Below are 55,764 nucleotides of genomic sequence, written 5' to 3'. Positions count from 1 at the left end.
TCCCCTTGGCGCCCAGGGTGTCGAGGGGACTGAGCAATAAGAACGACGTCATCGCGGTCGCTAAGCTGCATCGAGTCTTCGCCGTACAGCTCGAAGGCAATATCGGCTGCTTCCTCCGCTGTTCTGCGGGCGTTCGGCGCTCCATCCGCTGTTTCCACGCCTCGGAGGGATGCTGCCGCGGCGTTGCGTACCATTTGTGCGCAAGGCGTCCTGTCTGTGTCCATGCTGGGGCCTTCATCCCGTGTTCCCGGCACCGGTAGGCGAAGGTTCGGGCGAGGAGCGCGTCCCAGCGTTTACGCCCAGTCGAGGACGGCTGGCGCAGAAACAGTTGACGATGCCGGTTGTCGAGATCGTCGAAGAAATCGACGGACATGGCCAGCACTCGAATGGCAAAGTCCTGGTCCCCTTTGTCGAGCTCGCGCTTGATGGCCTTAGCGGCTTTATCCGCCGTCCAGTAAAGGTCTGGCTCCTGCGCTGGCTCCGGCAAGGAGAGTTTCGTGCCAATCGCCGCGAGGACTTTGAGAGCGGTCCCGATGGAAGTATTGCGGCCTTGCTCCAGGTCAACGATCGTCGAGCGGCTGACACCGGTGCGTGACGCCAGATCATGCTGGGTCAGCCCCTGCCCCGTTCTGTGCATCTTAACCAGCCGGCCCAAGTCGCCGGTGTTGCTGAGCCCCGTGTCGTCCGCACACATGAGCCCCGTGGAAACCGACTCCCAGTACACCGGCCCCGACAAGATCATCGGCCCCCTGTCCGTCCGTGCCGAGGATGCCAGCCCGGAAGCGCTGCGTGCCCGCATTCTTGAACTCGAGCAGACGGTCATCACCGGCAGCCGGTACCACCGGTCCCTGGCCGCGCTCAACGAGAAGTTCCAGGCAGATAAGGTGGCGGGCGAGGTGAAGATCCGTGAACTGGAAGCCCGGCTGGCCGCCGGTCAGGAGACCATCGAATCGGTGGACGAGCTGTTCGACCTGCCCGAAACCGTCGTTTACCGCGACAGTGCCGGCTACGTCTGGGAGGTCGTCGACGGCGAACTCGGACGCGTTGGCGACAGTGAAACCTACAACGCTGCGGCGATGAAGTTCCCCGTCCGGGTCATCTACAACCCCTACGCCTGAATCCGGCTCCGGTGCCGGACCGACGCCTGGCTGCTGAACTGACAGCGGTGCCGGATAGCATCGTCCCCAACACCACGAAAAGGGAGACGGGCATGGGCGACAGGAAGACCACAGCGGAGCCGTGTGCCGGGCAGTCCGGCAGGATTACTGCCGGCACCAGCGCCATCGTCCTGGCCGCCTGGGAACTGCTGACTTTCCTGGCTGCCGTCAACGCCGTCCAGTCCCCGAAAAGCGGACTCCACGGGCTGCTGTACAGCGCCATGTTCACGGTCGCATTGACCGCACTCGCTGCCGGGATCACGGTCATCGTGTCCCGCTGGAAACCTGCCGTGACCGCTCTGCTGACCTTCGGGGTCTTCGCCCTCGTCGTGAACGTCCTCTTCTTCTACTTCGTGGCACCGAGCCTGTGGAGTACCGCCGGCATCGCGCTGTGCGCCGCCGTGCTCTATACGGGGCAGAAGCTCCTGCCGCCCCGGAAACCGGTCCCTGCCAAGCCGGTCAGCTGAACGCCGTGGGGTCCACCGGGGCCATGACGACGTCCTCGGATCCGGCCGGCCGCGGCATCGGTTTGCGCCCACTATCCAAAAACAGGAAGTAGTAAACGGTGCTCGGCCGCAGGCCGGAGGCGGGACCTGACAGGGCTCCGGCATGGTAGGCGAAGCGGGCAAGATCTTCCCCGAGCAGGGCGTACAGCCAGGCGTCCGTTTCGGCCGTCGGCAGCGCGGTCCGGCCGCCCATGATCCGGTTGCTGCCGGCCATGGATACCGTGATCCGGTAGCCCTCCAAACCAGGCTGTTCTTCGACGTAGGCGAGCTCGCCCTGGTCCGCACCGATGGACAGATCGGTGTGCCTGTCCGTAACTGAGCGCAGCTGGCCGGTGCCTGACGGGCGGAAAGTTTCGTACGGATTTGCCGGCGAAAGCAGGTTGGATTCGTTGAAAAGATCCCGCCTCAGGGCGTCCAGGGCATCCTTGTTCCGCTTGCCGATCAGTGCTGTCATCTGCTCAAAATCCATAATCCCGACTCTATCGGGGCCGAAATGCCTCGAATGACCGGATCGTGCACTGAAGGGCTTTTTCTGGGTCGGGAGGCGCGGTTTTGCCTCACATGCTACGCCTCGACTCCGCCGCTAGGTCGCAGGCTCCCGTTCGCAAGCTCACGCTACGTCTTCAGCGTAGCATGTGAAGTCAAATGGCCAAAATGGCGTGTCCACCGTTTCTGCTCAATTCGGGCACCGCCTGTTCACCTCGGTGGCGGCACCGGAAACAGTAAAACGCCTAGTCAGAGCGGTGTTTTTGGGTGTTGTGCCACTTTTCCACCAGTTGCACCGGGGTACAAGCGTCCATACAAGAGCCCCCTAACACAATAGAGGGATGTAAGGGCTTTGGTTGTTATGCCCTGCATGTGTAGTAGGAGGGGGTGAAATGGGTGGCAGAGGTGGCAGCTATACATACATATCTCTCTTAATCCATGAGAGAGAGGGTTATATAGAGGCCCCCTATACGCCATTTCCCTTCCACCTGGGGGTGCAACACCGGTGGCAGCAGGTTGCACCCGGTTGATTCGGGGTGCAACACCGGGATTCGGGCTAGCGGGGGAGTCTTTGAACCGGCTCCGGACACATAGTGTGCATGCCCCGCCCTTCTGCTGTCCGCTCCGCCTGCGCCGCCGCTGCGGCCGCCGCGCTCATCCTCGGCCCCGCCCAGGCAGCCTCCGCCGCCAACGGTGAATCCGACGGCGATGCCGGCGAACGGATCATGAGCATCCGCATCAACCTCGACGCGCTCTTCCCCGGACCTGCCCGGGCGGAACAGCCGGCCGAAGTGCAGGTGGAACCGGTGGCCGGCGGCGGGTCCGGCGAGGAGGAGGATTCTGGACCCGCACCTCGGATCCACGAAGTCGTCTCCGGCGACACCCTCTCGCTGATCGCCCTGCAGTACGGCCTCGACCTTGGCGACATCTTCGCCGCCAACGGCAAGGGCTGGGACGACACCGTCATCCGCCCCGGCCAGCAGATCCGGCTGGAGATCCCGGCGCCGGCCTCCGCACCCGCAGCAACGCCCGCTCCGAAAACCGGACGGCATGCAGCCGAGCCCGACCTGACCGGACGGGCCGGCGTCATGGAACTCGTCGCCGCCACGGCCGAGGACATGGGTGTCGACCCGGCCCTGGCTCTCGCCTTCGCCGAGCAGGAATCCGGGTTCGACCCCAAGGCCGTCTCCGTCGCCGGCGCATTGGGCACCATGCAGGTCATGCCGTTCAACGAAGAATGGGCCTCCGACCTGGCCGGCCGCCCGTTGGACCTGCACGATACCAAGGACAACATCACCGCCGGGATCGCCATCATCCGGCATCTGCTCGACACCAGCCCGGACCAGGACATTGCGATCGCGTCCTATTACCAGGGTGCTTACGGCGTTGCGACATACGGCGGCATGTACCAGGAGACGCTCGTCTACGTCGCCAGCGTCAAGGAGCGGTTGGCAAAGTTTGCCGGCTGAGCCGGTACGGCCTCCCCTAGAGTGGGTCGATGGACATCACGTTGCACCTGCCCGAGGGGCTCGACCGGGAGCTGGACGAAATCGCCGTGGCCCGGCGCGTCTCCAAGGAGGAGCTGCTTCTGCAGGGCGCCAGGCGAGTCGTCGAAGGGCGCCGTAGCTCTGAGGTGTCATCCGGCCTCGACTTTGTGCTCGAGCACGATGCAGAGGTGATCAAGCGCCTCGGAGAGTCCTAGCTGCCTGACCGGGTTCGTGCCCGCATAGAAAGACCAGCAGGCCGAATTTCAGCCCTCAAGGTGCGGAGCGCTTGCCGATGGCCTAGAATTGAATCATAGTAAGCCTCCGTGATTCAGGAGGACACCGTAGGGGGAAACGATGGAAAGTACAGCTGCACGCATTCGGCGCTACCGCGAACAGACGGGCCTCTCTCAGCGTGCCCTTGAGGCACGTGTCGATTTCTCCCAGTCGACGATCACCCGCATCGAATCGGGAGAGCGGCCAGCGAAGCCCTATGAACTCACGGCCATTGCTGCCGCCCTCGGATGCCCGGAATCCTCTCTCCTGGAAAGTCATCCGCTGCGCGATCGCGTTCAATACGCGGCTAGGACAAACACCAGCGGCACCCCGGATGAAGAGCCAGTCAAAGACAAGCTCTTCTACTTTCTGGAGATGGATAACTATCTGAAGCGTGCCCTTAGGTCCATCCGAACCGCCTGACGGACCCGGTAAGCATGAGCATGACGAATGATGCGAGGGCAGCCGCAGCTGCGGCTGCCCTGCGGCGGAAATATGATCTCGGGCACGCCCCTATCAACGACCTAACCGATTTGGTCGAGGGGCGTATGGGCATCGATGTGGCCGTGCTGGAAATGGACCAGGGTCTTGATGGCATGGTTATTCAGGACCCGGAGACCGGGCAGAGGATCATTTCGGTCGCGTGCACGACGTCGATGGAGCGCCAGCGCAGCACGCTAGCGCACGAGCTGGGCCACTTGGAACTCGGCGACTTCGCGCAGGATGGTGTTATTCGGTGCGGAGTCCGTGACGATGAGGAGATCCGGGCCGATGCCTTCGCCCGGCACTTGCTCGCTCCCCGTGAAGGGCTCCTCGACTTTCTACGCGGCCTCGGGCGTGCCCCTGGTTCTGTGACCGAGGCTGATCTGTCCCACGCAGTCCGGTACTTCGGCGTGTCTCCCATGATCATTCTCATCCAGCTCGACCGGTCGAATTGGCTTGCGCCAGGGCAGATGGACGGGCTCAGCACGCTTTCTGTCGGCAGGCTTGCCGCCCGTCATGGCTGGGGTGACGAGCACCGGGCCTCGCAGCGGAAGGCCCAGATGCCGCAACCGCCGATGCGCATTGTGGCCGAAGCGATGGAGGCGTACGAAAACAACCTGATCGGCCTCGAGGCCGTCGCCGGGATCCGGGGGATGAGCGCGGCCGAACTGCAGGCCGAGTTGGACGAGTACGGAATTCACCCAAAGCCGGTCGCGGCTCCACTGAAGCGATTCGGCCGGCGTCCGTGACCGCACAGGAAGGCCATCCGGAGGCCCCGGAGGCGCACAGCGAGCTGACGATTCTGGACGCCGGCCCGGTCCTGAACTTCATGGGCCGCAAAGAGACTGCAACGCTTTACATGAAGACACTCGCCATGATGACCGACACGGTAATTGTTCCTGACGCTGTCGTGGACGAAGTGACGAACAAGTCCCGACGCGACCCCCGGTTCGAACTTTGCGGGAGGAAACTGGGCGACATCATCAAAGGCGGGTACATCGAAGAACTGACGACGCCAGTCCAGCACAAAGACGAGGAGTACGACTTCCACTGGGCATGGGTGACGACCAACTGCCCCTCAGGATGGCTTACCTCCGGGAAGCACCGTGGCGAAATGGTTCTCGTCGCCCACGCCCGGCACCTCACCGCACAGGGGCGCGACGTTGTCGCAATGATTGATGATGGCGACGCCATCGCCCTGGCTGAGAGAGCCGGCATACCGACGTTCAGCACGGTCGACCTCTTCCACGAGTGTGTGCAGCGTGGCCTGATTCCCGACATGGCCGATTTGAAAAGACTCTATGGGTACGTCGAGAAGCAGGACGATGGCCTGGTGAGCTTCAACCGGACCACCCTCAAGACCGCCTTCACAGAAACGGGAAACCAGAGGACGTACTAATAGCTCGATCTGAGCGCTGGCCATCCGCCTGCAGCCGATCCCGTGCGAACCTGCATAGGAGCTGCCAACAGAAAGGAATCCTGTTGGCACTGAAAAACCCCGTGCTCGACCGGCTGCCCCGTTACGCGGGCGGCTTCGCTCCCGCCACCTACGACAGCGTCATGCGCAAGACGTTGGCCGCGTTCGGTGTGGCCGTCCTGGTCGCAGCCGTTTCCTGGCAGTTCCCGATCCTCTACGTCCCGGGAATCATCGGCGGCTTCATCCTCGGCCTGGTTGTCGTGTTCAAACGCGACGTCGGCCCCGGCCTGGTGCTCAGCTACGCCGCGTTTGAGGGCATGTTCCTCGGCGCCATCTCGGCCGCCCTGGAAACCCGCTGGCCCGGCATCGCCATGCAGGCGGTCCTGGCGGTGTTCGCCACCTCGGCGGTTACCTTCTGGCTGTTCCGCAAGAAGGGCGTCCGGGTCCAGGGCAAGGTACTCGTGTTCCTGCTGGTCGCTATGGGCGGCTACCTGCTCTTCGGCCTGCTGAACATCGCCCTGATGTTCGCCGGTGTCACCGACACGATGTTCGGCCTGCACGGCGCCGCGATTCCCGGCACCGGCATCCCCTGGGGTGTGCCGATCGGGCTGCTCGCGGTGCTGATGGCCTCGATGTGTCTGATCCTGGACCTGACCGAGGTCGAGGACGCGGTGAAGGCCGGAGCCCCGGAGTCCGCCGGCTGGAAGCTGGCAGCCGGCCTGCTGATGACCATCGTGTGGATGTATGTGGAAATGCTTCGGCTGATCGCGCTGCTGCGCGGCGAAGACTGACCGCTGCCGGACACAAAGTAGCCCCCGCCCAGAGTTTTTCGGGCGGGGGCTTCGTTGTGTCGGGAGGCTAGAGCGAGTAGATCTCCTCGACCTTGGCGGCGACGGCCTGGATGTCCCGCCAGCCGCGGTTAGCCATCCGCTCCGTGACCGGGTCAATCTCGGTGCCCTTGTCCTGCAGGATGCGCACCAGGGTCGCGTCGACGACGTCCAGGTACAGGTCTTCGGCCAGGTACCGGTTGAGCTTGAACCGCTCCGGGTAGCGGGCCTTGGCCATCATGCTGCCGACGAAGCGTGCACCGCCGAAAAAGTACACGGCCAGGACCGGCAGGGTGAGGGAGAGCTCGTAGCCCGCCAGCGGCAGGCCGATAGCCAGTGCCGGAATCCCGAGCAGGAACAGCACCGCAGCCACCGCAGGAATCAGGAAGCGCGATACCCCAGCGGGGGAGTCCATGAGGGAGTCGGTGACCTGCTCGGTGAACCGGTACAGGGATGCCCGGGCCCACTTCCGCGGCGTCCCAAGGTGATCCACGGCCGCCTTCAGGGCCTCGACGTGTTCCGCGGGATGCTCCGAGCGCAGCTTGGCGACCAGACCTTCGGCATCCTCGGAACGGAACCGGACGGTGCGCAGGGCCGCTGCCATGGCCAGCTGCTGGCGGTGCAGGCCCGCAGCAACCTCGGCCGGCAGCTTTCCGGTCACCGGTTTTGAGACAGCAGGCGTCGGGGCGTCATCGGTACGGACACCGTAGCGGGGCGATCCGTCGGCGAGCAGATATTCGGTCTGGCGGGACAAGGAGTTCCTTTCCATCGAGGTTCTTTCGGCCCATGTGTGCGGAACCGGGCAGCGGTCTGCGCATGTTCCAGGTCAGAAGTTCTGATCCGGCACTGCCCAGGAGGTCCTGCCCCGTGTTTTTCCTTCCACCCGACTCCGATAACCCGACCGGACTGGTCGTCTCCGCCTCGGATCTTGCGGCCGGCTCCGCCTGCCTGTTCGCCCTGAAGCGCCGCCTCGACGTGCGCACCGGCCTGGCCCTGCCGCCGGCACGCAAGGACCAGGAGATGCTGGATCTGCTGCGCGACCGCGGGCTCGCCCACGAGTACCGGGTGCTGGAAGGTTTCGCCGCTGACCGCGAGGTAGCCGCCGTGACCACGACGGAAGGCGCCTTCTCCCGCGAGCAGCTCGAACAGGGCCACAACGACACCATGGCCGCCCTGTCCTCCGGTGCCGACGTCGTTTACCAGGGCTCCTTCTTCGACGGGTCCTTCCACGGCAAGGCGGACTTCCTGGTCCGCGAGGACTCCGGGGCCTGGTCGGTCAACGACACCAAGCTGGCCTCCAAGATCAAGCCCGAGTACCTGATCCAGCTGGCTGCCTACGCCGACCAGCTACTGGCCGCCGGCGTCCCCGTGCACCCGTACGCTCGAGTCATCCTGCGCGACGGCACCCCGGCGGAGGCCGAGCTGGAGAAGGTCCTGCCGAAGTTCCGGGCGGTCCGCGACCGGATCACGGGAGCCCTGGCCGAGCATCTGGCCACCGGCGCACCCGCGGCCTGGGACCCGAAAGGCGACGGCGCCTGCCGGCTCTCCACCTGCCCGGAATGCCAGGAGGCCGCCGCGGCCGCCGATGACCTGCTGCTCGTGGCCGGCATGCCCGGCGCGAAGAAGTACCGGACGCTGCTGCGCAGCCAGGGCATCACGACCGTGACCGGGCTGGCCACCGCCGCTCTGGACGAACCCGATGCGAAGCTGGCTGGCCTGCAGGACCAGGCCCGGCTTCAGGCCGGCACCGGCGGCTTCGACGGCGAGACCGGGGGAGTGCGCTACCGGGTCGTCGACCGGACCGCCTTGGAGGAGCTGCCCGCACCGGACCCGGGGGACATTTTCTTCGACTTCGAGGGCGACCCGAACCGGCTCGAACCCTCGGACGGCACCTGGGGGCTGGAGTACCTCTTCGGCCTGCTGGCCCGCCCGCTGGCCAACCCGGACGCAGCCCCGGTGTTCCACCCGCTGACCGCTCATGACCGGGAACAGGAGCGCAAGGCGTTCACGGACTTCATCGAGCTGGTCGCCGCCCGCCGGAAGGCCCGGCCGGAGATGCACATCTACCACTACGCCCATTACGAGAAGAACGCCTTGACCCAGCTGGCCGCCCGGCACGGGATTTTCGCCGACGAGGTGGAGGAGCTGAACGCCGAGGTGCTTGTGGACCTGCGCCCGGTCGTCTCGCGGTCCATCCGGATCTCGGAGAAGTCGCTGAGCATCAAGAAGCTCGAACCGCTCTACCGGCCCGCCGTGCGTGAAGGCGTCGCGAACGCGGTGGATTCGATCACCGCGTACTCGGCCTACGCGGACGCGGCCGCCGCCGGTGACACCGCTGCAGCGGAGGAGGTCCTCGGCTCGATCCTGGCGTACAACCTCGACGACTGCGAATCCACGCTCCAGCTGCGGGACTGGCTGCTGTCGTTGTGAGCTTTGTCACGGGTTTCCGGGGTCTGTAAAAGAGCCCGGAAACTCGCTGATAGCATCGTTTCAAGATCCCCCAGGGATCCGGCAGGCCCTCCAATGCGACCCCCCAACAGTATTGGAGGGTCTGCTGTCTTAACCGTTCTGTCCTACCCCGTGGCTAGACTCGCCCCGACAGGGTTGGGGCGGGAGGGGAACGGCATGGCGAGAGAGTTGCCCGACCGGAATGAACTGGTCAGGATGCGGTCGCAGGGCTGGCGGCTCGAAGACCTGGGCCGTAAATACATGATTCCCGGCTACATGGTCTGGGCCATCATCACCTCCGAGGTCACCGACGCCGAGGCAGAGGCCTTTTTTCGGGAAAACACTCCCTAACCGCAGCTGCGGATTGACGGTTTCCACGTTTCACCCCGCAGGAAAGGCGCCAGCGGCCCTTCTGCGGCCCTAAAGCACTCTCAGGCCCGGAAACCCGTAAAAGTCTTCTGGGCGGCTCTGAGGGCCTTGTAGCGGCTTGCTTTCGCCCTGGGCGACGAGCGGGAGGAGCAGGGTTCCGCCAGGCTCCGCACACATGTCCGCCATGATTACCCGCGAAGAGCTGAACCTGACCCCGATCATGCAGGAAGCCGCCACCGCCTACTGTGAGCGCACCGAAGGCATGGAGCCGTTCGACTCGCTGCCGAAGGTCGTGCAGGAGCGCCTGCTGAGCCAGATGACCCCGATCGTCTGGGCCGCGCTGCCCGCAGCCATCAAGCAGGTGGAGCAGCTGGCCGCCAACCGGCAGGGAGCCGTGGAAACCTTCACCGTCCCCGACACCCTGGAAGGGCTCCTCTGATATGGCACGCACCATCCTTGACCGGTTCGACGTCGACACCGAAGACCGCGAGCTCCGGGTGAAGGCGCTTGGACCTTCCGACCGCCCCAACGGGCCGACGCACAGCAGCCTGGAGATCATCGTCGACGACGGGGAAGGCTCCGTCAGAATCGAACTCGGCCCTGACGAGCTGCGGCAGCTCGTCCGTGTTGCCCAGGCCGCCGCTTCCTGACCGACCACGAACGACGAAGGCACCCTTCCAACCGGAGGGGTGCCTTTGTCATTCTCCGTTCAGGCGAACGGGTCGTCGTCCGGGACGCGGCTGCGCCGGAGCGGAATGTCCATGGCGAAGGGGTCCTCGTCGGTGGCAGTCCGCCGAGCCGGGCCATCCCAGGCGAATGGATCATCGTCGTCCGGGCGTGCAGGCCGGGATGGGGCCGCATCTTGGAACAGGGAGGGTGCGGCCGCGGGCTCATTCCAAGGGTCCGCGACAGGGGCCTCTTCTTCCCATGGCAGCGGCTCCGGGACTGCTATGGGCTCTTCCACTACGGCTGGGGCAGCTGAAACGGGCACTGCAATCGTGGCCTCACCGTCGGCGAAGGCGGCAATCTGCTGCAGGTCGGCAGCCGTCAAACCGACATTCGCATCCGGGACCACGAGCAATGCCTCAACCCCGCGGTCTGCGAGCATGTCTCCGGCCAGTTCCCGGAAGGGCAGGCCCAGGGCATAGTCTTCGCCGGCGAGCTCGTCGTCCGCCCACACCACCCGCTTCACCTGCGGGTTGGCATCCAGCCACGCGGCCAGGGCATCGATCTTCCACCAGCCGTAGTCCTCGGTCGCGGCATCCAGCACCTCGCCGGCGTAGGGGAACATCGGGCCGAGATGCCGGGGAGCGTCTTCGCCCCAGCTGGTCAGCCACGCCTGGCGGACCGGCAGCGCGGAGAGGGTGCGGACCACCTCCGGACGGTAGGAGAGGGTGCCGTGGCCGGGGACATTGAGCGAGATCATGCCCTCACGGTGGACGAACGGCATGATCACCCCGTCGACGTCAAGGAGCGCTGCCGTGTACCGGTCGTCCCGGACTGGCGCGGGCACTGCTTCCTCGTCCGCTTCCAGCGGTTCCGCAGGCTGGTCCTGGGCCGCCGGCTCAGTCGGGCCGGCATCCGTTTCGGGCGCCTGCGAGCCGGAGGCCTCCACGGCGTCTTCGGCTTCCTCATCCGACCAGTCGAGCTCCAGGTCATCCAGATCCAGTTCGAGCTCGCCCAAGTCGATGACCGCCGGCTCCTCCGGCTGGCCGGGATCGTCCCGACGTGGCCTGTTGCGCATGTAGGCGTTCAGATCGAGCTTCTCGTCTTCAGCCAGTGGGCTCCGATGGAGTCCAACGTACTCGGCCAGTGCCTCCTGCTCTCTCTTGTCGTACCAGCACTGGATAAGCACAGGGCCAGAGGTGACTGGCTCGAAGATTGCGCGTCCCGGCGGAATCGAATCCCCCAGCGACGGGGCATTCATCGCATCCTTCAGCGCGGACATGCGCTCACCCGGCGTGGACTTGCCAGCGATCAGCCGTGACAGGTTGGTGTTGTGCGTCGGGATGAAACCCTCGACCAGAAACAGGTGCGATGGGTGCTCCACCGCGATGCACCTAGTCTGGACGGGATCTACCCGACGGACGTCAACTACGTACCGGAGCCGCCTGCTGGCATTTAGCTTCTGCTTCACCGCTTTTCGAGGCAGCCGGAACACCTCGACGCCGGCGTGGAAAGCGACGGCTGTGACCTTCCCTTTCATCACCCGCTCCCCGTCATCATCTTTGTACCAAGAGTCATACCGGGCCTCCGTGGCCTTGAAGCCCAAGGATCGCGCGAGCTCCAGGACCTGTAGTGCCAGCCCGCGGTTCTTTTGCGTGAAAATGGGCTTGCCCTTCCCGACCGTGCCGTCCGTGTCCATGAGTCCCTGCAGCAACGCGAGCCGCTGAGCCGCCGAAGCCCTCAGGTAGTCGGCTGGGATGTGCTTGCGATAGAGCACCCCGAGGCCACGGAGGGCGACCCTAAGGCCGTACGTTCCAATGAGGCGGTCCGAGCACTTCAGAGCGTGTCCCTCATATCCCGCGGCCGTGAGCTGCCTGATCATGTGCTCCTGATCGGTGATGCCGTCCGCTCCGGTGCAAGCTTCCGTTTTCCCTGCGCAGATGATTCCAGTTCCGGTGGACCCATCGCCCAGCCACGCGCCCAGGACGTAAGGGTCCACCGGGAGGTCGGCGTGCGCCAGTTCGGCGGGTTCGCTGAGGCGAACAGCCCAATTCGAGCCTCCCCTGCGGCACTTGAGGGTCGCCGCCATCTGTTCGGTGGTTACGACCTTTTCCAATGACGGAGCGTCGCCGTCCGCACCGGTGAGCGCCATGCGGGCAGAATGGTCGGCCATCGTGGTGAAGAATTCCCCGGAGTCGATCACCAGCCGGTCGTGCTCGCCCTGCTCCCACGGGACTCCGGCTTCGCCAAGCCGCGTAACCAGGTTTCCTGCCTGCGTTGAAGTCGGTTTCGAGCCTGTGGCCGCTTGAAGCATCTGGCGTGCAGTCAGCCGGGTACCAACGAAGGGTTCGAGGTTTGTAGTGGAGTTGACCTTGTTGTCCCTAGCCACCGTGGCAAGACAGGTGGAATCCACTAGGTACTGCCGTCCCGGCAGCCCACGACGGAGGCCCCAGTCGGCATCCTGCAGACCGAACGGCGTGTCGGTCATGACCGGTGTTCCGAACTTCGTTGACAGCATGCGGACGTACTTTTCGTCGAGGCCGGCCATCTCGGCCACCTGTCCGAAATCGGCCCAAGTGCCGACTGGGAGGGTTTCAGAAAGGTAGCGTGCTGTGGCTGCGCGCTGCTGCCACATCGGGTTTCCGTCGTGATCACGCGCGACCCGTCCCCACCATTTTCTGCTGCTTTCGTTCGAAGCCGTCCACTGGTGGCCGGCACCGGTCCGCACGATCTGGCCGTCGTCGAAGATGACCTCCCACGTCGACTCCTGGTCGATAACCGGGGAGAACCCGGCGATAGGAGTGGTGCTGCCGTCAACGGCGAACAGGAGGTCACCGACCTGCAGGTCACGGTTCCGCGCCCAACCCTCGGGGAAGCGCATTGAGACGGGGACCGGAAGGAGGGTGTCCAGGTCCAAATCCTTGAGTGTTGCGCCGCCCGGCATTTGGTCAAGATCCTTCTGCACCAGCTTCTGGGTAGCCAGCAGCAGCGTGACACCGGCGGAGCGGGCCTCGCGGGCGATCTTGGCGGTGAAGGCTCCGACCTCGGCCTTGGAGGCATTGATAGCCAGCGCCATCTCCCGCTCGGCCTCGACTTCCGGGTCGTCGGAGGGCTTGGCCACCGCATCCGGGGCGATCAGCGAGGTGAACTCGTCCAGCACGATAACGATGTGGGCCGGGCGTACGTCCTCGGGCAGGTCGCGGTACGAGCCGACACCGTAAGTGCTGTTCAGCTTGACGCGGCGTTTAACCTCGTCGTAGACCCCCTTCATCATGGCGCCGGTCTCCAGCAGATCTTTGCAGAAGGCCTTTGCATACGGTTCGGCGAAGGTGAAGTCCGCTGCACCCTTAGTCGGGTCAGCGATGTAGACGTCGCAACCGCGGCGCAGCGCCCCCGTTATGTATGCCTGCAGGATCACGGACTTACCGGACCCCGAGCCGCCCACAACCATCTGGTGAATGTGGTCCTTGATGCTGAACTCGACCGGTTCGCCCTCAACGCCCGTGGCGAACGGGATGCCCTTCGAGCCGTCGATCGCCTCGTAATCGTAGGGAGCGTGCTCAGGCATCGGGTTCACCTCGGAAGCGAGGATCTGGATCTTCTGGGCATCATTCTTCACCCGCCGGATGTCCACGAAGGAATTGCCCGACGTGGATTCCAGGCGGGCCCGGACTTCCTTCATGGCAGCGAAGTCCAATCCGGTTCCGGTCAGGTCGAAGGTCAGGATCTTCACCTGCGGGTTCATCGGCATGTGGTCGACGTTCACCAGCTTGGGCATGAGCCCGCCGATACCTGAGATCTTCGCGTCCAGGAAGGCCTGCTCCCAGTCGAGGGCGTGCAGGTCCTTCTCGTAGCGCGGGTTGGCCAGCTTCACCTTGGACGGGTTGGCCCCGACGTAGATGGTGCAGCCGTCGGCGGCCGCGGTGACCCGCAGCCATTCGGATGCCCAGTGCTGCTTGATCTTCTGCGCAGCACCGCGGACCTCGGCGAGAGTGACGCCCCCGTAGAGGCGCAGGTCGATCTTCCAGATGTGCTTCCTGGAGTCTTCCTTGGTCAGGCAGAGGGCGCGGGCGATTTCCGGGCGTGGCAGACGGGCGGCGGTGAAGGCCTGGTTGACCCGGCCAGAAAGCACCCATTTGGCGGCTTCGGAGCCGCGGGTGCCAGGCAGGGTGTCCGGGTTGGCCGGAACGGATTCGTCGGACCAGTACACGGCGAGGGCCTGGCTGTGCCGTTCGCCGGGCCGCTGGCCGGTTCCGGGCCAGCCGGTCAGGGTGACGAACGGTGCCGCGTTCAGCACGGTCGGCATCTTGTTCTCGTACTTCATGAACTCCATCGGGTCCATGCCCTGCCGGGTCACGAACGCCATCCGGTGGACAGCGACTCCGTTGCGCAGGGTCTCGGTCGCGCCGGTGGGGATCTGGGCGATCGGCGGGTTCACCATGGAGCCGACGACTTCGCCCCAGTGGCGGTTCCATTTGTCTTCCTCAGCGATGGCGTGCAGGGCGTCCTCGGTGACGCCGCTGTTCGGGTCGAACCGGACGGCCGGGTCGCCGATGGCGCCGAAGTAGGCGACGCCGGAACCGCCGCGGGCACGGTGGTCGACGAGGACCTGGGCCTGGATGATGCCGGCCATGGCGCCCGAGGCGTTGGTGCGGAACGAGACCGCCCCGGCGGTGTCGTGGTTGTGCCAGGTCAGCGCCCACACCGCGGGGGAGCCCTCGCTGCCCTGCTGGCCGTCGGGGATGCCGTCCGCGTTCAGGTCTTCCCCGTAGGCCACGATCTGGCCTTCGATGGATGTCTTCACAGGCTCGGCTGCCGGCGCGGCCGGTTCGGTGAGCAGGTGGATGTCATCGAAGATGTAGCGCGGGGCCATTGCTCCGGCGTCGCAGGCCTTGGCCAGGGCGCAGCGGACGTACAGGGCTACCTGCTCTTTCGGGACGGTCGGGTCGGTGACGGAGGGGATCTGGTCGGCCGGCCAGACGGCGATGTCGAACTTCAACGGGCTGCGGGAGCCGGCTACGGGCTGGCCGTTTGCATCCGAGTCGGGGACGTCGAGGACGTAGACCTGGCTGTTACCGCCGACGGTCGGGGTGATTTTGGCGTCCATGGTCCAGAACTGGCCGGCGCCCATGGAGGCCGGGGCTTCGAAGGTGTCCACGGTGGCGGGGCCGACCTGCTGCCGGTCAATCAGACGAGGGGCCGGGTCGATCTTCAGCTGCGGCCAGCGGTTCTCCCATTCGGCGCGGGCTTCGACCACGACCTTCCAGTGCTCGAGTGCTGCGTCGATCCAGGTGCGGGAGATGACCAGGAGGATGCCGCCAACGGGCAGCAGCAACCACAGTGCCCAGACCGGGATCGGCACGATGCGGCCGTAGAGGGGCTCGAAGATGGTTGCTGCCACGGCCAGGAAGATGCCGAGGGCTGCTCCGCCTCCGGCCATGCCTGCCATCGCCGCGGTGCGTTCCTTGAAGAGCCGGATGAGGGTGTCGGTGCGGGCGCCGGGGCTTTCGTCCCCGTAGACGCAGGTGCGCCGGCGCGATGCGGTCAGCTGGGCGACGATGACGTAGGCGGCAGCCGCGTTTACCCACTGGCCCCAGCCGGTCGTGTACTCATCGGTCACGGGGATCAGGGAAGCGGCGGCTCCCGCCCAGAGCGCGGCGAGCCAGGAGAGGCGGACCGGCCAGCCCGGCAGCCAGTCCGCGTTGGGCAGCATCAGCTTATATTTGACGTCTTCCCAGAACCGGTAGCGGTTCATCGCCGGCAGTTCGGACGCGTCGGCCGGAGTGGCGTAGCCCCGCTTGTCCTTTTTGCCCGTGAACTGTGCCGGCGGGTAGGTGATGCCGGCGGCGGTCAGTCCGGCCCACACGAGGGCGAGACCCGGGTAGCCGTACCAGATGGCTGCTCCGGCCGCGGCGATGGTGAGGGCAATCAGCGGCAGGGTGACCGGTTTCTGCGGTGCCTGGGCACGTGCAGCCATGGCGGTGGTCCTTCCTTGGAAAGGGTGCGTCGGGGGAGGGTCAGGCGGCGAACGGATCGTCGTCGTTGCGCATGCGGTCCAGCCTGGCCCGGACCTTCTCGTCCATTCCCGACCGGGAATACATCGGGTGGTCCACGGGGTGGTCCTGAAGTGGTCCACCGGACCGGTCCACCCGCTGGTCCGGACCGGTCCGCGGGGTGGTCCACGAAGTGGTCCGCGGGTGGTCCAAAGCGGTCCGCCTGGACCGGACCAGCAGCGCGGAGAGGCGGTCCACGATCTGTTGGTCCGCCGGCTGCCTGCCGATGAAAGATCCCAGTGTTTGCGCGAGTTTTTCGCCCTTGAGGACGTCTGCCCCGGGCACCTGGAAGAGGATGGTCCGGACCGGCTGGGTGGTCCGGCTGGACCACACAACGACCTTCGGCTGGACCACTTCGGACCGCGTGCGGTCCAGGAAACGGACCAGGCTGGACCGGGCCATTTCCATGGTCTTTTTCTGCGTGTGGACCACCCGCTGCAGACCCCGCCGGTTGACCCCGCCGAGCGACCAGTAGATGCCCGGCGCCCACACCTTCGAGTCGAGGATCAGGACCCGGCGGCCGTTGACGACGACGTGGTCGATGTTGGCGCTGATGCCCTTGATCGGGATGCGCAGGTCGTGCAGGATCGCGGCCCGGCCGGCGAAGCTGTCGAGGATCTCTGCGGTGCGCAGTTCGCCCTTGGCGCCGATCGCTGCGACATCCTGGTTCTTCGCCCAGTGGGCGTTGTCGAGTCCGGCCGCGGCGGTGCCGAACGTTCCGTTCGCCATGCCCGCGCCCTAGAGGAAGATCCGCAGGACGAAGTACAGGCCCAGGACGACGAGGATCGCCCCGAGCACCTTGCCGCCGGAGCCGTACATCCAGTCCTGGATGTTCTTGCTCGTCTCTTCGGGGTCGCCGCCGAAGCGCTTATTCCAGTTCTCAGCCATACCCGTCCTATGCAGGCGCGAATGCGCACGGCACCGGTCGTGGAGCCCCGAAAGAGCGCCTGACGTCGTAGGACTCCACGAATGACTGGCAGGCGTGGCCTAGGATGGAGCAGTGCTTCTCGTCATGCTTGTCGGATGGGTGCTCGTCATGGTTGCGGCCACCTATGCAGTCCGTCATCCGCGGCGCAGGAACGAGCCTTTTTCGCCGGAGCGGAAGCGATACCTGTCTTTCTTCCTTATCGGTGCAGTGTGCGTGCTCGCTGGTTTCATCGCAGCTTAGGACCGCCGATATATCCGGAGTTACCGTTGGTGCTCCACCACAGGTGGCCCGCTCCCGCGCCACCTCCAGCTCGCATCAGAGCCGGAGAAGATACCGTTGCAGAGGCGCCAGCTGATGCGCAGGCTCCTTCCAATGTGGTTGTCCTACAGTGTTTAGAGTGGAAGACAGCCCGAGACAGTGAAAGGGAGCATCCGTGTCCAGGAGATCCATGAGCAAAGCATCGCTCGTGCTGCGAGGCGACGGGCTCTTGCACCTGCAGTGGGAGCCTGGATCCCGCATCGAGGAAGAGGACGCCAAGGCCGCAATGATCGCGGTCGACAGCATCTGCGAAGACCAAGGACATCCGATGCTGGTTGACATGGTGGCCACGGCCTCGGTCAGCCGCGCGGCGCGGACGATGTCAGCGCGGCGTCCTTTCACCTGCCCACGTTCATGGATTCAACTCAGACCGACTGCAGACTTGTCATAGTCCCACCCATGGAAGTCGCGTTTACTTCGGCTACAAGCCAGGCAGCCTAGGGGATTCAACCGCTGCGGCTGGGTGACTGCCGGTAGAGCTCGAAGAAGTGCGTGGCCTGCTCTTCCATGCCCAGGTAGTGGAAGGCAGTTTGTCTGTATCCAGTTCTGTGACCTGCCCAGGATTCGGCGGACGCAAAGATGGCGTGCAGCAGAGAAGGACGCCCATTACCGTTGAGGATGCCTCCTCGGCCGGTACTGCAAAAGGGTGTCGCGGTGGTTGCCGACCGGGACGAGATGCATGTACTGCGGGTGCATGGAGATGAATCCGCAGACAGCAGGACTCAGCGGCAGCACGGTGAGACCCTTGAGCCCTGCCACCCTGAGGGCGTGGGAAATGAGGCATGGGACGAGGTTGTCGATTCGGTGCTCACGGCTGATGGTTGTTTCGATTAGCCGCATTTCACCGTTCACAAGGCGGTAGCGCAGAAATCCGGCGAGGTGTCCGCCCAGGTAAATCTCAAATTGTTCAGCTGCTTGATTCTGCCGCACCACCGGTTTCACCTTCGTGCCGGGCAGCTGTCCGCAGCCGTCGCCGGCCTCCTTGAGCGGAGTCATCACGGCACGGTCAGGCGAAGTGGCACGAATTCGGGGTGGGGCATTGCATTCATGCTGGGTTTCATGGCAAGGACTTCGATAGATGCTGGAAGCCGGCTGCTCGACTTACGGCCTACCCTAGCCGATCCACCGCCCTGCCGGAAGCGCGATGTGATCACGATTGCCGCGCTACTCTCGGTGGCGAAAATGCCCTGGCACAGTCCCGGCTATTCAGATCATCGGCGCGGTTTGTGCCGGTTCAGGACCATGTACGCGCCCGTGCCCGCCAGCAGGAAACCCAGGACCCCAAGCACCGTCAGCTGTGCGATGATCCCGGCAACAACCGCAACAACAGCGAAACCGGCCACGATGATCAGGAAACGATACACCGTGCGGGCACCTGAACTCTCAGCGGAAGCGTCCCGGCCCAATTTGCGGGCCAGCCCCGGATCGTCAGCGAAGAGCTCCTACTCAAGTTCCTGAAGGCGTCTGCGCTCTTCGTCCGACAACGCCATGGCGGCCTGCTTCCCGGGTGCGGTCTGAACTTCTACGGCAGGACCCGGAGCCTGTCGCTACCCGAATGCGGTCCGCCGTAAATTGTCTAACTATCATTATCGGCCGCGGCCCGGAAGCGGGCCAGAGGGGCTCCCACGAACAGTGCCGCCAGAAGGCGCGAAATGCGGCGTGTTTTCTGGTTGGGCACCACCGGCGCACCCAGGGAAGACAAGCCTACAGCCGCTATACCTGCAGTGACTGCCTGAGGAAGAGCGCCGTCTTTTCTGAAGGTTCGGTGCCGAACTCGAGGTGGAGCATGGAACGGAAATCTCGATAAGTGCGCATCGCCTCTGCCCGGTTGCCGTCGGCGAGCTGGGCTCGCAGTAACAGTTGATAGGCAATTTCGTGAGCAGGATCCAGATCAATCATCGTCCGCGCCGCGTCAATGGCGTCGTCATTATCTCCGTTTGCCAGAAGATGGACGGCTGCCCTCTCCAGCGCCGCCAGCCGCAGCAGTGTCCATCGCTCCTGCTCATCGATGACCCAGTCCTCATACCATCCCGGCAGCAGTTCAGCTCGGCGCAGCATGGCCATCAAGGACCGCCCCGGAGGGTGGATCTCATGTGAAATCTGTTCACGGAAGTGCTCTAAATCCAGCCGGACCTGCCTGGACAGGGCCAGCTTTCCGTCGCCGATTTCGAGCAGGTCCGGCCACTCCCGCCGGAGGGCACATACCGTGGCGCGCAGGCTTCCCGAAGCCTGCCTTTCTGTAGTTTGCGGCCACAGCATTCCGGCCACTACGTTCCGCGACAGGCTGCCGCGCAAAGCCAGCAGGGCCAGCAGCCGCTGCTGCCGGAGGACGACCCGGATCTCCTTGCGGTTATGGCTCAACTGCCAGCCGCCAATGACCTGCAGTTCCCACGACTGGTCAATTCCCATCGCAAATCCCCAAAACCTCTGCGAGGCAAGCCGCGTTTCGGTGCGCGAGCAGGTGCGGCCGTTCCCCAATCCCTGCGATTTACGGATACTCTCCCCGTAGCGAAAACCGTAGCGCGTGCCTTTGCGCCGTTGCCATCCCCAGATTTGGGTGCAGTAGCCGGCGAGGGTAATTTGTGCTGAAGTCTGCGTTTGGCGCCTGGTGTCGACGTGGAATGGTTAAGCGGCTTTCATATAAATGTCCCAGGCCAGTTAGGTCCTCTTCTCGGCAGGCAAAGCTGTGTAGAGGGTAAGGTTCGGACCGTTCATTTCATGCTGTTCGGTCGACGACCAAGGTTAGGTCACTGCAGGTTGATGAGCTTTGCGGCGATGCTTCCCTTGGCACTCGCTATAGCGGCGCCTAATTCTTCTTCACGGCGTTCAATAACCTCAAGCTGGTTCCGCACAATCAGGTCGGTCTCCTGGAGCATGCGCATCAATTGAGGGGCTTCGAGCACGGGCATGAGGCCCCACTCGTTTGCTTCACCGAGTCCGTAGCATTGAGTAACGAGCTCATGGTCGCGAATTACGTCTGTGAGCTGCTTTCTGTCATCGAAGAAGCTGCCCTCGGTTCGTTCTCCAAATCTAAGGTTTTTGACCTCGTCTGAAACGGTCAAGATCATCTGTTGGGTTCCGTCCGGGGCGGGACTACCGTTAGACCATTCGAGGTGCATTACCCAGTCGGGAAAGTCGTGACGGATGTTCTCTATAGATTTTGCGAATTTGGTATGCCGTTGCTGTTTGGCTTCCTCCTTTTCAGAAGTAGCCTGTAGGTTCTCCTTGAGAACGCCATGTGCCTCTTGGAGGGCGGAGGAGAGTTTCTCAATCTCAGTGGAGAAGTCGACTGTCCGCTCAGCTTTCTTTTCGATTTCCACTGTTCCAGAGTTCGAAACACTCCACCAATAATCATTCTCATGGCTGTTTGCTGGCAGAATCTCCCGGACCGTTTGAGCCCACGTAGGATACTCGAGCTCATCAGGGACGTCAGCGATACGAAATACTGCACGTACCCGCTCCGACTGAAGATCCACTTTTACGCAATCCTCAATGTGTGCGGGGCCATCAGCGGAACGTACCAGCCGCGCCTCAACATCGGCTCGATGCCGCCGATTGGGTGTCCACGATTGAGTGGCTCGCTCGTATTCAATGATCCACTCATACGCAAACGACAAGGCCCTTTCGGAGTCCTCGGCGTTCAGCACGTCGCCCTGCTCGGCAATAGTGGATAGGAACCATTCAACCTCGGCTGCATCGATCGAGAAGGCCAAGGTGTCTAGAACTGCCTGCACTTCGTTGAGTTGTCTGCTCAGGTAGTCATGACTCTTTCGGTCGAAAGTCTCGCTCGTCGTAGGTTGCGGCCGCCGCCAATGACCGCGATTGCCTCTTAGTTGTTTCCACCTCGTTAGAGCAGTTCGGTACGCTCTTTCCGCGTGTTCGACGCAAGAGGCGTAGTTGCCCAGATTCCGCTCCAGCTCTGCTTGACGTATATGGTCGCGAAGACCTGCATCTTGGATGGCATCTGACAGGACTACTCGTCGAATATCAATGGAAAATTGCGCGTCAATTAAAGTGGAAACATACAATTCAGTGGCACTGGCCCAAAGCGGAACCAGGACCCGGTCCGGTTCAAGACCTTCATGCTGGGATGCGTTACGGGCGCGCCGCAGGTGCCTAATGTCAGGCAGAACAGCTGGCTTCCATGCAGGCCCGATACTCTGAACCAGACGGCTGATCAGATCGTCCAACGTGCCTTTTGCAGGAGCCACCCCTCGGGTCACCGCTACAAGCGAACTCACACGTTCCACAACTGCATCCAGTGCAACTATTGCAGTCCCTCGACGGTACCGGTTCGCGGCCTTCGCACGAGATAAGGCATCCTCGAGCGCCGTGCGGAGTGCGACGAGTTGCTCAACTTCATGTGGTGTCAGCGGAATCACCGTCCCATTGTCATCGAGTTTTGGCCCGACACGAAAACGCAAGCTTCCTAATCGTTGGCTCCAGTACTGGAATTTCTAGGCGTGCCGCAGCGGGAGATCATGTCGAACATGGACAGAGGCAAGGCCAGCAAGAGGCAAAGCTGCACCAGAAAGCTGTTCAAGAGCCACAATGCATGTGCGCGTAGCGCGTCCCGTAAGCCGGTCCACCGCAGTTTAGAACTAGGGACTCGCTTCTGCGGACTAGAGGAGCGACGGCACTTGACGATCGCTAAGCCGATGAAGTTGACGGAATTCTCAGTTAGCTAGCAGGGATGCAGGGTCCAAGTTCCGGCTTATCGGTGGCCTGGAGCGCGGATAGCCGCAGAATCGGGAGAAACCCGGTGGCCGGCCTGCATTTTCATCATCCAGCGGCCTACAGCGCCCATCACCCGCATGGACAGCGACCAGTAAACCACTCCGGCGGCCAGCGAGGCCGCCACTGCCAGCGCGGGACTGAAGGGTGCCAGACCGGGGTAGACGAGCCAGTGGGCCAGGTAGGCGTACAGGGAGGAGGCGGCGAGGACACCGAGCAGGCGGTGGCAGCCGTTCGGAACGGGTACGGCCGGCAGCCAGGTGAGCAGGAGGATGCCGGCCAGGATGGTCGCATCGCGGTAGGGGTTCTCGAAGAACCCCGGCACGGTTAACGTGGCGATGGCTGACACCAGGATCTGCTGACGCAGGGTCCGCGTCCGGGCCACGGCCCAGCCGAGGGCGAAGAGCCACAGCACAGGTGCGGGGTTCGGCGCCGGCAGGATGAGGATCTCGAAGCGGGTCAGCAGCCCGGCCGCGGCCAGGGCCAGTGGAAAAGCGAAGGGGAAGCGGCGCTCGGCCCGGGCCGCCCAGGGTATGGCGAGCAGCGCCGTCACGGAGACCAGTACATAGACCAGCATCTCGATGAACCAGAAGTCCCAGCGGGTGGTCCAGGTCTCCGGCCCCACGAAGGAGTTGAGCAGCACGATGTTCTCCGGGCCGTACCGGTCGGTGAGCAGGTAGGCGACGGCGATGAACGCCACGCTCGGCAGGATGATCCGCCCGAGGCTGCGCAGTTGCCGTCGCAGGCGCGGGACCCGGTCGCCGTGGAGCTGGAAGCGGGCGAAGTTGTAGCCGGCTACGGCGAAGAGCACGTGGGCCATACCGGGCCAGTGCAGCAGCTGCGCGTGGGTGCCGATGATCAGGACGATCCCCGCGGCCCTGAGCAGGACGCCGGTCTCCAACGGCACGAACAACCGCCGCCGTGCCGGCCGGGCGTGCCCGGCTGCCGCCGGTAGCGGTGCCAGTTCACCGACGGGGGTAATGTGCCAGTCCGGTGGCAGGTGGTCGAGTGCCTTTTCCAGCCGGATCGAGGCGGCCACGTAGGACAGGGAGTCACCGCCGAGCGAGACGAACGTGTCCGTGTCCTTGACGTCGTCGCACTCCAGCGCTTCGGCGAAGATGGTCCGGATGTCCGCCGGCCTGGCCGGAGTGTGCTGGGACGCAGCGGGGTCAGTGTCAGGTGCCGGTTCCGGCCGGGCGAGGGCCAGCACGGCCTGATAGTCCACCTTCCCGTTGGTCAGCCGGGGGAAGCTGCCGACGGCGTGCAGTTCCAACGCACCCCGCGGGAGTCCGAGTCGTTGGGCCAGCACCTTTGCCAGCAGGGCTGTGTCGTGGTCGCCTTCGACGGCGACGACGAGGCCCCGGTCGGATCCGGAGCCGGCAGCCGGTACCCCGAGTTCGGCGAGGATCTTCTCCACCTGGCCGAGGTCGATGCGCAGGCCGACGATCTTCACGAACCGGCTTAGCCTCCCGACGACCTCGTAGACGCCGGACGGGTGCCTGCGGGCGAGGTCCCCGGTGCGCAGTTCGTTGATGGTGCGGCCGGCCGCGAGGTCTTCGGGCTTCTCGGCGTAGCCGAGCATGACGTTCGGGCCGGTGTAGACGAGTTCGCCGTCCTCCAGCCCCGGCACCGGATCGATGCGGAAGGCCCCGCCCGGCACGGGAATGCCGATGGTGCCCGGGTTTTCGGCCGCGAGCTGCGGCGGCAAATACGCCATGCGGGCGGTGGCCTCGGTCTGCCCGTACATCACGAACAGGTCCCAGCCGCCGCGCTGGCCCAGCCCGCGGTACCGTTGCGCGGTTGCCGGATCGAGCCGGCCGCCGGCCTGGGTCACGTACCGTAGGCCCGGAAGGTCCATCTGTGAGAACCCGACCCGGTCGAGCAGCTCGAAGGTGTACGGAACGGCCGCGAACGTTGTCGTACTTTGCTGCCGGAACAGGTCCCAGAAGCAGGGGTCCACCACGGACAGGTCCGTGAGCACCAGCCCGGCGCCGCGCAGCAGGTGGCTATTGATGACCGAGAGGCCGTAGCAGTAGGACATCGGCAGCGTCGTGGCCGCGCGGTCGCTGGCCCGGATGTCCAGATACTCGGCGATCGACTCGGCGTTGGACTGGAGGTTTTCCCGGGAGAGCCGCACCAGCTTGGGCGAACCGGTGGAGCCGGACGTGCTCAGCAGCAGGGCCAGTTCGGGATGCAGCTCATGGGCCGTCCCTTCACGCCGCACTTCCAACACCGGCTGCCCGTTGCCCGGGCGCATGACGACGTCCGGGTCATAGCCGGCCAGGATCGATTCGAGGGCGGCAGGCTTGTCGGCTGGCACGAGGATGAGCGGGTGGCCGCCCGAGAGCGCCGCCAGGTACGCGACGAGCGAATCCAGGTCATTGGCCGCCGCCAGCACGGCCAGCCGCCGCACCGGCCCCAGCCGCTGCGCGACATCGTTGACGCGCTCGGCCAGCTCCCGGTAGGTCAGCACCTGGTCCGCCATGAGGACGGCCGGGAGGTCTCCGTGGCGCGCCAGATCGGCAGCGAAGGGGGCGCGGGCAAGGTCCAGCTGTATGGTCACCGGGAAAGCATATTAGCCAAGCCTTACCTAACCTCGTTCGTTACGGGTTTATTGCGGGACAGCGGCCGATGTACCCTTTCGCTTCACCCGGGAGCCGGTTGCCGGCGGCGACGTGATGGCCGTGTCGCCGGCAAGCAGTGTGGGTTCTGTGTCCGGGGCCACCGTCACGGCGACGGCCGTTCCTACGGGGTGGCGCACGGTATGCGGCTGCCAGGACCGCACGGTCCGCCCGGAGGCAAGGCGCACGGTATGTAGCACAAAGGGCCCGTGGTACTCGACCGCCACGACCCTGGCGGCGGACGCCGGGTCCGCCGCCAGCGCCACTTCGTGGGGCCGCAGCACCACATCCACGTCCACATCGGCGCCGGCCCATCCGGGAAGCGTGGAAACCGCCCCTATCTCGCATGTCAGCACGGCGTTGTGCACGTGGGCCGGCAGGAAATCCGCGTCCCCCATGAAGGAGGCGACGAAACGTGTGGCCGGCTGTTCGAACACGCGCTCCGGGGTGTCGACCTGCTCCATCCGCCCGTTGCGCATGACGATCACGCGGTCGCCCACTGAGAGCGCCTCGGTCTGGTCATGCGTGACGAGGATTCCGGTGGTGCCGGTCTCGCGCAGCACGGCGACGGTATCGGCCCGGACCTGCGCGCGCAGGCTTTCGTCCAGGCTGGAGAAGGGTTCGTCGAGGAGCACGACCGCCGGTTGGGGTGCCAGGGCCCGGGCGAGGGCCACGCGCTGGGCTTCGCCGCCGGAGAGTTCGTGCGGGTATCGGCCGGCGAGATGGGGCAGGCGCACGAGTTCCAGGACTTCGGACACCCGGGCCCTGCGGCCGGAACGGGGACTGCGATGGAGGCCGAATGCGACGTTCTGCGCCACGGTCAGGTGCGGGAACAGGGCGTGGTCCTGAAACACCAGGCCGACGCGGCGCCGTTCCGGGGGTTGGAAGCGGGTGCGGCCGGCGACGACCTCGCCGGCGATCCGGACCGAGCCCGCGTCCGGGCGTTCCAGTCCGGCGATGAGCCGCAGCGCGGTGGACTTGCCGCAACCCGAGGGCCCGATCATGGTGATCAGTTCCCCGGGCGCGGCGCTCAGGTCGAGGGAGTCGACAGCCGGTGTTGTGCCGTAACGTTTGGCTGCCCCTTCGAGTACGAGGGCAGGAGTGCTCTGATCGTTCGCGGCGGTTCTGCGGGTGAGGAGGCCGAGTGCGGATCCCATGTTCATCAGTGCCCCTTCCGGCGGTTCTCTGTCAGGTGTACCTGGCGGAACAAAAAGAACACCGGAACCACCGCGAGGGAAACTATCACCAGGGCCGGCAATGCGGCCTTTTCCCAAAAGTTTTCCCGGGCCAGTTCGTAGGTCCAGACGGACAGGGTGCTGAATCCGAACGGGCGCAGCAGCAGCACCAGGGGCAGCTCTTTGACGGCGTCGATGGACACCAGCACCAGCGCGACGGCGACGCCGGGCCGTACCAGCGGCAGGTGTACCCGGGCCAGGACGCGGGCCGGCCCGGCGCCGAGGCTGAGCGCGGATCGGGTGATGGACGGCGGAACTTTAGCGAAGCTGGCGTCCACGGCCTGGTAGGCGGGGGCCAGGAACCGCACCGTGTAGGAGTACAGGATGCCCAGTACGGAACCTGTGACCAGCAGGCCGGTGCCGCCGGCCACGCCGAGGGCCTCCAGCAGGTCATCCAGGACGGCGAAGGCCAGGAGGACCCCGATGCCGATCACAGCGCCGGGGACCGCGTAGCCGAACGTGGTCAGCTGGGCGGCGCCGCGTACCAGGGCGCCGCCGCCGAGCCGGAGGCTGTGCCCTATCACCACGGCAACCAGCGCACATGCCAGGGCGACAACCGTGGCCAGGGCGACGCTGTTGGCGAGGTAGTCGGCGAACTGTTCGGCGCGCATCGGGACCGGGCCGGTCGCGAGCTCCCCGGCAGCCCACCACAGCAGCTGAAGGGCCGGGAGCAGGAATCCGGCGCCCAGCACGCCCAGGCAGGCGCCGGTGGCGGCCCACCCCTGCCATCCTCTGAGCCGCACCGTTTCCAGGCCCTGCCCGCGCCCGCCGCGCTGGTGGAACCGTGCCCGGCCGCGCATCAGCCGTTCCCCGGCCAGCACCGCAACGGCGAAAAGCAGGACAAGCACGGAGAGCTGGCTGGCCAGCTGGAAGTCGAAACTGCCTTTCCAGACCAGGTAGACCCCCACCGAGACGGTTTTCACGTTGAAGTACTGCACGGTGGCGAAATCGGTGAGGGTTTCCATCATCACCAGCGCCAGCCCGGCGGCCAGGGACGGCCGCGCCAGCGGCAGCAGCACCGTCCACAGTGCACGCGCCCGTCCCGCGCCAAGAGTGCGCGCAGCATCGTACGGCCCCGGCGCCTGCTCCAGCAGGGCGTTCCGGGCCAGCAGATAAACGTACGGGTAGAGCGTCAGCGTCATCACAATGATCGCGCCGGGCAGCGAGCGGACCTGCGCAATCCCGGCCTCGGCACCCAGGACCGCGCGCAGCACGGCCTGCACCGGGCCGGCCACATCGAAGACGGAGAGAAAAATGAACCCGAGGATGTACGCGGGCATGGCCAGCGGAAGCACGAGCAGCCACACCAGCACGTTCCGCAACGGGAAACGGTACGCGGTCACCAGCCAGGCCAGCCCGCCACCCACCACAAGGGTTCCGGTGCCAACGCCCAGCATCAGCCCCAGCGTGGTCAGCAGCATGCCACCGAGGCCCCGCGGCAGGTCGGCCCCGGAGAGCCCGGCGACGCCGTCGACCGCCACGGCCACCACCGGTACCGCAACAGCTGCAGCCGCAACGAAAACCATGAACGACCACAGCGGGCGCCCCGCGCCGAACCCGGGGAATCCGTGCCTTCCGCGGCGTCCGGCCCGTGACGGCCCGGCTTTGCCCGTCTGCGTGGTGACGGCGGCTTCGCTCACTCGTATCCGGCTTCGGCCAGCAGGTCGATTGCCTCCGCGTTGAGGTCACCGTAAGCTTCTGCATTCAGCGGCATGCGCTTGAACTCGCCGAATTCCGCGATCCGCGGCTCCGGCTCCGCCTCCGGGTTCACCGGGAACTCGTAGCTCGCATCGACAAAGGCGTTCTGCCCTTCGGACGCGATCCACTCAAGCAGTTGCCTGGCCTGCTCCGGGTTGTCCGAGCCCTCGACGACGCCGGCACCGGAAATATTCACGTGGGTGCCCGCGCCCTCCTGGCTCGCCCAGTGCAGGCTGACGTTCATGTCGGGTTTTTCGGCCTGTTCCCGGGCCACGTAGTAGTGGTTGCTGATGCCTGCATCGCACTGCCCGGCATCGATGGCCTCCAGCAGCAGGACATCGTTGCTCATGATCTGCACATCGTTGGCAACCCAGCCACGGACGATCTCCAGCGCCCGGTCCCGGCCGTGCAGATCGATCAGGCTCGCCACCAGGGACTGGGTGTAGGCCGAGGTGGCGTCGCGCATGCAAAGACGGCCCTCCCACTTGGGGTCGGCCAGCCCGGCGTAGGTGTCCTTCGCATCGAATTCCGCCGGGGCGACAGCGTCGGGACTGTAGGCGACGGTGCGCGCACGCATCGCGAGGCCGTACCAGGACCCCTCGGGGTCGCGGAGGTCCTCGGGGACCGCCTTGTCCAGCGTCTCGGATTCCAGGGCAGCCAGTTCACCCTGCCGTGCCGCGTTCCAGAGGTTCCCGGCATCAACGGTCATGAACAGATCAGCCGGTGTGTCCTCGCCCTCGGCCTTGAGCCGTTCCAGCAGTTCCGCGTCACCCCCGCTGATGAACTCCACCGTGATGCCGGTCTGGTTCGTGAACTCGCTGAAGGCCGCTTCAAGGTCATAATGCCGGGCAGTGTAGACCTGCAGGTCGGCGGATTCCGCCCCGACCCCGGGCACTCCACAGCCGGAGACGGCGGTCATCACGACGGCCAGGAATCCGGTGGTTCCAAGCAGGGATCGACGACGCATCAAAGGTTCTCCTCAGGGCTAAAGAAAGGGCGGCTTCGAGCCGAAAGATAGGCGAGCCTAACCATACAACGCCCAGCGCGCCGAACCATAGCAGAACTCTAAATGCTCACTAAAATGACGCGGGTCGCAGTACAGCGGTGATCTCATGGGTCTGCTCGCGCGCTTACCGAATCGGCACTGTCCGGTCGTCTGTTATCGACAGAGGGCGGGTAAAGCTGCCAACGGCTCTTAGTCGCCCTCCGCCACCGCCGTCTAAAGCCGGAGGAAGTAGCGCCGGAATCCGAGTACGAGCTAGCCGTCGGTCGCGCCGTCGCGCTGAATGCGGCCAGTGCCCAGCTGTTTGTCGGTAGCTGCCTTCTTACGCTTGGCAACGACGAGCACGGAGACGACGACGGCTGCGAATACGCCGCCCAAGGAGATTGCGAAGATCGCGGTGGAGGATGATTCCATGGGAGCCACTATGCCGTAAACGCACAGGCCGGAGCTACTGATTTACATCCGGTCGCTGAGAGCCTGCTACGCGCCGCCGCCCCCGCCAGAGTCACCGCCGGCGTTGCCGCTTGAATCGATATGCCCACCGAACGGTCCCAGTGTGTAGGCGCCAAGGGACGACCAGTCGGAGCGTTGCCACAGTTGGACGTGCGCGGCCGGCCTGCGATCGGCACGAGTCGACAGCACCAGCCATACTATGGCGGCCACTACGAGGACGAGCATGACGATGGCGAATCCCATGTTGAACTCCTGTCGTTGACCTCAGCGTAGGGGCAACGGTTGCGGCAGACAATAGGGGAGAAGCCCGGCAGCACGCTTCCTCATTGAACGCAACGACCTCGGGAGGCTGGGTCAGTTTTTGGGCCAGATGACTTTCTCTCCCATCGCTTCCAGGAACGATGTGAACTCCTCCACACTCAGCTCGCCCCGGGGAACCGCACCGGCGATGCCGTCCCGTCTGGACCACATGAACGGCGCACCAGTCTCAGGTGTCACTGAATAGATCGTCATGTCCATGCCGGCAAGTTCCGCTATCAACGCGGACCTGTGTGGTGGCGGTGTCTGGGCAATCTTGCTTGCCAAGCCGACCCGCTCCCGTTCATATTCCTCGAAGGACAAAGGCACCGAGACTACTCCGTGGGTCCGGCTGCGCGGACTCAAGGCTGTGAGCATCAGTGCCAGTGGGGTAGCCTCGCCGCCTGTCATCCGGTTCAGGCAAAAGCGCTGGTCGGCAGCCTTCTCGGCGCGCTCTTCCGGGGCGTACGGGTTGGTGCTTCGGGCTGCGTAAATCCTGGTGTTGTCCAGGGCGCGAAGCTCGTCCACGGGGAAGATCGAGTTGTACACACCTCCGTAGATCAACCGGTCGAAAGACTTGCGGCCGCCCCAGTGTTGCTTGATCCGTTTGCGGACGTTGTTCGACTGCCCGATGTAGAACTGCTTGTAGTCGTCGAAGACCATTACGTAGGCGCCTTCAGTGCCGTCCCAGTCGGGCAGCGACTCGACGGGCTTGAACGTCCGGCCCTTCGCGAGGACGTGTTCCAACGCAGTCTCGAACTCGTCTGGATCCAGGGACTCGAAATACCGCATGGACAGGTCGAAGTTCCTTAGGGCTTTGTCGCGTTGCCACAGCAGGTAGGCGTCCGAGTGCCGGGTGTGCTCCTCATCCCGATAAGCCCAGGCTATGTTCTCCCACAATTGCTCCCCCAGCACCTCACGGTGGGCGCGCTGGTGCTGGGAACGGCTTGGGTATGCGTACAGGTCGCGGGTCATCTTGTAATTGAGTTTTGATCCGCGAAGCTCCTCGCCGAAATGCTCGACGCCCAGGTAGTACTGGCGGGCCGGGTCTCGCATAGCTGGACTCCTTGGGTAGCGTCGACGTTGCCCAGCCTAGGCGGACAGTCCGATCGGCGGAAACGCGTCAAGGAGGCAGCACCTCATCGGAAAGCTCGCGGGGCCCGGTGAAATAGACCATGTAGTCACCTAACTCGCCGTCCAGTACAGGGATGAACCCGAAGGACTCCCAGTACGACCGCAGAGCGGCCTTGGCGGCGTCATGCTCCGGGGTTCCCTGCTGTGGTCCGTCATCTTTGATCCGTGGTGCAGCGCCCAGAGCGACGAGGGCGACGCTGCGTCCTATGGTGTCCAGGACCGCCCACAACACGTGGTGGCCGAGCCATTGTCCTCGGTACTCCGGTTTGATCAGCAGGCTGGCCAGGATCAGCAGGTCCCCACCGAAATCGCGCATGCCTGCCTCGTCCAAGAGATCGGGGCGCAAAACCCCGAGGACCTCTCCGAACGATGCCAGCCTCCGATGGACTTTGAGAGTTTTGAACAGATCGATGAGCCCGGCGTCAAGGACCGTGTAGACGAGGGCGGAACCGACGCTGTGCTCTTCCCCGTCTTCGCCGTCATCCGGAAAGACCTGGGCTCGAATGTCGATATGCCACGCCAGCGGGTAGGTCTCCGGGGACTCGTGAGGGTCGGGCACGCCCAGGTATGTCAGCCGGTAGGACAGGATCAGGTACTCAGGATCAATGTCGATCATTGTTGTCCCGTCCTGTGGAGTGCCGGCTGGTGCGACCAGTCGATGAAGCTGGGTGCCGTCGGCAACTGATAGGTACCTTCTGGCCTTGAGCACGCCCATTAGTCCAGAGCTTGTCCTAGTCTTGGTCCATGCAGCTGCCGGCAGTGCTCATCGTGATCGGTGTGCTCTTAGATGTTCCGACCGTCATGTACCGCTACTCGCGGCCGCGCCGGTCCGGCGAGCCCTTCGGACATGTGCGGGCGGTTCTGCTGAGCCTGAGTTTGATCGGCCTGCTGCTCGGCATTATTGGCGCAGCGCTGCTGCTCGGCGTCTAGATGGCAGACGGCCTTTACGGGGGTTGTCGCGACGTCATGGTGCATCCGTGGGTGCGAGGGCCACGGCCCACATCCCCCTGGCGTTCGCCCCGTCCACCCTTATATCGATCATCCCTGCCGGCAGTTTCATGGTGGTGGTAACGGTTGTGCCGCAGGGAGTGAAACCGGTTCCGAGCTCATTGCCTGACCCGCTGACTTTCACGGACATAGAGCTGGGACCTTTGCAGGACATGGCGACGCGGTACCAGCCAGGGTTCTCCGGTGTGAAACTCAATCCGGCGTCACTGCCCGGTGCGAGTCCACCGGCGCTAACCGTGGTTCCTGGCCCTTGCCACTCGTCATCTCCGAAGGCCGTCCGCGCCCACAGTGCCGGGTCGGTCTCGTCGAGGCTTGATAAGCCCGCCGAATCGCCACCCACGCATGCCGTCATTGAAAAGAACAGGATTGCCGAGGATGCGACAAGCGCGGAACGATTTGTCATGGCCGCAGCCTAACCCACAAGTAGGTAGCCGGGCGGCTATAAATGCGGAAGATTGTTGTCAGGCGAACGACAGCACCTGCTCCGGTCATTGGCCGGTGAACCGTTCCCGAGCCTCCAGCAGAACCCGGTCGTATTCGGTCTCGTCGAAAATGAAATCTACTGCGTTCTCGATCCGGTCGGCGCTTTCCTCATACGAGACATCCCAGCCGATGTGCGACCAGTAGACCTTTCCGTTCTCCCTCCGGATGTCCGTGGTTACTCCGCCGCATCCTTCGTCCCAGCCCGCTTTGCAGAACAGGAGCCAGCCCCGGTTCCAATACTGGTGAGGCCGACGCCCCAGTAGCCGCTCGACCTATTGAACGGCCAGGTCGGGCCGGTCCGCCGTCATCAGCGGGACTTCCCCAGGTGGTGTGTCCTCACCCTCCCATTCCTGGATCCAGGTGCGGAGCGGCTTGCCGTTGATGACGAAGTCCAGATGGACATCGACGGTTTTCATTTCCCGCCGGAAGAAGACGAACCGGCGCTTCCAGCTTGCTGTCGGCACAAGCTGTTCCTCCAGGGTCAGGACCTCGTTCATCATGCCGTCATCATGACGTAGGGACGCTTGCGTCGCGCCTCAGCCTTGGTCATTTCTCGTCGCGGTAGACCCGCCGCATGAGCTCGCGCAGGCTCATCCTGTCTGCCGCAAGTTCGACCACACCCTTGTCCGTGTCCAGCCGGATGACCTCCTGGCTTGCACGCAGCGTCCTGCGTTCATCGCGCGGCAGCTCGAACGGCTCGGGCACCGAGCGAACCTCAACAATTTGGGGAACTCCGGCTTGGTCTGTGCCGAAAGGCTCAAGGGAGTTGTTCGGGCGGAAAACGATGGTGCCATGCTTCAGCTCGGCTGATCCTGGCGTCCAGCGTTCACGCAGCGAGCCCCGCATGGCTTTCGGATACCGGATGAGGCAGTCGATGATGCCGTAGTTCTCGGCATCCTTGGCGAGCCGGGCCGTCTTGCGGCGTCTGACCTCGGTGCCCATAACGCCTCCGACGATGAGTAATACCAGGGAGCCGACGGCCAGTCGCGGCAGTAGGTCCGCATTGGGCATCAGTATGTTGGCCGGGATGAGTGCGACGAGCGGGAGCCACCATATGGAATGATCGGCTATCCGTTCGAGCCTGCTCTTCGGTGTCCTCGGCGATGCATCCCAGATGGCCATGCCCCATTGTTGCCTGATGGTCTTTGGGAAACCCGGGCACAAGAAGACGACAGCCCTGTCGTAATGTGTCATCCGCTCAGCCGGTGATGCTCAACCGGTCCGGAAGCTTCGCCTTGCTGGCGGCGCCGATTGCCTCACCGAGCGCACGACCCTTGGTCTTCTCGGGGCGGGCCAGCGCCTTGTGCTGCACGAGCTCGACTGCGGCCCGTGAGGACGGCGAACTGATGAGGCGGGTGGATGCCTGATCCCTGTCGGTCTCGGCTTTTTAGGTAGGAAGCGGACAGCTCCCTGCTGGCGACGACCTTGGTTATCTTTTTTTTGAGTGACGAGATCGTCATTGTCCTCGCGCCGTGTTGATCACGAGGCTTCCTCTTCGAATAGTCGGATTTGAAGTCTGGGGGATGACCTGATGGAGGCAACGAACGGATCTTTCTCGTCTTCCCACTGCTTCGGACCGACACGCTGTATGTTGGTCTCGATCTTCAACCGCCGGCTGGCCTGCTCGGCGGCTTGAAAAAGGTCGCGCCGGGGCGGATTGCCGATGACCGCTACGTCGAGGTCGCCCGCGTGGCCGACAGCCTGGTCCGAGTACCGCGCCGCCCAGGAGCCGAAGATGAACGCATCAGAGATCCCTGAAATCCGACTGAGTATGTCCGGCAGGATAGCCAGCGGCCCGTACCCGAAAAGGGCAATGTCGGCGATCTGCCCAAAAACCGGGTGATCTGTTGCAGCCCGGACAAGGCGGCTATTGCCTACCCTTTTCTCATGCAGAAACGCGGCCTTCACCAGCCGATCAATGTCCCGCTGGATGGTGGGAGGGCTGACGCCTACGCCTTTCGCCAAGGAACGAAGGGAGTACTCCCTATCCGGATGGAGAAAGAGTTCCGCCAGCAGCCTGCCTTGGGTTTCGGAACGCAGAAGGGGCATGATTCCTGACGCCGTAGGTTTCATAGAACCTAATCTACGTTAGGTTTTATGTAACAATCGCTCTGCTGCCCGGCCGCCTCACGGCCAATGCCCTCAGTAGACACTGGCGCTCCAAAGCTCGATTCCGGTTTCTGTGTCCATGCCTTCAGGTGTGTTGTATTCAGGAGCTATGTTGAGGTCGTCCACGCGCTCTTTCCTCGTGACCGGCCTGTAAAAGACGGTAAGTTGCGTGCCGGGTATGGAAGGAGAGATGCGGAGGGATACTTTCTTGCCCCGTTCGTACGGAAACACCGGAGCGCCCGCGCCGTTCAGCACTTGTACTTCGGCGCCGGAAAAGTTGAGCAGGTGTGTAATCCAGACCGGCATTTTCTGACGCCGCTCCAACTCCCAAACGTCGGTGTTCAGCTTCGTCAGCTTCCATGGTTCCGTGTCGCGTTCACGCTTGTGGGCCGACCAAGCCAGAATGAGGCCGGGAATACCAAGGAACACAGCCACGGCAAGCGAGATAAGACCGATCCACTCTCCGACGGCTAAGTCATTCAATATTTCAGTCATGCTCTCACCGTATCGGAGCAGTCCTGCTGAGCCGCGTACGGACCGCGCCCTGGCCCCAGCGAGACCGGATGCGCCTTCCGAGTTGGGGATCGAGGTCGAAACGGATCCACGACACAAGGTTGCCCCGGAAACTGAAAATACCCGTTGCCGTCGACTTGACCCAGTTTTTGCGGAGTCCCGCCGGCAAGCCTGCGGCTCCCAGCACAACGGGGGCCGTCTCGCGCGCCGGCGATCTCAGGATGCAGGCAAGATTCATATCTAAAGTTGGAATAAAAAGTGACGTATTTGGCACATTCCTTACTGAGTTGAAGATGTTACATATCTGGCTCACCGTATCCTTTGGGATTTGGAGCCGCCCCCGAACTGTGGCGGGAGGAGGATCCGGGAGTGCACGGCAAATGCAGCCTATATAGGTGCACTTCTTGGTGCTAAATCCGGCCTGTTATGTGTTTTCGAAGTTCCTGGGCGTCTTCCTCAGTAAGCCCGGTCGGGCCTTTGAGCCAGATCGTGGAGGTATCCCAGTCCCGATTCTTCTGACGGGACGGCGTAAGCATGACCCCGACAGCTGAGCCCGGGCCTTCCTGCAGGCTGGTCCAGTATTCGTGATGGAGCAACTGGGTTCTCATGGAAAGCAACGGCTGTGCCTTGGAAAAGTGGGCGGAGGCCACCATGAATACCATCGGAACCTGGTCTCCGGGGTAAGGAATGAATACCCGTGATTCCGAGCGGACTTTATCGCCCTTGTACTGGCCCACGGATTCCATGAACTTAAGCAGCGCCGCACCCAGTTCCGGACGGTAGGAGGCAGGCAACGTATCCAGAGCAGTCAGCAGTTCGAGCCGGTCGCTTTCCGAGTCCTCACCGATGTGGGTGTTGGCCACATCTTCCAGGATGATCCGGAACAGCATCGAGCTATCATCTGCCGGTTCCAGTGGCGCCAGTGGCGCCGAATAGGCCGGTGCTACGTCAGCGGGGCCGGCCAGGCGCCGCAATCCATCCGGCAATTCTTTAGGCAGTGCATCAGCATCGGCCAATGCGGCCTGGGTGTAGCGGGCAGGTTCACCGCCAAGTTCCTGTTCTTCGCCGGCAACACGGGAAATGTAGTGAAGGACGGCCCGGGTGGAACGAAGGTGATCGAAGAGGTACTCCCAGTCCCGCCGGAGAAGAACCACGCATGGCACACTGCCGGCTTCCTCTAAGGAGGGGGTGAAATCTGCTGGCGGCTGCGGGTGTTCGACAATGACGACGGCGATCCAGTTGTACAGGGCTCCGTCGATCTCGACCCGCCGTCCCCTGGCGCTTGTCAATTTCTCCCGGCGGTGCGCAAGATGACGGATACTGCCTTTGGCCTGCTTTATGGCTTTCTTGATGTTGCTGGTTAGCCAGCTTGCTTCTCGTTCAGTCGAGCCGGGAACGGCGTTTCTTGCTTTTACTTGGATGAGGGCGGCAATGCCATCGGCAATCACGAGTCCGTCGCCACGCTCCCGGACACCGGCCCCTTGCCGTTGTTGCTCGGGGAGGAACACGAAGTCGGGCAGACCCCACCTGGCGGCGGAATCGCGGGTCGAATTTTCCGCGGCCGGGCCCAGCTCCTCATCCGTCGGAAGCAACGAAGCGTTGGGTACGCGGCGGACCATCAATCCATCGGGTGCGTCGACAAGCAGCGTAAGTTCGGGTGCGGGACTACTCATGGCTCGGGACTTTCTTCACAGGAATGAGCGTAGGCCATTCTTTACCTACTTCGCGGGTCAACCTGTGCGCCCGGCCGGGAACGGGATGGGTATCAACAATGGCAGTAAGCAATGGCCGCTATGGCTCTCTGCCTGTCCGCTCACCTTCGGACGCGTGCTGGCAGGCTCTCGACGATGCGGCGAATCGCTTCAGCAGCTCCAAGAACGGCTGCGTGGTTCAATGTCAGGGGCTGGGGTTCGGCGGCCAACTCCAGCCCGGTGATGTCCCAGAGCCCGATGCTGGCCCAGCGCGGCTCATAATAAGACCACCAGGATACGCCCTTGTGGTCTCCGGCATCGTAGATGGCCCGCGCCCAGCGCTGGGTGGACGGCCGGTCACGCTGAACGACCTGGCTTGGGCACAGCCCCCAGTCCTGCAGGTTGTAGGGATCGTCAAGGTCCAGGACTGCCGGTTCACCCTCGTATTGGGCCAGCGCTTTGATGCAGCCGGCAGGCGCTCCAGGCGGGACGTCAAGAACCGCCGGTGTCCAACGGACAAAGTGGCCGAAGGCTTCCGCCGCCGCACCTTCAGGGGAGTCGGCGACATACAGAACGAGATAGTCGTGTTCCGGGTCATCGACCCGCCCATTTCCCTGATGGGGCCAGACATAGAGTGGGTGTCCATTTTTCTGCGGCGTCCTGGCTTCCGGATTCCGATTGAAGACGCGCCAAAACTGCACTAGGCGAATGCTCCTTGCTCATGGGCCTTCATGGCTTGGATTACCGGCGCCGCACCTTCCAGCCGGTACACATCAAGCGGTCGGGCGCCTAAGTGCGGGTCGTGGCCTTCGAGCCAGAGGACTGCCTGCTCAGGTGTGAAAGCCGCCAGCAGGTGACCTGTGAAAGCGTCCAGGTCTGCCAGTTGCATTCGGTTTTCCTCCGTCGGCTCGGCCTTGCTCGAAGCCCAGCGACCAGGGCGGTCCTGATTGACACCAAGCAGCGCCGCCACGGTGTTGTTGCCCAGGACGTCGATGACCCGCTTGGCAACGGCTGCAGTCGAATAGGATGCTGAGGGTTTTACAGACCGTATCCGCAGGTCCCGTGGGGAACCTGTTGGCCCCAGTACTCTGTAGGACCTGACACGGGGAGCAGGAGATGCAAGGCTTTTGGGCAGGAGGACGGCACCGTCCCTCACTACTGCCGGGATGGACTTGCCCTCAAAGTGGATGATGACTGTGTCGATTTCTGACTCGTCCGTCATGGCAACCAACACTATCCGTTGGTTGCCATGAGAGTAAGGGGTTGACTCATTCCTGCTGGCTCTGGGGGGCGAGCCGTCGTCCTCATCATCGTCGCCCGCGGTGAAGCAGCCCCGGGTACTGCGGGCAAGCCAGATAATCCTTGCGTTCGACACAGATCTGGGCAGGGTAGAGCTGGCCTCTCAGGGGAGGGCCTCAAAGCTTTGAACGAGAGGGTCTTTGGGGCACTCGAGCGATGACCGTAACGGCTGTTGCTCGTATTCTCCCTGCGGCAAGCCGCGAATACACGGCGGCAGCTTTTTAGCGGCCGAGATGAGCCCTTACAGGCCTGAATCACCGCGGCGTGATGAGGTGCGTGGCCGGCGAAATCTGCGAAAGCAGTATAGAAGGAGGAGCAGCGCGATCAGGCCGGAGGCAATCAAGGCCAGTCCGATACCCCACCCTCCTGGGAGCCACCATTGGTCACCGATGGTCCACCAGCCCGGGATGGGCGGCTGAGCGGCCCATGCGATGCCTGCAGCAACAACCACAAGCCCGCTCATGGCACCGGCCATGATGCGCGGCCATGTCTGCACTTCCTTCATCGCTATCCTGAGCGCACGGATCTTGACCCTGCCCAGCAGATGTTTCGCCCAGACATAGTGCACCGAGAGCACGACCAGGCCGCCCACGATGGCGAGCAGACCCGGGCCCGGTAACACGAGCATCGCAATTCCTAGCACGATGAGGGCCCAGCCAAGCACCTTGATGCCGGTCCGCCGCAGCCACCGCGGGACGGCATCGATCCTTCTGCCGATGGGAACATCTTTTCACAGCCGTTTCGCCTGCATGATGGACAACTTCGAATCGGCGCGGCTCTCGGTGCCCCGGAGTAGCGCCCATCCATCGATGAACCGGATTCGGGCACAGGCTTCTCGTGTGGCTGCTGTTATTGTTCGATATTCGTGCTCCATGAGGTCACACAGGAATGAGGTATTGATCGTGGCGGTGCAGAATCGCTCATGTGCAACCCGGCAAACGATTATCGCCGGGGCCGCGGAAGTGTTCGAAAAGAGCGGCTACGGGCGCGCCAGCCTCATCCAGGTAGCGGAGCGTGCCCAGGTGACAAAGGCAGCCCTGTACTTCCATTTCGCTTCCAAACAGGATCTCGCCAAGGCCGTCATCGAGGAACAGCACCGGCTCGTCGTCCACGACGGACTGACGGTCCTGCAGGAGGGGCGTCCGCCTCTTGATGCCATGATTGTTATGTGCCGGGAGTTCGGTCACAGGCTCCTCCATGATCCCGTGGTCAGGGCAGGCATCCGGCTCACGTTCGAGGCCTCTTCTTTCGGCCGTTCGGTTCACGAGCCCTATGAAGACTGGATCAGGGTGATGGAAAATCTGGCCACCCAAGCCTTAACTGATGGAACGATCAGGGAGGGCGTTGCCCCGTCCGTCCTGGCGAAATTCGTGGTGGCTTCCTTTACCGGCGTTCAAATGGTGTCGGATGTGCGGACGGGCAGGGAAGATGTCATGGAACGCATTAGGGATATGTGGCAGATCCTTCTGCCTGGAATTCTGCGTGACATATCGCCAGACCGGATCGGGCGGCTGGTGGATCTGATACCCAGGAATTGTCAGGCCGAAACGGAACACTGAGTGTCGGAGTTCTGGGGAGATGGCGCCGAAGCCTGCAGCGAGCAGGGGCCGATGTCTTCAGCCTAAGCGGGGGAATTCACCAAGGCGGCGTCCTCAGCCCGCTGATGGTCTCGTTCTGCGGTCCAAAGGTAGTGAACTACTGGTTTCGATCGTGCCCGAGTCCTAGCCGCACCAGAAGCCATTCTTCCCGGCCGAAACAACGGCGGCTTGCTTGCCGACGTGCGACAAACTCGGTACGATTTTGTGTCATGAGCACTTCAACGAAAACGCCCGGCCAAGTGTTGGAGGAACTCCCGGTTCGCTCCTTCGTGAGGGCCAAGGATCTTCCTGGTTCTCCCACGGCCGCCCGCAATGCGCTTTCCCGGGCGGCCAAGCGTGGTGACGTTGTGCATTGTTCCCGGGGGCTCTATTTCAAAGGTCCGAAGACCCGATACGGCATGGCGCGGCCTGGTGTTCTGGAGGTTGCCTTGAAAGTGCTCGGTGTCGAGGGTATTGGCCCTGCGGGGTATTCAGCCGCGCGGGCATTCGGACTCACCACACAGGTGCCGGCTAAAGTCGAGCTTGCCGTTTCCGGTCCGCTGAAACAAGGCATTGACGGCGTGAAGCTGCATAAGCGTAACAACGGGCGCCGGCGAGGCCTCTCATTCCTCGAGATCGCTTTACTGGAGGTTCTGCGCGAACCGTCCACCGTCGAGTCGGGGTGGGATTCCCTCGTTTCAGCTGCCAGGAACGCGGTTGATAAGGGTGAAGTCCGCCTGGGCCGGATAGCTGAGGCCGTCCCGGGGGAAAGCTCGCCAGCAGTGCGAACCAGGTTTGAGCATCTGGCCGAAAGCATCGCAGCGTGATCGACGCCTACCGCTTGCGGGATAGCCCAGATGATCTGGAAGCACTGGTAGACGGGGCGGCTCTCCACTTCAGGCTGCCGCAGGCATTCGTGGAAAAGGACTTTTGGGTCACCGAAGTCCTCCGTGCAGCCGTCAAGGACAGGGTCATCGCCGACAAGTCGCAGCGGCTGGTGCCGGTGACTTTCGTCTTCAAGGGCGGTACCAGTCTCAGCAGGGCCTACAACCTCATCGAGCGGTTCTCGGAGGACGTTGATCTGCTGGTCGTCTTCCCGGAGAACTGCTCTCCCGGCGCCAAGGACAAGATCCTCAAGGCAGTGTGCCATGACGTTGGCGAACACCTCGGAATCGACCCCCAGGACCGTAGGGTTTCCGGCGCGCCAACCAAGGGTGTCAAGCGCCACATGCGCTACCACTATCCCGGTTCCTTCGAATCCGGTGTGGCTTCGGAGGGCGTGCTGCTGGAGATGGGCACCCGAGGCGGCGACTTCCCGCTCCAGGTCCACAGGCTCCGATCCATGGTGGCCGATTATGCTGTCGAAGTGCTGGGGGAGCTCGAATCAGCCTGGCAGGAATTCGAGCCTTTCACCGTGAATGTCTTGTCGCCGGAGCGGACCCTGCTCGAGAAGATCTCCGCCGTGCACGACGCCGTCTCACGGATGCCCGACGCCACGGCGCATAGCGCTCTTATGAGGGGCGGGCGCCACTTCTACGACATCCATCGACTCCTGTCCAACGCGGACGTCCTGCAGTTGCTGATTGGGATCGGGCCGGACGGCAGCGCCGGGCTGATCGAAGACATCGATGGCCACAGCGCTGCGGCAGGATTTTCCTTTACCCCCAGACCGGATGGAGGGTACGCGCACAGCCCTGCATTCCAGCCGACGCCTGATCTCCTGTTGGAGATGGAAAAATCCTACGAACTGGCGACTGGCCTGATCTACGGCGAGCAGCCCAGCCTGACTGATTGCCTGATGACTGTTCAAAAAGCGGCGCACCTCCTCTGACTATGTCAACCCTATTTGGCCCCGGTAGGACGGTTGAAACTGGCCCCACCTGACGAATCACAGGGCAGCTGAGTGCTCGAGGCCTGGACACACTTTCGCCCGAAGGGCCTCCTGGTTTCGCGCTCCAGGAGGCCCTTCTGCCGCTTCTCTGCTTAGCGACAACGGGACAGGCACACCTCTCAAAAGGGAGATCAGTGTTGCTGCTCCCGCCCCCACTCTATTAGCCGTTTCCGCGTCGGGGACTGGTTATACCTGCGACACTCACGGGAAAAGGTTGGAAGCCGCCCGAATCCAACTATTGGGATCGTCCGGTAGGAGTCCGAACGCATGGCTGCCTTCGATGACTGGTAGCACCACTACAATCATCACCGAGGCCACATTTCACTACGAGGGCCTCCGTCGGCGGCCCGCGTACGCAACCTCACTGGTCAATACACCTAGGGCACCGCTGCGGACAAAGCTGGAGCCCCCTTCCCACAATCTAGAGCGGGAGGGAGGCTCCAACACGGACGGGCGACTAACCCGTAAACCAGAGCGAGGATGCCTGGTTATTCATCCAGCCGAGTGTCGACCTGTTTGTAGCCGAGTCGTAGTAAGAGCCGTTGTAGTAAGTATCGGCCCACAGGCCAATTTTACAGTTGGGACCCAGGACAAATGATTCGATGTCGTCGTTCGCGTACCCCGACCAGTAGTCACTCCATCTGACGTCGGTTAGCTCCGGCCACCTAAAAGAGTGCGTATTGCAGGTGGTGGAGATGCTCGTGGTGAATGTAACCGAGGTGCCGCCGTAGTCTTGATCGATGTAGACGGTACCGAGAATGTAGGTAGCCTGAACTGATGAACCATCACGGTACTGGGCGGCCTCATCTCCGTCTTCCACGATTCTCTTGTCGTAAAGATTGAGGACAGCGGCATTCAGGCCTTCCCCTTGCTTAACGCAATGGTTTTCCCCCGTTTCGTACTGGACCCAACAGTCCAATGCTGGCTGTTCGGCTTCCTTCGTTGCTGCTGAGGCGGGTGCCGCCATCGATACTGCGAGAAGCCCAGCCGTCATTAGCGCTGACAGCGTTCTGGATAGAGCTGACATGTGATTCCCCTCTTGTGCGTGCAGAGACTGTATTTTGACGGTGCGAGCGGCTGCTGATGAACCGTGCAACCTACGGGCCATAATTCAGTAGTGAAATCTGTACGTAAAGACTCCGGACGCTTCTTTATCTCAAAATTCTTAGAACGTTATTTTTTATCTTGAAATCCTCAGAACGTTATTTTGGCGTTACAATTCTTTGACTGCACTATGGAATACTCGGTGGTATAAATTTCCGTGTCCCCATACATGGGAGGAACAAACAATGCAGCAGTCCAAACCGAACACCGCACCTTCGAACCCAAGCGGAGATCGAGGGCCCAGCAAGCCGGGGATCCCTGCGACAGTTGCCATTGCCACCGTGGTCACGCTTCTGCTCGCCTGGGCTGTTTTGGAACTGACGCACCCCGGCCCAGTCTTCATCTGCATCGCTTCGGCGGTGATTGCCGTATGCGGCAAGGGGGCGCAAATGTTTTCCACTGCGCGACCCTATTCGCCAGCCAGCGCAGGGCTCGCACGCTTTGGCGAGGGAGCGATTTTCCTGGGTTGGGTCGGCATCGCAGTTGGCGCTGCAGTAGTGCTCGCTTAGGTTCTGTCTATTAATATTTGGGGACGCGGTGGAATGTGATCATTGCGCTGAGCAGGACGCCGCCAAAGAATGTCGTGGCGTATTTGTCGTAGCGGGTGGCGATACCGTCCCAGTGCTTGAGCCAGTTGAAACTGCGTTCGACGGTGTTGCGTTTTTGATTGAGTAAATAGGTGTAGCACAAGGAAGGCAGTGTTACGCCTACGGACAGTGGCTAGATCGGGACGGCTCCAAGTCTGTGTTCCATGCAGAAAGACACTTCGCCTCTATGCTATCCAGCGGCCTGCTGCGCCTTGGTGTGGGCGAGGCGGTATGAGTCCGTGCCGGTTTCGATGATGGCTCCGTTGAAGGTCAGGCGGTCCACGATCGCTGCGCACAACCTGGGATCGGTGAAGGTCTTGGTCCAACCGGAGAACGATTCGTTGCTCGCGATGGCGATGGAGTTCTTCTCCTCGCGCTCGGTCAGGACCTGGAAGAGGAGTTCAGCGCCCCGGCGGTCCAGCTCCATATAGCCCAGCTCATCAATACACAGCAGGTCCACGCGCCCGTAACGGGCGATGGTTTTGGCAAGGACCTTCTCATCGGCGGCCTCGACGAGTTCGTTCACCAGCCGCGTGGCCAAGGTGTATTTGACCCGGTAACCCTTCTCCGCGGCCGCGGTGCCGAGCCCGATAAGCAGGTGGGATTTGCCGGTGCCCGAGTCACCGATCAGACACAGGGGCGCGCCTTTATGGATCCAGTCACCAGTCGCCAGCGTATGAATCGTTGCGGGGTTTGATGTTCGGGTTAGCGTCGAAATCGAAATCGCCCAGCCACTTGTCCCGGGGAAACCCGGCTGCCTTGACGCGGCGGATCGATGAACGCCGGTCCCGGTCATCACACTCGGCAAGCAACAGCTCAGCCAGGAAGCCCTGGTAGGTCAGCTGTTCCTTCCCCGCGATGGCCAGGGCTTCGTCCAGGACCGCGCGGACGGTGGGCAGGCGCAGCCGGCGGCATGCCTGGTCCACGGCCGCGACCGCGGCCTGCTCGGTCAGGCCGCGGCGCCGACGCAAAGTAGGTGTGATGGTCGTAGCCGGAGCGATGGGGCTCATGAGATGTTCTCCTTCGACGCGGATCCTGCAGGATGTTCGGTACGTCTGGCCAGCAGCTCGTCATAAGCACTCACCGACGGCAGGGGCCGGGCATCCGGAGGCAGCCCTGCGATGACGGCATCGGGGTCCATGAGCCGGCGCTGGGTGAGACTGACAACCCGGTGCACTTTCACTTCAGCATGAGCACCGCGATGACGGTCCGAACCGGCCCCACCCCCGGACGAAACCGACGCGTTTCTGCGGGCTTCGACAGCGACGACGTCGGCGCTGACGGCGCCCACTCCCAGTGCCGCGGTGATCCCCGCTTGGATGTCTCCGGCGTCCATCGAGCGGTGGAGCAGCAGGACATCGATGAGTTCCCGGGTGCCGTCGGCATCTCCGTTGACCCGGCGGGAGGCAGCCCAGAACGCCTCATGGGCGCTGGTAAACGCTCCCGACTCGCGGGCACGGGCCAGGGCGGTAGAGCCGGGAAGGGCACCGGGTTTGGTTTTGAGGACCTCAAGATAGTGGTCCAGCTGCACCGACTGCCCGCGTTTGGCGGCAATCCGCTGATGCCTGGCAGCAACGGTACGGCCGTCGAAGACCAGAACCTCTGACGCCCGCAGCGAGACCCGGACCCTCCTGCCGATGAACCGGGCAGGCACGGAGTACTTCACCATCCGCACCGTGACCATCGAAGACCTATCAACCCTGGGATTCAGCACCAGCCCAGGATCAAACTCCTCCACCGGCAACGGTGCCAGGAACGGCCGTTCGGCCTCGAAGTCCTGGCCGATGGTGCGGATCCTGTCATTGATCCGCCGGCGGTCGTCCCGGGCCTCCCATCGTCTGATCCGGTCGTTGAGCTCATCCAGAGAGTCGGCGAGGGGCATTGGGGAGAGCCTGTTGCGACGGAACCAGCCCACCTCGCCCTCAACACCGCCTTTCTCGTGCGCCCCTGCGATCCCTGGCTGGCAATAGAAAGAATCAAAACCATAGTGGGAACGGAACAACACCCAGCGGTCGTTTTCCTGGCGTTGCCGGCCCTGGCCGAACACCACAGCCTTGACAGCGCTGGTGAGATTGTCATAGCGGATGTGCTTGACCGGCACGCCGCCGATCTTGTTGAACGCTTCGATGTGGCCTTCCAAAAAGGCTTCCTGGGCCTGGGTCGGGTAATTCCGGTGGATAGCCTTGCCCGAGTGGGACAACCGGAAGACGAACATGTGGCACTTCGTCTTCACCCCGTTCAGGACCACCCAGACCTCGCCGAAGTCCACCTCGGCCTCGGCCCCCGGCGCGTGTTCCTGCGGAACGAATACCTCCATCCGGCGGCCGGCCTCAACATCGATCTGGGCCCGGCGGACCCTGACGTAGTCACGCACCGTGGAATACGACAGCTCCTGCGCACCGTGCTCTTCAATGAGCCGGGCCAGTATCCTGCGGGCAGTGTGACGCTGCTTCCTCGGTGCCGTTGTATCCTCGACCAGCATCGCGTCGATCGCAGTCTTGAATAGCTCCAGCCTCCAGGACACACCTTGTCTCGGTTTACGTTCCGGCGGGGCCGCTGAATCCAGAGCCTGCCTCACCGTTCTTCTGTGAACCTCGTGCCGGACAGCCAACGCACGAATCGATAGGCCCTCGAGCCGGGCGTCCCTTCGGATCCGTGCGAACAACTCCACTCTCGACTCCATCCAGCCCAACCTTCCGCCGCATCCATCCACTGATGGATCCAACGTTGAAGGTGGGGCCACAAATAACCGTCACAAGTGCCCGGCGAGTCACAAATTGGGGCCAGAAATAACCGTCTTACCGGGGCCATCTAAACCTGTCACAGCCACTCCTCTAACCAAGGGGCTCGAACCATCTGCTTAGCCGTTGATTTGGAATGGCCGCCAGGCGGAAGTTTCGCGTGGTCGCCGACACAATTACGCGACAGCAAGAATGAGATGCTCATATTTCGGCTACAGCGTGATCCTATTTCGGGGGATCCCTCGGAAAAGGAGCGGGATTTGGGTCGGGCGATCTGGCGGGAGACACGGAGAGACCGGATTGCGACGGCTCTTGTCAGCTTAGCGGGCGCGCTTCTCAGTGCTCCGCCTGCTGCACTTTTCGGCGCAGCGCTGGGTTACTATCCCAACCGGATGCAGTGCACACCCGAGACAGGATATGGATCAGGCTGCTACGAAGGTGAACTTCTCATCGCCGTCCTGATCTTTGGGGCAGTATTCCTGCCCTTGGCCACGCTGTCTTTCCTCCTGACAAGGTCATGCCGCCAAAGCCGTGGCGCGGGGGCAAATTGGTGGCCCTTCGCCGTGCAGAGTTTACTTCCCCTCGTCATTGCCGCTGGATTTATGCTTTCCGCACTGGCAAACCCGAACGAGTACTTCTAAAAAACGAGTTGCTGGCCGGGCGGCTTCAAGCAGGACGGTAGGCTCCATTCTGCTGCCTTGATTCACAAGCTGGGATCAGCAGCCGATTGCTATCCCTAAGCGACAAAAGAACCTCGCAGCAAAAAGTCGCAGCGGGTACAACCGCATGGCTGGGGGTACGTCGCCCCTGATCACTTGTGCCCAACGTAAAGGCAGCCCAGTTGCATGTGGCACGTCCCAACCTCTTTTGCCGTTAGCCGGTGAATGTCCACAGCATATGACGGTGGCGGCTGCCCGATAAGGGGCAGCCGCCACCGTCGTTCAAGTGGGCTGGTTACGCTGGTGTTGGCACGTTTCCGTGAAAATCCGCTCGGCCAAAGTACCGTGAATGAGTGGCCTGCAGGCTCTCCAGGGAAGCTGCGTTAATGGAGGCGATTTCGACGTCCTCGTCGAGGCGTTCCCGTTCCAGGCGAAGGCGCATCCGCATAGCCTGTCGGGAGCCGTCAGCACCGGGGAACTCCTGAACGTCGGAGCGACCGGTACGGCGGTTGTACTGTATGAGGTACCCGGACATTCCCTAGTGCTCCTTCTTGAATGATTCGAACAGGTTCTGCAGCGACTCTACGTTGCGTAGCATCCCATTCTGCGCTTTTTCAATCTTGGATTCAAACTCCTTGACCTTGTCATCCTGGTCTCTGAGCTGGCGAGCGACATCGGGCGGGACCCGTGCGGGGGAGACGAAGACCTGTTCGGCGTAGCTCAGGGCACGTTGGTGGTCGCTCTGAAGCTCGGCCAGCAGCGTCAAAATCTCCTCAAGATCTTTGATATGCGTCAGCGATATGTCCTGAAGTTCTTCGATCGCTTGTCGCGTCTCCGGGTCTGAAGGCAGCTCCCCGTACCGAATGTACCGGCCAATGTAGTCGGCCGCGCGTTCATACATGTTGGCCCAGGCGCCCTGCAGGCGTGTGCGCACCTGAATTTCCACCCGCCCTGGATCCCGTAGCCAAACGTGAACTGCCCGGTAGCCGCTGTGCGGCGTGGTACGCAGATCGCGGATGCAGTCGTCTGCGTGGCCGAATATTCTGGCAACTTCAGCAGCTACGTTTACCTGGTCGTGCAATGTCATCGGAGCCTCAACCCGGACCCCTGCAACGTCCTGGATATTGCCGAAGGGAGTATTGTGGTCCCGCTGCAGTTTTTCGCGTAAGGTGTCGATGGTTTTCGACCGCGATGTGACTTTCGGCGTGCAGGTGGGCAAGATTTCACTCCAGTCGTGGTGTTCCAGAATCTCATGTACTCCTTCGGCAAGGTCGTTGTACCAGGCCATAACCTCGTCGTAGCTGTCGATGTGGTCTTCGTTGAGGCTGCCGTCCCGGATGGCTTCTCCCAGACGGCGGAGGGCTTTCGATCCGAGCGGCCGGGGCGCGAGGGCGAAAGGCAGGTTGCCGGCTGTCATGCGTCAGTACCGGGTTCTTTCTTCACCGCGGTATAGAAGTCTGCGGGGACCGAATCTGCCAGGACTGTCACCTTCTCAAGAACCATGCGCGCCTGGCCATCAGGTCCGCCCTTGTGGATGACTCTGATCTGAGCTTGGACGTACTTCTCCAAAGCGGCCACGGAGTCCGCCATCAGTGTTTTGGGAACCGTTCCGTTCCTGACGATGCCGTCCTTGTCCCGGATGTCAAAGACGCCACGGATCTTGCTGCTGGTTAGCCATTCGCCTTCAATGACGAGGGGTTCCTCCTCCAGGCCGAGAGTTCTGATGGTTCCTTTGAGCAGCCTCGCATCTTGGGGGCGGATGACCAGGGGCTTGTTCTGCTGTGTCCGGTCGTCGACGTCGACCGATACCCCGAGTTCACTGCAGCGGTCGGCAAATTTTCCGAGTTGTGTCGTGGCGTGGGCGCCAAGATCGATGAGTTTCTCCTCCAGCTGGAGGACCTTGCCTTTGCTCGAGTCCAGCAACTCGTGGAGTACGCCCATGACCTGGTCGACTGCGTCAGCCCCGGGTACGACCATGTCGTCAAGCTCCGGAACTGTCGTCTGTCCGTCAATGGGTTTTGCATTGGCTCTGGGTTCCACGTCCCCGGTAGGCGGGCAGATGAGTTCCATGATAAAGGAACCTTTTGTTGCTGGAATGGCCCACAGGCCGAGCCGGCCGCGCACATTGTCATCGATTGTCGTATAGGGCTTGTCCAGGGTTTTATTCACCAAGGCCACAACTGTTTCGTTGAGGGCCAGGACAGCTTTGAGCAACTGGTTTGCGGGCCCTGCATGGCCCTGAACGGCACCTTGGTGGAAGCGGGCACGAATGCCTTTACGGGATTCCAGCCATACCGACTCAAGATTCGCCTGCAATCCGGCCATGCTTTCGCGGTTCGACCGCGTCATCCAGTCGTCGGAGGAGTTCACCTCGTAGTCGTGGAGAAGATTTTCAACATCGCGCAGAAAGGCCGATAATCCGGTATCTCGGTCAGTCATCCAGGCTCACCTCCACGCTTCCTTTGACCGCATCCGTGCCGTGCCCTTTGGCCATCTGCCAGAACTTTCCCCACTTCTGTTCGGCTTCAGTCCCAAACATGTGGTTTCGATGCTCCTGCGGAATCCTGACAATGCCGTAGACATCGAGTTTCACCGTTCGGCCCAGGCCTAGAACCGGGACTTTTTTGTAGCGGCCTCCCGGGCTGATCCACTGGTCGTGGATGCTGCCCAGTATCCCGGCTGCCGGAGTTGACCGGCCACCATCAATCAACGGTGTGCAGTCCAGGTCCGCGGGGTACTGCTTGCTGGTCACGAAGCTGCCGTCGACGAGGCACGTGTCGATGTGCAAGCCGTGGCCTCTGAGAATCTGCATGTAGTCGATGAAGTCTTTCATCAACCCAAGCCTGTGCTGCTCGTCTGGCTGGCCACGTACGAAGTTGTCTAGAAAATGGGACATTCCTATGCGGTGAACGCCCACCGGGAGTACTCGATGGCTTCCCGGCCCCCCAACAAGTTTAAGCAATTGCAGTCCCTGCATCCTCTTCCGGACTCCGCTTGGGAATCCTCGACGACTGATTCATGATGGCTCGGCCATCTTCCCACTGGTTACCCTCGTGCAGCGGTAGACATCCCGTCCCTTCAACCGTCACATCATAAAGTGCGGCAGATTGGGTTTGGCGCAGGGGCCTTCCGGCGCCAGAGTTTCCCGGAAACCGCCGCCGCTCGTGCAGGACCTTCCGCCAGCGCTTCGGAAGTCGGTCTATCGGACGCTCCTCGAGATGCCGATGGACAAAGAGCACTGCGTGTTACCTCAGTCGATCGGTCCTCGGGACAGCGCGCTGAAGCAGACAAGGAGAGCAGTCCTACTCCGGAGGTGCCGATGGCCGCAGGGAGACGTTTGCATCATGCAGAACACGACCGGCAGGCGCTGTTTCTGATCTGTGCGACCCAGAAAAAACGAGGGTAAGGGCTAGAGATCCGGCGCAGCCGTGGGGTAGCAACCCGAACGCACTTCATGGTGCCCGCCCTGTTCGGAATGGGGACTTCATTTGTCCTTGGCCTGAGTAAACGGCTATTCCGGAGTCAAGCGATTACGCGCCCAACACGAAGGCTCGACAATAGACTGTCGTTATGGTCAAGCGACTTTTCGACCGTCACCGACACCGTCCCTGTGCCAGATAAGCACCGTGCATCGCCGTGGGGCACTCGGACTCGTTGTTATTGTTGGCCGGATCCAGCCCTGACAGGCTGTCCATCGATTGCGTATCGCGAAAGATGGTGGTTCAACGATGAGAGAAGAAGCAACACCAGCTCCGCTGCGGAGAACCGCGCAGGCGTCTCTGATGTCGACGCAGGGGTAGCCGGACCTGCACACCATAGGTAGTGTGGGCCACACATGTTCGTCCCAATGGAAGGATCATGATCCGGGTTACGAGACGCGCTGCAGCGATGCTTCACCGGATGCGGTCCTGGGGAAGCATTTTCGCCGGTTTTGCCCTAACGCTCCTCGTTGCGAGCGTGGTGTCCGTGTGCGTCACCGGGCATCCGGATGCCGGCGACCGGGTTGTTGCGGAGCCGGCAGCGGCAGCCGGGCATGACCCTCATGTAAAACCTGGAACGGGCCGGGGCGTCGAACCCGTGCTCATCACGGCGGACCCGGCGCCTCATGGCGGAGACCACCGCCACTACTGCTTTTCACACCACGTTTCGTCGGCCACTGAAGCAGCCGCCCAGCGTCCCGAAGAGCATCAGCCTGCGGGCGTGACTACGCCTGTGCCGACCCACTCGCTCCTGCTCGAGTCCTTGCAGTCGCCGGTAAACGCCGGCCCGGCTCCGCCGGCCCCATCCCTCATCCAACTGTCGATCAGCCGTACCTAAACCGCTCCGCGCCCTGCCACAAGGCCGTGGCCGATCGAGTGGGCCCCGGCAAAGAAGCGCGTCCGGCGCACGATAACGTCAGGCCGCCTGCCCGGTCTTTCGTGTGCGGAACACTGGGCGGCAGTAAAGGCTGCCCCTGCGCAGATCCGGAACAGGACGACGGGCCGGAGTCGCAACACCAGGACGCCCCTTATAGGGACAGCGGAGGGCCGGGATCCCTCCGCTGGCGGCAACCAAATGAAACGGAGAAGCACAATGACACACGTACAGACAATGCTCGACACGTACCCCAACGACCTGGGAAACATCGACAAGGCAAGACTCGTCGAGTGCATCCGGGCCTGCTTCGAATGCGCGCAGACTTGCACGGCCTGCGCGGATGCATGCCTCAGCGAAGACGTGGTTGCCGATCTGACCAAGTGCATCCGCACCAATCTCGACTGCGCCGACATCTGCGTCACGACCGGCAACACGCTGTCCCGCCACACCGGGTACGACGCCAATGTCACCCGCGCCGTCCTGGAAGCCTGCCGGACTGTCTGCAAGGCCTGCGCCGACGAATGCGAACAACACGCCTCCAGGCACGACCACTGTCGCGTCTGCGCCCAGGCCTGCCGCCGCTGTGAACAGGCCTGTGCGGAGCTGCTGGGCTCTCTGGGCTGACCTCGCCCGCGCACGGCCTGCGGCGGTACCGGGATGTCCCCAGGGGGACGCCCCCTCACCCGGCGGCCGGAACCAAAACATGAACGTGAACGAAAGACATAAGACAAAGCAGAATAATCAGGCCCGGTGCGGGCACGCTGCGGCTGCAGGCAGTAGAGCGAAGCGCCACGGATAAGAGAAGGAGCAGTTCTGTGTCGAACACGGAAAAAGACAAGAAGAACGGACAGGGTCACGTTGAGCACCAGTCCCGCGACGCCATGAAGATGTACCTGCGCTTCGGGGCGATGATCCTGACGGCGATGGTGGTGATGTACGCGGCCATGTTCGTCGGCTCCTACGAGTGGGGTCATGTGCGCTGGAGCGAGAGCCGGATGTTCATGGCGCTCACGATGGGCGGGACCATGGGCCTGATCATGCTCGCCTGGATGCTGAACATGTACCGGAACACGAAGGCGAACGTGGCCGTGGTCGTAATCAGCCTCCTGCTCCTCGGCAGCGGAGTGTTCCTTGACCGCAGCCAGACCACGGTGCAGGACACAGGGTTCATGAGCTCGATGATCCCGCACCACTCGCTGGCCATCACCCGATCCGAGCGCGCCGAACTCGCCGACGTGCGGGTATGCCAGCTGGCGGTCGAGATCAGCGAGGCGCAGCGCCGGGAGATCTTCGAGATGGACTGGCTGATCGAAGACATCCAACGCAATGGAGTGGCCGCGACGGCCCAAGAGGCAGAAGCCCGGTCAGTCCCCGACTATCAGGAGCCAGCAGAACGCCAATGTCCCACGGATTGAGAAGAAATTGCCCCCAGTGAGCCGGCTGCCATGATCTCAACAGGAGAAAAAGGTGCCCAGAAATTGCGAGACTAAGTGACTCGGAACAGGGAGTTGTTGGCTACCCTTACCGATCGCCGTCGAATGCATCAGATGCGATTCGCCGAGCTTTGAGGGTCTTATGAAATGAAATTGGGCGAGCCGGTCGCGCGGCTGGCGCTTCTGCGGTGACGTTGTCGCCAAGTGTTGTGGGTTCGTTGACAGGCGGCGGCGTTGGGGGTTGTGCCGCTCGATGAAGTACCAGCAATAATAGAACACCTCGGCTCTGAGCGGGTGCTCCGGCCACATTGAGCGGGTTTCTTGATGCTTTTCCTCTTCGTCGCGGTCCGGTGAAGCCACCCTACGTACTGTTGCCAGGGAACTGCCCCGTGATGAGCTGGAAGATTACTTCTCCCCTTGGCAGAGTCCGGCAGGGGACCGGTCCTGGATCGCGATGGCCGCTGCCGCGGACTCCAAATACACACTTGGGCTGCTACCCGCGCTCAAAGCGGCGATTGTTCCGACCCGACTCGTCTGAGGACGCGACGACGAGTTCGAGACAGTCAGTTATGCCAGCGTGACCGGCGTCCGCATGTGGCCGGTTGGCCCGTCATTGACTTACGCGTGCGCAGAATGCTGAAGCAAACGATAGGACTGCTCCAGGTCCTCAACCTGCCGATATTGTAGGTAACATCCTGCTGGCCATGCGTGTTGTCCTGTGCCGGCACCAGACTGGCACCGATTCGGACGCAGCCGGTACGAGGCCTTTTGGCCCGACACTTGTGGAACCGGAATTCCGGTCAGAGGAGGCAGGCGTACCAAAACTTCGCCGTGGCCAGCCTCTCCGTCCACATGGACGGCAAGGTCGGGACGTTCAGTGCCCCCTCATCCCTTATTGAGGGACGAGGGGCGCCATCGAAAGCCTCTTGGTGATTCGCAGGAGGGTGGGCAGGGACCTATGGTTTGCCGCTATCGGGGATGAAAGCGGCAAACCGTAGGTCCGGCGGCCTTCGAATTCAGGTTGTGGCTGCCGGCCGTCCGCCACTGCGGTCGTACCATTGTTCCAGCCAGGTCTGCATCTGGCTTATTTCGGTCAGCTGGGTTTCTCGAATGTTCGAGCACAGTTCGATCAACTCGACGTGTTCGGCCGATTCAAGGCATTCGTCCGCTTCGCGGACGGCGGACCAGTGGTGGCGGATCATGGACTGCATGAACCGGATTTCGTACTCGGCGCCTGTGTAGTTTTCGAACCTGTCCATGGAGCGCATATCGCCTTCGCTCATTTTGGGTTCGTAGGTGATGCCATACCAGTCCTGCAGCCAGGTCTGCATCTGGCCGATCTCCTGCTGCTGGGCTTCGAGAATGGATTGGCACAGTTCTTTCAGCTCCTGATGGGTTGCTTTCTGCAGGCAGGTCTGGGACATCGCTACTGCCATTGCGTGGTGGTCGATCATGTTCTTGAGAAAGTCCACCTCGTAGCTGGCAGCAGCCTCGCTCTGGGCCGGCGCATCGGCAACAGCAGGGGCGGTAACCGCTCCGGTACCTGCCACTGCGCCTAGTGCCAGTACGGCTGACGCCGCCGCGGCGGGAATTCGCTTACTGATCCTGTTTTTCTGCACGGTTTCTGTACCTTCGGTCACTAGGGGGAGTGTAGTTGGGGAGGCCGGGACGCCTGGCCGGTCCCCGCCTGATAAACGCCAAGAGTTTTTACTCGGTGGCTCCGCGGCCCAGGGATCCGAGCAATTCTTGGCAGGCTGTTTCGCAGCGGCGGCATGCTTCAGCGCAGACGCGGCAGTGTTCATGCATTCCGGCGTGACGTTCACACTCATCGGCGCATGCTTTGCAGGTTGCGGCGCAGGCTTCCAGCACCGCTTTGGTGACGTTGGCGTCATAGCCGGTATGACGGGAAAGAATGTTGCCGGTAGCGGCGCAGATGTCTGCGCAGTCCAGGTTGGTCCGGATGCATTTGGTCAGCTCCGTCACCATGTCCTCGGACAGGCAGGCATCGGCGCAGGCTGTACAGGCCTGGGCGCATTCAAAACACGCGGCAATGCACTCTGCAAGTTTCTGCCGGTCCACTTCGCCAAGGCTTTTCGGGTATGTTTCGAGCATCGAAGTGATGTGAGTCATGATCCTGCTCCAATCCGTGGGCTTCGGGCCGACGGGCGCCGGCCGTCCTTAAGCACAGTAACCTTACTATTCGTTGTTCCGTCAAGTGCTCCAGCGGTCAATGCCGCTGATGAAGCCGGAGCGGGGGCGGTTCGAAAAAGCTTTCACGGTGGTGCTGTCCGGTCCGCAACCGGGCGGCGCCCGGGGCTGGTGGGAGCGGTTGCTTGAAAGGGGGAAAATCCGGCCCTGTGGCTTGGTCGAAAGCATGACCCCATCCAGCACAAAAGCATGCGCATCGACACGTGCCCGGTCCTGGAGGTCGGGGAGTCGCAGGAAGGGCGCGAACACGTTGTTCCCCTCGCCCCACCGGATGGAGAAGGGGCTAGAGGAGATCCACCCCAACCGTCTTCATTTCGCCATCCTGTAGTTCGCGCCGGCTTTGCAGCGCTACGCCCTCCCGGAGAGCGGTACGCTTCAGTGCTGCAAGAACGAGCGGGGTGGTGCCGGTATCGAGAAGGAACAGCTCGCCCTGGTTACCAACGAGGGCGTACCCGCTTTCCACGCAGTGACCCATCACGGCGCATTCCACGGTATGCTGACGCGCCCGGTCGAGCAGCTCCGCGTGCGGATACCTGCGGAGGCAGGCCAGATCCACAATGTATCCCCGCAAGGTCTCCGAAGTCATGAGCCTGCAGTCTCTGAGTATGCCGTCAACGAACTAATGCTCGTCGTAGTGGTCGTCGTGCTCCGCGTGCCAATGACCATCGTGAAGATAATCGAGGTGGTCACCGTGCTGGCGGCTTTCGTGTCCGCACTCATCACCGTGCTTGTGCCCGCCGTGGGACTCATGCACCCCGTGCTCGCTCTCGGTCTCGCTCATTATTCGCACACTCCTCGTTTGTCGCCCCATATGTAAATGACGTTAGGCCCGGTCCTTCATCGCGGTCAATGCCTCTAGCCAGCTTCGGGGGCCCGTGCGTAGTGTTGATGACAAGTAGCCTTACCAGTTCGGGCGAGGAGCACTTGAGAAAGGGAGCAACAAGTGAGCTTTCCTGTCGGCCGCCATATCTCACCCTGGGTAGACACCCTGACGCCACCGGAACTGGGGCCAACAGGATTCCGGGACGATGCATCTGACGTGCTGGTCCTCGGAGCGGGCATCACCGGGATCACCACCGCGCTCCTGCTCCAGCGCGCGGGACTGAAGGTGACAGTGGTTGAGGCGAGACGTCTGGCTGGCTCGGTGACCACGCATTCGACCGTGAAGGTGACCTATGGTCACGGAACCCTTTACTCGAAGATCGAGCAGAAGCTGGGGTTCGATGCCGCAGCCGCCTACGCGGAGGCGAACGTTGCCGGATTCGGGGAGATCCTCGCTCTTGAACGTGACCTTAACATCGACTGCATGCTCGAACGCGGACATCCGCACGTGATCTACGCCGAGCAGTCTGAGGAAGTAGAGGCCGTCGAGGCTGAGGCCAGGGTCGCGGAGAGGATTGGGCTTCCTGTCACGCTTAGCCTTGATCCACCGATCCGCAGTTGGTCCTGATGGTTTTTCGGGGCTGGCTGCGGTTTTGGTTTTCGGGCAGGAGGCATCGGCCGGCCTCGCTG

The 55,764-nt window shown here is 62.8% G+C and carries 57 protein-coding genes and 3 pseudogenes (1 of these 60 only partly in view); 22 read left to right on the top strand and 38 right to left on the bottom strand.

The features are described from left to right. Positions 1 to 637, bottom strand: the 5' portion of a protein-coding gene (locus B0G38_RS23370; protein WP_413542101.1) for a helix-turn-helix transcriptional regulator. It extends 128 nt beyond the left edge of the window; 637 of the gene's 765 nt are visible here — the first part of the coding sequence; its start codon is at positions 635 to 637; its stop codon lies beyond the left edge, outside the window. Between the two features lie 64 nt (positions 638 to 701). Here B0G38_RS23370 and B0G38_RS20910 point away from each other — a divergent pair, with 64 nt between their 5' ends. Both B0G38_RS20910 and B0G38_RS20905 read left to right on the top strand, forming a co-directional pair. Further along, positions 702 to 1,118 (top strand): hypothetical protein, encoded by a 417-nt coding sequence (locus tag B0G38_RS20910; protein ID WP_264671234.1) that lies wholly within the window; start codon positions 702 to 704, stop codon positions 1,116 to 1,118. Positions 1,119 to 1,210: 92 nt separating this feature from the next. Next, positions 1,211 to 1,624 carry a hypothetical protein gene (locus tag B0G38_RS20905; RefSeq protein WP_264671233.1) on the top strand — a complete coding sequence of 138 codons (414 nt, stop codon included), beginning with the start codon at positions 1,211 to 1,213 and terminating at the stop codon, positions 1,622 to 1,624. Here the strand turns inward: B0G38_RS20905 and B0G38_RS20900 are convergent. Further along, the gene (locus tag B0G38_RS20900) at positions 1,617 to 2,117 is read right to left on the bottom strand and encodes a hypothetical protein (RefSeq protein WP_264671232.1); all 501 of its coding nucleotides are present in this window, start codon (positions 2,115 to 2,117) and stop codon (positions 1,617 to 1,619) included. The two genes, B0G38_RS20905 and B0G38_RS20900, sit on opposite strands and share 8 nt — an antisense overlap. A gap of 631 nt (positions 2,118 to 2,748) precedes the next feature. On the opposite strand from B0G38_RS20900, the gene B0G38_RS20895 reads away from it, so the two are divergent. From B0G38_RS20895 to B0G38_RS20870, 6 genes are all read left to right on the top strand, one after another. Next, positions 2,749 to 3,618 (top strand): lytic transglycosylase, encoded by an 870-nt coding sequence (locus B0G38_RS20895; protein WP_264671231.1) that lies wholly within the window; start codon positions 2,749 to 2,751, stop codon positions 3,616 to 3,618. Positions 3,619 to 3,647: 29 nt separating this feature from the next. Then, entirely contained in the window at positions 3,648 to 3,851 is a 204-nt protein-coding gene (locus B0G38_RS20890) for a hypothetical protein (protein ID WP_264671230.1), read from the top strand. A gap of 139 nt (positions 3,852 to 3,990) precedes the next feature. Beyond that, positions 3,991 to 4,332, top strand: a complete 342-nt coding sequence (locus tag B0G38_RS20885) for a helix-turn-helix domain-containing protein (RefSeq protein ID WP_264671229.1) — start codon at positions 3,991 to 3,993, stop codon at positions 4,330 to 4,332. Between the two features lie 14 nt (positions 4,333 to 4,346). Then, positions 4,347 to 5,141 (top strand): ImmA/IrrE family metallo-endopeptidase, encoded by a 795-nt coding sequence (locus B0G38_RS20880; protein ID WP_264671228.1) that lies wholly within the window; start codon positions 4,347 to 4,349, stop codon positions 5,139 to 5,141. Continuing rightward, positions 5,138 to 5,791, top strand: a complete 654-nt coding sequence (locus B0G38_RS20875) for a PIN domain-containing protein (RefSeq protein ID WP_264671227.1) — start codon at positions 5,138 to 5,140, stop codon at positions 5,789 to 5,791. Before B0G38_RS20880 ends, B0G38_RS20875 begins: the two co-directional genes overlap by 4 nt. An 83-nt stretch (positions 5,792 to 5,874) precedes the next feature. Beyond that, positions 5,875 to 6,600 (top strand): Bax inhibitor-1/YccA family protein, encoded by a 726-nt coding sequence (locus B0G38_RS20870; protein ID WP_264671226.1) that lies wholly within the window; start codon positions 5,875 to 5,877, stop codon positions 6,598 to 6,600. A gap of 67 nt (positions 6,601 to 6,667) precedes the next feature. Here B0G38_RS20870 and B0G38_RS20865 read toward each other — a convergent pair whose 3' ends face one another. After that, entirely contained in the window at positions 6,668 to 7,405 is a 738-nt protein-coding gene (locus B0G38_RS20865; RefSeq protein ID WP_264671225.1) for a hypothetical protein, read from the bottom strand. Between the two features lie 98 nt (positions 7,406 to 7,503). Here B0G38_RS20865 and B0G38_RS20860 point away from each other — a divergent pair, with 98 nt between their 5' ends. From B0G38_RS20860 to B0G38_RS20845, 4 genes are all read left to right on the top strand, one after another. After that, on the top strand, positions 7,504 to 9,066 hold the full coding sequence (locus B0G38_RS20860) for a TM0106 family RecB-like putative nuclease (RefSeq protein WP_264671224.1): 1,563 nt from the start codon (positions 7,504 to 7,506) through the stop codon (positions 9,064 to 9,066). Positions 9,067 to 9,261: 195 nt separating this feature from the next. Continuing rightward, positions 9,262 to 9,435 carry a hypothetical protein gene (locus tag B0G38_RS20855; protein ID WP_264671223.1) on the top strand — a complete coding sequence of 58 codons (174 nt, stop codon included), beginning with the start codon at positions 9,262 to 9,264 and terminating at the stop codon, positions 9,433 to 9,435. A 193-nt stretch (positions 9,436 to 9,628) separates the two neighbouring features. After that, the gene (locus tag B0G38_RS20850; RefSeq protein WP_264671222.1) at positions 9,629 to 9,892 is read left to right on the top strand and encodes a hypothetical protein; all 264 of its coding nucleotides are present in this window, start codon (positions 9,629 to 9,631) and stop codon (positions 9,890 to 9,892) included. A gap of 1 nt (position 9,893) precedes the next feature. Beyond that, positions 9,894 to 10,103: a hypothetical protein gene (locus B0G38_RS20845; RefSeq protein WP_264671221.1), complete on the top strand. Its 210-nt coding sequence runs from the start codon at positions 9,894 to 9,896 to the stop codon at positions 10,101 to 10,103. 59 nt (positions 10,104 to 10,162) lie between these two features. Here the strand turns inward: B0G38_RS20845 and B0G38_RS20840 are convergent, their stop codons facing one another. Genes B0G38_RS20840 through B0G38_RS20830 form a run of 3 tightly spaced genes read right to left on the bottom strand, consistent with a single transcriptional unit; the run spans position 10,163 to position 17,060 of the window. Then, positions 10,163 to 16,096: an FtsK/SpoIIIE domain-containing protein gene (locus B0G38_RS20840; protein ID WP_264671220.1), complete on the bottom strand. Its 5,934-nt coding sequence runs from the start codon at positions 16,094 to 16,096 to the stop codon at positions 10,163 to 10,165. A gap of 40 nt (positions 16,097 to 16,136) precedes the next feature. Beyond that, positions 16,137 to 16,901, bottom strand: a complete 765-nt coding sequence (locus B0G38_RS20835) for a nuclease-related domain-containing protein (protein ID WP_264671219.1) — start codon at positions 16,899 to 16,901, stop codon at positions 16,137 to 16,139. A gap of 9 nt (positions 16,902 to 16,910) precedes the next feature. Further along, positions 16,911 to 17,060, bottom strand: coding sequence for a hypothetical protein (locus B0G38_RS20830; RefSeq protein WP_264671218.1), 150 nt, complete (start codon positions 17,058 to 17,060; stop codon positions 16,911 to 16,913). A 488-nt stretch (positions 17,061 to 17,548) separates the two neighbouring features. Between B0G38_RS20830 and B0G38_RS20825 the strand changes: the two genes are divergently transcribed. After that, positions 17,549 to 17,809 carry a DUF7793 family protein gene (locus B0G38_RS20825; protein ID WP_264671217.1) on the top strand — a complete coding sequence of 87 codons (261 nt, stop codon included), beginning with the start codon at positions 17,549 to 17,551 and terminating at the stop codon, positions 17,807 to 17,809. 215 nt (positions 17,810 to 18,024) lie between these two features. On the opposite strand, the gene B0G38_RS20820 is transcribed toward B0G38_RS20825, so the two are convergent. The 12 genes and pseudogenes from B0G38_RS20820 to B0G38_RS20765 form a co-directional block, all read right to left on the bottom strand. Next, positions 18,025 to 18,414: a GNAT family N-acetyltransferase gene (locus tag B0G38_RS20820; protein WP_264671216.1), complete on the bottom strand. Its 390-nt coding sequence runs from the start codon at positions 18,412 to 18,414 to the stop codon at positions 18,025 to 18,027. Between the two features lie 215 nt (positions 18,415 to 18,629). Then, positions 18,630 to 18,845: pseudogene (locus B0G38_RS20815) on the bottom strand (DUF3040 domain-containing protein); the annotation flags it as partial. Between the two features lie 286 nt (positions 18,846 to 19,131). After that, positions 19,132 to 19,827 carry an AfsR/SARP family transcriptional regulator gene (locus B0G38_RS20810; RefSeq protein ID WP_264671215.1) on the bottom strand — a complete coding sequence of 232 codons (696 nt, stop codon included), beginning with the start codon at positions 19,825 to 19,827 and terminating at the stop codon, positions 19,132 to 19,134. Positions 19,828 to 20,165: 338 nt separating this feature from the next. Beyond that, positions 20,166 to 21,842, bottom strand: a complete 1,677-nt coding sequence (locus B0G38_RS20805) for a hypothetical protein (RefSeq protein WP_264671214.1) — start codon at positions 21,840 to 21,842, stop codon at positions 20,166 to 20,168. 290 nt (positions 21,843 to 22,132) lie between these two features. After that, positions 22,133 to 24,715 carry an AMP-binding protein gene (locus B0G38_RS20800; protein ID WP_264671213.1) on the bottom strand — a complete coding sequence of 861 codons (2,583 nt, stop codon included), beginning with the start codon at positions 24,713 to 24,715 and terminating at the stop codon, positions 22,133 to 22,135. Between the two features lie 48 nt (positions 24,716 to 24,763). Further along, positions 24,764 to 25,936 carry an ABC transporter ATP-binding protein gene (locus B0G38_RS20795; RefSeq protein ID WP_264671212.1) on the bottom strand — a complete coding sequence of 391 codons (1,173 nt, stop codon included), beginning with the start codon at positions 25,934 to 25,936 and terminating at the stop codon, positions 24,764 to 24,766. Next, entirely contained in the window at positions 25,936 to 27,648 is a 1,713-nt protein-coding gene (locus tag B0G38_RS20790) for an ABC transporter permease (RefSeq protein WP_264671211.1), read from the bottom strand. Before B0G38_RS20790 ends, B0G38_RS20795 begins: the two co-directional genes overlap by 1 nt. After that, positions 27,645 to 28,673, bottom strand: a complete 1,029-nt coding sequence (locus tag B0G38_RS20785; RefSeq protein ID WP_264671210.1) for an extracellular solute-binding protein — start codon at positions 28,671 to 28,673, stop codon at positions 27,645 to 27,647. Before B0G38_RS20785 ends, B0G38_RS20790 begins: the two co-directional genes overlap by 4 nt. A gap of 291 nt (positions 28,674 to 28,964) precedes the next feature. After that, the gene (locus B0G38_RS20780; protein ID WP_264671209.1) at positions 28,965 to 29,123 is read right to left on the bottom strand and encodes a hypothetical protein; all 159 of its coding nucleotides are present in this window, start codon (positions 29,121 to 29,123) and stop codon (positions 28,965 to 28,967) included. 66 nt (positions 29,124 to 29,189) lie between these two features. Beyond that, positions 29,190 to 29,405, bottom strand: a complete 216-nt coding sequence (locus B0G38_RS20775) for a hypothetical protein (protein ID WP_264671208.1) — start codon at positions 29,403 to 29,405, stop codon at positions 29,190 to 29,192. 111 nt (positions 29,406 to 29,516) lie between these two features. Continuing rightward, complete coding sequence (locus B0G38_RS20770; RefSeq protein ID WP_264671207.1) at positions 29,517 to 30,515, bottom strand: GIY-YIG nuclease family protein; 999 nt, start codon at positions 30,513 to 30,515, stop codon at positions 29,517 to 29,519. 67 nt (positions 30,516 to 30,582) lie between these two features. Then, positions 30,583 to 31,209, bottom strand: a complete 627-nt coding sequence (locus B0G38_RS20765) for a hypothetical protein (RefSeq protein WP_264671206.1) — start codon at positions 31,207 to 31,209, stop codon at positions 30,583 to 30,585. A gap of 128 nt (positions 31,210 to 31,337) precedes the next feature. Here B0G38_RS20765 and B0G38_RS20760 point away from each other — a divergent pair, with 128 nt between their 5' ends. Next, positions 31,338 to 31,523, top strand: coding sequence for a hypothetical protein (locus tag B0G38_RS20760; RefSeq protein WP_264671205.1), 186 nt, complete (start codon positions 31,338 to 31,340; stop codon positions 31,521 to 31,523). 34 nt (positions 31,524 to 31,557) lie between these two features. On the opposite strand, the gene B0G38_RS20755 is transcribed toward B0G38_RS20760, so the two are convergent. From B0G38_RS20755 to B0G38_RS20715, 9 genes are all read right to left on the bottom strand, one after another. After that, positions 31,558 to 32,004 carry a hypothetical protein gene (locus B0G38_RS20755; protein WP_264671204.1) on the bottom strand — a complete coding sequence of 149 codons (447 nt, stop codon included), beginning with the start codon at positions 32,002 to 32,004 and terminating at the stop codon, positions 31,558 to 31,560. A 352-nt stretch (positions 32,005 to 32,356) separates the two neighbouring features. Beyond that, positions 32,357 to 32,584, bottom strand: a complete 228-nt coding sequence (locus B0G38_RS20750; RefSeq protein WP_264671203.1) for a hypothetical protein — start codon at positions 32,582 to 32,584, stop codon at positions 32,357 to 32,359. Between the two features lie 46 nt (positions 32,585 to 32,630). Continuing rightward, on the bottom strand, positions 32,631 to 33,206 hold the full coding sequence (locus B0G38_RS20745) for a hypothetical protein (RefSeq protein ID WP_264671202.1): 576 nt from the start codon (positions 33,204 to 33,206) through the stop codon (positions 32,631 to 32,633). 357 nt (positions 33,207 to 33,563) lie between these two features. Next, on the bottom strand, positions 33,564 to 34,133 hold the full coding sequence (locus B0G38_RS20740) for a winged helix-turn-helix domain-containing protein (protein WP_264671201.1): 570 nt from the start codon (positions 34,131 to 34,133) through the stop codon (positions 33,564 to 33,566). A gap of 93 nt (positions 34,134 to 34,226) precedes the next feature. Next, positions 34,227 to 34,688 (bottom strand): hypothetical protein, encoded by a 462-nt coding sequence (locus B0G38_RS20735; RefSeq protein WP_264671200.1) that lies wholly within the window; start codon positions 34,686 to 34,688, stop codon positions 34,227 to 34,229. A gap of 428 nt (positions 34,689 to 35,116) precedes the next feature. Continuing rightward, complete coding sequence (locus B0G38_RS20730) at positions 35,117 to 36,154, bottom strand: hypothetical protein (RefSeq protein WP_264671199.1); 1,038 nt, start codon at positions 36,152 to 36,154, stop codon at positions 35,117 to 35,119. 365 nt (positions 36,155 to 36,519) lie between these two features. Further along, positions 36,520 to 37,098: an RES family NAD+ phosphorylase gene (locus B0G38_RS20725; protein ID WP_264671198.1), complete on the bottom strand. Its 579-nt coding sequence runs from the start codon at positions 37,096 to 37,098 to the stop codon at positions 36,520 to 36,522. Next, the gene (locus B0G38_RS20720) at positions 37,098 to 37,619 is read right to left on the bottom strand and encodes a hypothetical protein (protein ID WP_264671197.1); all 522 of its coding nucleotides are present in this window, start codon (positions 37,617 to 37,619) and stop codon (positions 37,098 to 37,100) included. Before B0G38_RS20720 ends, B0G38_RS20725 begins: the two co-directional genes overlap by 1 nt. Positions 37,620 to 37,937: 318 nt before the next feature. Further along, entirely contained in the window at positions 37,938 to 38,366 is a 429-nt protein-coding gene (locus B0G38_RS20715) for a PGPGW domain-containing protein (protein ID WP_264671238.1), read from the bottom strand. 232 nt (positions 38,367 to 38,598) lie between these two features. Here B0G38_RS20715 and B0G38_RS20710 point away from each other — a divergent pair, with 232 nt between their 5' ends. From B0G38_RS20710 to B0G38_RS20700, 3 genes are all read left to right on the top strand, one after another. Further along, complete coding sequence (locus tag B0G38_RS20710) at positions 38,599 to 39,255, top strand: ScbR family autoregulator-binding transcription factor (protein ID WP_264671237.1); 657 nt, start codon at positions 38,599 to 38,601, stop codon at positions 39,253 to 39,255. 278 nt (positions 39,256 to 39,533) lie between these two features. Further along, complete coding sequence (locus B0G38_RS20705; protein ID WP_264671196.1) at positions 39,534 to 40,100, top strand: hypothetical protein; 567 nt, start codon at positions 39,534 to 39,536, stop codon at positions 40,098 to 40,100. Beyond that, positions 40,097 to 41,104, top strand: a complete 1,008-nt coding sequence (locus tag B0G38_RS20700; protein WP_264671195.1) for a nucleotidyl transferase AbiEii/AbiGii toxin family protein — start codon at positions 40,097 to 40,099, stop codon at positions 41,102 to 41,104. The genes B0G38_RS20705 and B0G38_RS20700 overlap by 4 nt, the downstream gene beginning before the upstream one ends. Before the next feature lie 517 nt (positions 41,105 to 41,621). On the opposite strand, the gene B0G38_RS20695 is transcribed toward B0G38_RS20700, so the two are convergent. Continuing rightward, positions 41,622 to 42,191: a hypothetical protein gene (locus B0G38_RS20695; RefSeq protein ID WP_264671194.1), complete on the bottom strand. Its 570-nt coding sequence runs from the start codon at positions 42,189 to 42,191 to the stop codon at positions 41,622 to 41,624. Between the two features lie 262 nt (positions 42,192 to 42,453). Here B0G38_RS20695 and B0G38_RS20690 point away from each other — a divergent pair, with 262 nt between their 5' ends. Beyond that, entirely contained in the window at positions 42,454 to 42,777 is a 324-nt protein-coding gene (locus tag B0G38_RS20690; RefSeq protein ID WP_264671193.1) for a hypothetical protein, read from the top strand. Positions 42,778 to 42,787: 10 nt separating this feature from the next. Here B0G38_RS20690 and B0G38_RS20685 read toward each other — a convergent pair. From B0G38_RS20685 to B0G38_RS20660, 6 genes and pseudogenes are all read right to left on the bottom strand, one after another. Next, positions 42,788 to 42,928, bottom strand: a pseudogene (locus B0G38_RS20685) (IS5-like element ISMt1 family transposase); the annotation flags it as partial. Positions 42,929 to 43,045: 117 nt separating this feature from the next. Then, positions 43,046 to 43,865: pseudogene (istB, locus tag B0G38_RS20680) on the bottom strand (IS21-like element helper ATPase IstB). Continuing rightward, positions 43,862 to 45,538, bottom strand: a complete 1,677-nt coding sequence (gene istA / locus B0G38_RS20675) for an IS21 family transposase (RefSeq protein WP_264671192.1) — start codon at positions 45,536 to 45,538, stop codon at positions 43,862 to 43,864. The pseudogene istB and the gene istA overlap by 4 nt, the downstream one beginning before the upstream one ends. A 1,255-nt stretch (positions 45,539 to 46,793) precedes the next feature. Then, complete coding sequence (locus tag B0G38_RS20670) at positions 46,794 to 47,672, bottom strand: nucleotidyltransferase family protein (RefSeq protein ID WP_264671191.1); 879 nt, start codon at positions 47,670 to 47,672, stop codon at positions 46,794 to 46,796. Beyond that, on the bottom strand, positions 47,669 to 48,694 hold the full coding sequence (locus B0G38_RS20665) for a hypothetical protein (protein WP_264671190.1): 1,026 nt from the start codon (positions 48,692 to 48,694) through the stop codon (positions 47,669 to 47,671). Before B0G38_RS20665 ends, B0G38_RS20670 begins: the two co-directional genes overlap by 4 nt. Continuing rightward, complete coding sequence (locus tag B0G38_RS20660; RefSeq protein WP_413542100.1) at positions 48,687 to 49,232, bottom strand: DUF6932 family protein; 546 nt, start codon at positions 49,230 to 49,232, stop codon at positions 48,687 to 48,689. Before B0G38_RS20660 ends, B0G38_RS20665 begins: the two co-directional genes overlap by 8 nt. Before the next feature lie 881 nt (positions 49,233 to 50,113). Here B0G38_RS20660 and B0G38_RS20655 point away from each other — a divergent pair. From B0G38_RS20655 to B0G38_RS20645, 3 genes are all read left to right on the top strand, one after another. Further along, entirely contained in the window at positions 50,114 to 50,572 is a 459-nt protein-coding gene (locus B0G38_RS20655) for a hypothetical protein (RefSeq protein ID WP_264671188.1), read from the top strand. Between the two features lie 255 nt (positions 50,573 to 50,827). After that, positions 50,828 to 51,235 carry a four-helix bundle copper-binding protein gene (locus B0G38_RS20650; protein WP_264671187.1) on the top strand — a complete coding sequence of 136 codons (408 nt, stop codon included), beginning with the start codon at positions 50,828 to 50,830 and terminating at the stop codon, positions 51,233 to 51,235. 191 nt (positions 51,236 to 51,426) lie between these two features. Continuing rightward, a complete protein-coding gene (locus B0G38_RS20645) occupies positions 51,427 to 52,026 on the top strand; it encodes a DUF305 domain-containing protein (RefSeq protein ID WP_236777393.1) in 600 nt (199 codons plus the stop codon). Between the two features lie 1,034 nt (positions 52,027 to 53,060). Here the strand turns inward: B0G38_RS20645 and B0G38_RS20640 are convergent. The 4 genes from B0G38_RS20640 to B0G38_RS20625 form a co-directional block, all read right to left on the bottom strand. Next, a complete protein-coding gene (locus B0G38_RS20640; protein ID WP_264671186.1) occupies positions 53,061 to 53,663 on the bottom strand; it encodes a DUF305 domain-containing protein in 603 nt (200 codons plus the stop codon). A gap of 88 nt (positions 53,664 to 53,751) precedes the next feature. After that, positions 53,752 to 54,174 (bottom strand): four-helix bundle copper-binding protein, encoded by a 423-nt coding sequence (locus B0G38_RS20635; RefSeq protein WP_264671185.1) that lies wholly within the window; start codon positions 54,172 to 54,174, stop codon positions 53,752 to 53,754. Between the two features lie 361 nt (positions 54,175 to 54,535). Next, positions 54,536 to 54,838, bottom strand: coding sequence for a hypothetical protein (locus B0G38_RS20630; RefSeq protein ID WP_264671184.1), 303 nt, complete (start codon positions 54,836 to 54,838; stop codon positions 54,536 to 54,538). 33 nt (positions 54,839 to 54,871) lie between these two features. Continuing rightward, positions 54,872 to 55,033 carry a zinc transporter permease gene (locus B0G38_RS20625; protein WP_264671183.1) on the bottom strand — a complete coding sequence of 54 codons (162 nt, stop codon included), beginning with the start codon at positions 55,031 to 55,033 and terminating at the stop codon, positions 54,872 to 54,874. Positions 55,034 to 55,195: 162 nt separating this feature from the next. Here B0G38_RS20625 and B0G38_RS20620 point away from each other — a divergent pair, with 162 nt between their 5' ends. Further along, positions 55,196 to 55,702, top strand: a complete 507-nt coding sequence (locus B0G38_RS20620; protein ID WP_264671182.1) for an FAD-dependent oxidoreductase — start codon at positions 55,196 to 55,198, stop codon at positions 55,700 to 55,702. Positions 55,703 to 55,764: the final 62 nt, after the last annotated feature.

It is taken from the genome of Crystallibacter permensis, assembly GCF_025960875.1.
GTDB classification, from domain to species: Bacteria; Actinomycetota; Actinomycetes; order Actinomycetales; family Micrococcaceae; genus Crystallibacter; species Crystallibacter permensis.
Note: the sequence above shows the minus strand (reverse complement) of the source record. Positions and strands in the feature narration are given on the sequence as shown.

Bases quoted from the DNA above. Each gene is read 5' to 3' on its own strand.
- B0G38_RS20905 (WP_264671233.1), top strand. From the start codon at position 1,211: ATGGGCGACAGGAAGACCACAGCGGAGCCGTGTGCCGGGCAGTCCGGC.
- B0G38_RS20900 (WP_264671232.1), bottom strand. From the start codon at position 2,117: ATGACAGCACTGATCGGCAAGCGGAACAAGGATGCCCTGGACGCCCTG.
- B0G38_RS20895 (WP_264671231.1), top strand. From the start codon at position 2,749: ATGCCCCGCCCTTCTGCTGTCCGCTCCGCCTGCGCCGCCGCTGCGGCC.
- B0G38_RS20890 (WP_264671230.1), top strand. From the start codon at position 3,648: ATGGACATCACGTTGCACCTGCCCGAGGGGCTCGACCGGGAGCTGGAC.
- B0G38_RS20885 (WP_264671229.1), top strand. From the start codon at position 3,991: ATGGAAAGTACAGCTGCACGCATTCGGCGCTACCGCGAACAGACGGGC.
- B0G38_RS20880 (WP_264671228.1), top strand. From the start codon at position 4,347: ATGAGCATGACGAATGATGCGAGGGCAGCCGCAGCTGCGGCTGCCCTG.
- B0G38_RS20865 (WP_264671225.1), bottom strand. From the start codon at position 7,405: ATGGAAAGGAACTCCTTGTCCCGCCAGACCGAATATCTGCTCGCCGAC.
- B0G38_RS20855 (WP_264671223.1), top strand. From the start codon at position 9,262: ATGGCGAGAGAGTTGCCCGACCGGAATGAACTGGTCAGGATGCGGTCG.
- B0G38_RS20850 (WP_264671222.1), top strand. From the start codon at position 9,629: ATGTCCGCCATGATTACCCGCGAAGAGCTGAACCTGACCCCGATCATG.
- B0G38_RS20845 (WP_264671221.1), top strand. From the start codon at position 9,894: ATGGCACGCACCATCCTTGACCGGTTCGACGTCGACACCGAAGACCGC.
- B0G38_RS20840 (WP_264671220.1), bottom strand. From the start codon at position 16,096: ATGGCTGCACGTGCCCAGGCACCGCAGAAACCGGTCACCCTGCCGCTG.
- B0G38_RS20835 (WP_264671219.1), bottom strand. From the start codon at position 16,901: ATGGCGAACGGAACGTTCGGCACCGCCGCGGCCGGACTCGACAACGCC.
- B0G38_RS20830 (WP_264671218.1), bottom strand. From the start codon at position 17,060: ATGGCTGAGAACTGGAATAAGCGCTTCGGCGGCGACCCCGAAGAGACG.
- B0G38_RS20825 (WP_264671217.1), top strand. From the start codon at position 17,549: ATGAGCAAAGCATCGCTCGTGCTGCGAGGCGACGGGCTCTTGCACCTG.
- B0G38_RS20820 (WP_264671216.1), bottom strand. From the start codon at position 18,414: ATGACTCCGCTCAAGGAGGCCGGCGACGGCTGCGGACAGCTGCCCGGC.
- B0G38_RS20810 (WP_264671215.1), bottom strand. From the start codon at position 19,827: ATGGGAATTGACCAGTCGTGGGAACTGCAGGTCATTGGCGGCTGGCAG.
- B0G38_RS20795 (WP_264671212.1), bottom strand. From the start codon at position 25,936: ATGAACATGGGATCCGCACTCGGCCTCCTCACCCGCAGAACCGCCGCG.
- B0G38_RS20785 (WP_264671210.1), bottom strand. From the start codon at position 28,673: ATGCGTCGTCGATCCCTGCTTGGAACCACCGGATTCCTGGCCGTCGTG.
- B0G38_RS20780 (WP_264671209.1), bottom strand. From the start codon at position 29,123: ATGGAATCATCCTCCACCGCGATCTTCGCAATCTCCTTGGGCGGCGTA.
- B0G38_RS20775 (WP_264671208.1), bottom strand. From the start codon at position 29,405: ATGGGATTCGCCATCGTCATGCTCGTCCTCGTAGTGGCCGCCATAGTA.
- B0G38_RS20770 (WP_264671207.1), bottom strand. From the start codon at position 30,515: ATGCGAGACCCGGCCCGCCAGTACTACCTGGGCGTCGAGCATTTCGGC.
- B0G38_RS20765 (WP_264671206.1), bottom strand. From the start codon at position 31,209: ATGATCGACATTGATCCTGAGTACCTGATCCTGTCCTACCGGCTGACA.
- B0G38_RS20760 (WP_264671205.1), top strand. From the start codon at position 31,338: ATGCAGCTGCCGGCAGTGCTCATCGTGATCGGTGTGCTCTTAGATGTT.
- B0G38_RS20755 (WP_264671204.1), bottom strand. From the start codon at position 32,004: ATGACAAATCGTTCCGCGCTTGTCGCATCCTCGGCAATCCTGTTCTTT.
- B0G38_RS20750 (WP_264671203.1), bottom strand. From the start codon at position 32,584: ATGATGAACGAGGTCCTGACCCTGGAGGAACAGCTTGTGCCGACAGCA.
- B0G38_RS20745 (WP_264671202.1), bottom strand. From the start codon at position 33,206: ATGGCCATCTGGGATGCATCGCCGAGGACACCGAAGAGCAGGCTCGAA.
- B0G38_RS20740 (WP_264671201.1), bottom strand. From the start codon at position 34,133: ATGCCCCTTCTGCGTTCCGAAACCCAAGGCAGGCTGCTGGCGGAACTC.
- B0G38_RS20735 (WP_264671200.1), bottom strand. From the start codon at position 34,688: ATGACTGAAATATTGAATGACTTAGCCGTCGGAGAGTGGATCGGTCTT.
- B0G38_RS20720 (WP_264671197.1), bottom strand. From the start codon at position 37,619: ATGACGGACGAGTCAGAAATCGACACAGTCATCATCCACTTTGAGGGC.
- B0G38_RS20695 (WP_264671194.1), bottom strand. From the start codon at position 42,191: ATGTCAGCTCTATCCAGAACGCTGTCAGCGCTAATGACGGCTGGGCTT.
- B0G38_RS20690 (WP_264671193.1), top strand. From the start codon at position 42,454: ATGCAGCAGTCCAAACCGAACACCGCACCTTCGAACCCAAGCGGAGAT.
- istA (WP_264671192.1), bottom strand. From the start codon at position 45,538: ATGGAGTCGAGAGTGGAGTTGTTCGCACGGATCCGAAGGGACGCCCGG.
- B0G38_RS20670 (WP_264671191.1), bottom strand. From the start codon at position 47,672: ATGACAGCCGGCAACCTGCCTTTCGCCCTCGCGCCCCGGCCGCTCGGA.
- B0G38_RS20665 (WP_264671190.1), bottom strand. From the start codon at position 48,694: ATGACTGACCGAGATACCGGATTATCGGCCTTTCTGCGCGATGTTGAA.
- B0G38_RS20660 (WP_413542100.1), bottom strand. From the start codon at position 49,232: ATGCAGGGACTGCAATTGCTTAAACTTGTTGGGGGGCCGGGAAGCCAT.
- B0G38_RS20655 (WP_264671188.1), top strand. From the start codon at position 50,114: ATGATCCGGGTTACGAGACGCGCTGCAGCGATGCTTCACCGGATGCGG.
- B0G38_RS20650 (WP_264671187.1), top strand. From the start codon at position 50,828: ATGACACACGTACAGACAATGCTCGACACGTACCCCAACGACCTGGGA.
- B0G38_RS20635 (WP_264671185.1), bottom strand. From the start codon at position 54,174: ATGACTCACATCACTTCGATGCTCGAAACATACCCGAAAAGCCTTGGC.
- B0G38_RS20630 (WP_264671184.1), bottom strand. From the start codon at position 54,838: ATGACTTCGGAGACCTTGCGGGGATACATTGTGGATCTGGCCTGCCTC.
- B0G38_RS20625 (WP_264671183.1), bottom strand. From the start codon at position 55,033: ATGAGCGAGACCGAGAGCGAGCACGGGGTGCATGAGTCCCACGGCGGG.